At 69.9% G+C, this 53572-nt stretch carries 60 protein-coding genes and 1 tRNA gene (2 of these 61 cut by a window edge); 32 read left to right on the top strand and 29 right to left on the bottom strand.

The window, feature by feature from the left end:
• Positions 1–106, bottom strand: the 5' end (the start) of a protein-coding gene (locus tag M2165_RS05880; RefSeq protein WP_280813738.1) for a crotonase/enoyl-CoA hydratase family protein. The gene continues 671 nt to the left of window position 1, outside the view; 106 of the gene's 777 nt are visible here — the first part of the coding sequence; it begins with the start codon at positions 104–106; its stop codon lies off the left edge, out of view.
• Positions 107–210: 104 nt separating this feature from the next.
• Between M2165_RS05880 and M2165_RS05875 the strand changes: the two genes are divergently transcribed.
• Entirely contained in the window at positions 211–1077 is an 867-nt protein-coding gene (locus M2165_RS05875) for an amidohydrolase family protein (protein ID WP_280813737.1), read from the top strand.
• 30 nt (positions 1078–1107) lie between these two features.
• Here the strand turns inward: M2165_RS05875 and kefC are convergent, their stop codons facing one another.
• Positions 1108–2982 (bottom strand): glutathione-regulated potassium-efflux system protein KefC, encoded by a 1875-nt coding sequence (kefC, locus tag M2165_RS05870; RefSeq protein WP_280813736.1) that lies wholly within the window; start codon positions 2980–2982, stop codon positions 1108–1110.
• A 2-nt stretch (positions 2983–2984) separates the two neighbouring features.
• Entirely contained in the window at positions 2985–3647 is a 663-nt protein-coding gene (locus tag M2165_RS05865) for an NAD(P)H-dependent oxidoreductase (protein ID WP_280813735.1), read from the bottom strand.
• Between the two features lie 93 nt (positions 3648–3740).
• On the opposite strand from M2165_RS05865, the gene M2165_RS05860 reads away from it, so the two are divergent.
• Positions 3741–4361 carry a ParA family protein gene (locus M2165_RS05860; RefSeq protein ID WP_280813734.1) on the top strand — a complete coding sequence of 207 codons (621 nt, stop codon included), beginning with the start codon at positions 3741–3743 and terminating at the stop codon, positions 4359–4361.
• A 54-nt stretch (positions 4362–4415) separates the two neighbouring features.
• Complete coding sequence (locus M2165_RS05855; RefSeq protein ID WP_280813733.1) at positions 4416–4877, top strand: MaoC family dehydratase; 462 nt, start codon at positions 4416–4418, stop codon at positions 4875–4877.
• 10 nt (positions 4878–4887) lie between these two features.
• Here the strand turns inward: M2165_RS05855 and M2165_RS05850 are convergent, their stop codons facing one another.
• From M2165_RS05850 to M2165_RS05840, 3 genes are all read right to left on the bottom strand, one after another.
• Positions 4888–5181 carry a DUF4148 domain-containing protein gene (locus tag M2165_RS05850; RefSeq protein WP_280813732.1) on the bottom strand — a complete coding sequence of 98 codons (294 nt, stop codon included), beginning with the start codon at positions 5179–5181 and terminating at the stop codon, positions 4888–4890.
• A gap of 115 nt (positions 5182–5296) precedes the next feature.
• Positions 5297–5758, bottom strand: a complete 462-nt coding sequence (gene trmL / locus M2165_RS05845) for a tRNA (uridine(34)/cytosine(34)/5-carboxymethylaminomethyluridine(34)-2'-O)-methyltransferase TrmL (protein ID WP_280813731.1) — start codon at positions 5756–5758, stop codon at positions 5297–5299.
• A gap of 28 nt (positions 5759–5786) precedes the next feature.
• Positions 5787–6503 carry a ComF family protein gene (locus M2165_RS05840; protein WP_280813730.1) on the bottom strand — a complete coding sequence of 239 codons (717 nt, stop codon included), beginning with the start codon at positions 6501–6503 and terminating at the stop codon, positions 5787–5789.
• A gap of 23 nt (positions 6504–6526) precedes the next feature.
• Between M2165_RS05840 and M2165_RS05835 the strand changes: the two genes are divergently transcribed.
• The 8 genes from M2165_RS05835 (at position 6527) to M2165_RS05800 (ending at position 12952) form a co-directional block, all read left to right on the top strand.
• Complete coding sequence (locus M2165_RS05835; protein WP_280813729.1) at positions 6527–7444, top strand: biotin synthase; 918 nt, start codon at positions 6527–6529, stop codon at positions 7442–7444.
• Positions 7445–7601: 157 nt separating this feature from the next.
• The gene (locus M2165_RS05830) at positions 7602–8078 is read left to right on the top strand and encodes a DUF2244 domain-containing protein (RefSeq protein ID WP_280813728.1); all 477 of its coding nucleotides are present in this window, start codon (positions 7602–7604) and stop codon (positions 8076–8078) included.
• 60 nt (positions 8079–8138) lie between these two features.
• Positions 8139–9317 (top strand): cytochrome c oxidase subunit II, encoded by a 1179-nt coding sequence (coxB, locus tag M2165_RS05825; RefSeq protein ID WP_280813727.1) that lies wholly within the window; start codon positions 8139–8141, stop codon positions 9315–9317.
• 55 nt (positions 9318–9372) lie between these two features.
• Entirely contained in the window at positions 9373–11004 is a 1632-nt protein-coding gene (ctaD, locus tag M2165_RS05820; protein WP_280813726.1) for a cytochrome c oxidase subunit I, read from the top strand.
• Between the two features lie 32 nt (positions 11005–11036).
• A complete protein-coding gene (locus tag M2165_RS05815; RefSeq protein WP_280813725.1) occupies positions 11037–11153 on the top strand; it encodes a cytochrome oxidase small assembly protein in 117 nt (38 codons plus the stop codon).
• Between the two features lie 23 nt (positions 11154–11176).
• Positions 11177–11803 (top strand): cytochrome c oxidase assembly protein, encoded by a 627-nt coding sequence (locus tag M2165_RS05810; RefSeq protein ID WP_280813724.1) that lies wholly within the window; start codon positions 11177–11179, stop codon positions 11801–11803.
• On the top strand, positions 11800–12009 hold the full coding sequence (locus M2165_RS05805) for a DUF2970 domain-containing protein (RefSeq protein ID WP_280813723.1): 210 nt from the start codon (positions 11800–11802) through the stop codon (positions 12007–12009). Before M2165_RS05810 ends, M2165_RS05805 begins: the two co-directional genes overlap by 4 nt.
• A gap of 61 nt (positions 12010–12070) precedes the next feature.
• Positions 12071–12952, top strand: a complete 882-nt coding sequence (locus tag M2165_RS05800) for a cytochrome c oxidase subunit 3 (protein ID WP_280813722.1) — start codon at positions 12071–12073, stop codon at positions 12950–12952.
• A gap of 77 nt (positions 12953–13029) precedes the next feature.
• Here the strand turns inward: M2165_RS05800 and M2165_RS05795 are convergent, their stop codons facing one another.
• Positions 13030–13251 (bottom strand): twin transmembrane helix small protein, encoded by a 222-nt coding sequence (locus M2165_RS05795; protein ID WP_280813721.1) that lies wholly within the window; start codon positions 13249–13251, stop codon positions 13030–13032.
• Between the two features lie 36 nt (positions 13252–13287).
• On the opposite strand from M2165_RS05795, the gene M2165_RS05790 reads away from it, so the two are divergent.
• The 6 genes from M2165_RS05790 to M2165_RS05765 are packed head-to-tail and all read left to right on the top strand — an operon-like array spanning position 13288 to position 18421.
• Positions 13288–14100 carry an SURF1 family protein gene (locus M2165_RS05790; RefSeq protein WP_280813720.1) on the top strand — a complete coding sequence of 271 codons (813 nt, stop codon included), beginning with the start codon at positions 13288–13290 and terminating at the stop codon, positions 14098–14100.
• Positions 14081–14767, top strand: a complete 687-nt coding sequence (locus M2165_RS05785) for a hypothetical protein (RefSeq protein ID WP_280813719.1) — start codon at positions 14081–14083, stop codon at positions 14765–14767. Before M2165_RS05790 ends, M2165_RS05785 begins: the two co-directional genes overlap by 20 nt.
• Before the next feature lie 7 nt (positions 14768–14774).
• Positions 14775–16001: a COX15/CtaA family protein gene (locus M2165_RS05780; protein WP_280813718.1), complete on the top strand. Its 1227-nt coding sequence runs from the start codon at positions 14775–14777 to the stop codon at positions 15999–16001.
• On the top strand, positions 15998–16903 hold the full coding sequence (gene cyoE, locus M2165_RS05775) for a heme o synthase (protein ID WP_280813717.1): 906 nt from the start codon (positions 15998–16000) through the stop codon (positions 16901–16903). Before M2165_RS05780 ends, cyoE begins: the two co-directional genes overlap by 4 nt.
• A gap of 11 nt (positions 16904–16914) precedes the next feature.
• Positions 16915–17532 (top strand): SCO family protein, encoded by a 618-nt coding sequence (locus M2165_RS05770; RefSeq protein ID WP_280813716.1) that lies wholly within the window; start codon positions 16915–16917, stop codon positions 17530–17532.
• A gap of 31 nt (positions 17533–17563) precedes the next feature.
• Positions 17564–18421, top strand: a complete 858-nt coding sequence (locus M2165_RS05765; RefSeq protein ID WP_280813715.1) for a DNA alkylation repair protein — start codon at positions 17564–17566, stop codon at positions 18419–18421.
• 58 nt (positions 18422–18479) lie between these two features.
• On the opposite strand, the gene rpoH is transcribed toward M2165_RS05765, so the two are convergent.
• Together rpoH and M2165_RS05755 are read right to left on the bottom strand one after the other, a co-directional pair.
• A complete protein-coding gene (gene rpoH, locus M2165_RS05760) occupies positions 18480–19421 on the bottom strand; it encodes an RNA polymerase sigma factor RpoH (RefSeq protein ID WP_280813714.1) in 942 nt (313 codons plus the stop codon).
• A gap of 146 nt (positions 19422–19567) precedes the next feature.
• Positions 19568–20032: an Mpo1-like protein gene (locus M2165_RS05755; protein ID WP_280813713.1), complete on the bottom strand. Its 465-nt coding sequence runs from the start codon at positions 20030–20032 to the stop codon at positions 19568–19570.
• A 225-nt stretch (positions 20033–20257) separates the two neighbouring features.
• Here M2165_RS05755 and M2165_RS05750 point away from each other — a divergent pair, with 225 nt between their 5' ends.
• The 3 genes from M2165_RS05750 (at position 20258) to M2165_RS05740 (ending at position 23881) form a co-directional block, all read left to right on the top strand.
• Positions 20258–20920 carry a response regulator transcription factor gene (locus tag M2165_RS05750; protein WP_280813712.1) on the top strand — a complete coding sequence of 221 codons (663 nt, stop codon included), beginning with the start codon at positions 20258–20260 and terminating at the stop codon, positions 20918–20920.
• A complete protein-coding gene (locus M2165_RS05745; RefSeq protein ID WP_280813711.1) occupies positions 20917–22740 on the top strand; it encodes a hybrid sensor histidine kinase/response regulator in 1824 nt (607 codons plus the stop codon). The genes M2165_RS05750 and M2165_RS05745 overlap by 4 nt, the downstream gene beginning before the upstream one ends.
• Positions 22741–23056: 316 nt before the next feature.
• Complete coding sequence (locus M2165_RS05740) at positions 23057–23881, top strand: hypothetical protein (protein ID WP_280813710.1); 825 nt, start codon at positions 23057–23059, stop codon at positions 23879–23881.
• Between the two features lie 78 nt (positions 23882–23959).
• Here M2165_RS05740 and ftsY read toward each other — a convergent pair whose 3' ends face one another.
• Positions 23960–25195 (bottom strand): signal recognition particle-docking protein FtsY, encoded by a 1236-nt coding sequence (gene ftsY, locus M2165_RS05735; protein ID WP_280813709.1) that lies wholly within the window; start codon positions 25193–25195, stop codon positions 23960–23962.
• A gap of 29 nt (positions 25196–25224) precedes the next feature.
• Between ftsY and M2165_RS05730 the strand changes: the two genes are divergently transcribed.
• Both M2165_RS05730 and M2165_RS05725 read left to right on the top strand, forming a co-directional pair.
• Positions 25225–26682: a pitrilysin family protein gene (locus tag M2165_RS05730; RefSeq protein WP_280813708.1), complete on the top strand. Its 1458-nt coding sequence runs from the start codon at positions 25225–25227 to the stop codon at positions 26680–26682.
• A gap of 23 nt (positions 26683–26705) precedes the next feature.
• Positions 26706–28043: a pitrilysin family protein gene (locus tag M2165_RS05725; protein WP_280813707.1), complete on the top strand. Its 1338-nt coding sequence runs from the start codon at positions 26706–26708 to the stop codon at positions 28041–28043.
• Between the two features lie 20 nt (positions 28044–28063).
• On the opposite strand, the gene M2165_RS05720 is transcribed toward M2165_RS05725, so the two are convergent.
• Positions 28064–28972 (bottom strand): LysR family transcriptional regulator ArgP, encoded by a 909-nt coding sequence (locus tag M2165_RS05720; RefSeq protein ID WP_280813706.1) that lies wholly within the window; start codon positions 28970–28972, stop codon positions 28064–28066.
• Positions 28973–29098: 126 nt separating this feature from the next.
• Between M2165_RS05720 and M2165_RS05715 the strand changes: the two genes are divergently transcribed.
• The 7 genes from M2165_RS05715 to pcp all read left to right on the top strand — a co-directional run bounded on the left by M2165_RS05715 (position 29099) and on the right by pcp (position 34185).
• Positions 29099–29689 (top strand): LysE family transporter, encoded by a 591-nt coding sequence (locus M2165_RS05715; RefSeq protein WP_280813705.1) that lies wholly within the window; start codon positions 29099–29101, stop codon positions 29687–29689.
• Between the two features lie 34 nt (positions 29690–29723).
• Positions 29724–30386 (top strand): RsmD family RNA methyltransferase, encoded by a 663-nt coding sequence (locus tag M2165_RS05710; protein ID WP_280813704.1) that lies wholly within the window; start codon positions 29724–29726, stop codon positions 30384–30386.
• Between the two features lie 43 nt (positions 30387–30429).
• Positions 30430–30930, top strand: a complete 501-nt coding sequence (coaD, locus tag M2165_RS05705; RefSeq protein WP_280813703.1) for a pantetheine-phosphate adenylyltransferase — start codon at positions 30430–30432, stop codon at positions 30928–30930.
• 141 nt (positions 30931–31071) lie between these two features.
• The gene (pxpB, locus tag M2165_RS05700) at positions 31072–31725 is read left to right on the top strand and encodes a 5-oxoprolinase subunit PxpB (RefSeq protein WP_280813702.1); all 654 of its coding nucleotides are present in this window, start codon (positions 31072–31074) and stop codon (positions 31723–31725) included.
• Complete coding sequence (locus tag M2165_RS05695) at positions 31722–32732, top strand: biotin-dependent carboxyltransferase family protein (protein ID WP_280813701.1); 1011 nt, start codon at positions 31722–31724, stop codon at positions 32730–32732. The genes pxpB and M2165_RS05695 overlap by 4 nt, the downstream gene beginning before the upstream one ends.
• A gap of 48 nt (positions 32733–32780) precedes the next feature.
• Positions 32781–33521 (top strand): 5-oxoprolinase subunit PxpA, encoded by a 741-nt coding sequence (gene pxpA, locus M2165_RS05690; RefSeq protein WP_280813700.1) that lies wholly within the window; start codon positions 32781–32783, stop codon positions 33519–33521.
• Positions 33522–33525: 4 nt separating this feature from the next.
• Positions 33526–34185 (top strand): pyroglutamyl-peptidase I, encoded by a 660-nt coding sequence (gene pcp, locus M2165_RS05685; RefSeq protein ID WP_280813699.1) that lies wholly within the window; start codon positions 33526–33528, stop codon positions 34183–34185.
• Here pcp and M2165_RS05680 read toward each other — a convergent pair.
• Complete coding sequence (locus M2165_RS05680; RefSeq protein WP_280813698.1) at positions 34173–34874, bottom strand: alpha/beta fold hydrolase; 702 nt, start codon at positions 34872–34874, stop codon at positions 34173–34175. The genes pcp and M2165_RS05680 overlap by 13 nt on opposite strands.
• A gap of 144 nt (positions 34875–35018) precedes the next feature.
• Between M2165_RS05680 and M2165_RS05675 the strand changes: the two genes are divergently transcribed.
• Positions 35019–35711, top strand: coding sequence for a histidine phosphatase family protein (locus tag M2165_RS05675; RefSeq protein WP_280817479.1), 693 nt, complete (start codon positions 35019–35021; stop codon positions 35709–35711).
• 6 nt (positions 35712–35717) lie between these two features.
• On the opposite strand, the gene M2165_RS05670 is transcribed toward M2165_RS05675, so the two are convergent.
• The 3 genes from M2165_RS05670 to M2165_RS05660 form a co-directional block, all read right to left on the bottom strand.
• Positions 35718–37301 carry an amidohydrolase family protein gene (locus M2165_RS05670; RefSeq protein ID WP_280813697.1) on the bottom strand — a complete coding sequence of 528 codons (1584 nt, stop codon included), beginning with the start codon at positions 37299–37301 and terminating at the stop codon, positions 35718–35720.
• A 103-nt stretch (positions 37302–37404) separates the two neighbouring features.
• Positions 37405–38766 (bottom strand): tetratricopeptide repeat protein, encoded by a 1362-nt coding sequence (locus tag M2165_RS05665; RefSeq protein ID WP_280813696.1) that lies wholly within the window; start codon positions 38764–38766, stop codon positions 37405–37407.
• Positions 38767–38797: 31 nt separating this feature from the next.
• Positions 38798–39196: a 4-oxalocrotonate tautomerase gene (locus M2165_RS05660; protein ID WP_280813695.1), complete on the bottom strand. Its 399-nt coding sequence runs from the start codon at positions 39194–39196 to the stop codon at positions 38798–38800.
• A 111-nt stretch (positions 39197–39307) separates the two neighbouring features.
• Here M2165_RS05660 and M2165_RS05655 point away from each other — a divergent pair, with 111 nt between their 5' ends.
• Positions 39308–40177 carry a LysR substrate-binding domain-containing protein gene (locus M2165_RS05655; RefSeq protein WP_280813694.1) on the top strand — a complete coding sequence of 290 codons (870 nt, stop codon included), beginning with the start codon at positions 39308–39310 and terminating at the stop codon, positions 40175–40177.
• A 21-nt stretch (positions 40178–40198) separates the two neighbouring features.
• Here the strand turns inward: M2165_RS05655 and M2165_RS05650 are convergent, their stop codons facing one another.
• The 6 genes from M2165_RS05650 to M2165_RS05625 form a co-directional block, all read right to left on the bottom strand.
• A complete protein-coding gene (locus tag M2165_RS05650) occupies positions 40199–41641 on the bottom strand; it encodes an amidase (RefSeq protein WP_280813693.1) in 1443 nt (480 codons plus the stop codon).
• Positions 41638–43125 carry an ABC transporter substrate-binding protein gene (locus M2165_RS05645; protein ID WP_280813692.1) on the bottom strand — a complete coding sequence of 496 codons (1488 nt, stop codon included), beginning with the start codon at positions 43123–43125 and terminating at the stop codon, positions 41638–41640. The genes M2165_RS05650 and M2165_RS05645 overlap by 4 nt, the downstream gene beginning before the upstream one ends.
• 204 nt (positions 43126–43329) lie before the next feature.
• Positions 43330–44166, bottom strand: coding sequence for an ATP-binding cassette domain-containing protein (locus M2165_RS05640; protein WP_280813691.1), 837 nt, complete (start codon positions 44164–44166; stop codon positions 43330–43332).
• A complete protein-coding gene (locus tag M2165_RS05635) occupies positions 44163–45152 on the bottom strand; it encodes an ABC transporter ATP-binding protein (RefSeq protein ID WP_280813690.1) in 990 nt (329 codons plus the stop codon). Before M2165_RS05635 ends, M2165_RS05640 begins: the two co-directional genes overlap by 4 nt.
• Position 45153: 1 nt before the next feature.
• Entirely contained in the window at positions 45154–46035 is an 882-nt protein-coding gene (locus M2165_RS05630; protein ID WP_280813689.1) for an ABC transporter permease, read from the bottom strand.
• Positions 46032–46982, bottom strand: a complete 951-nt coding sequence (locus M2165_RS05625) for an ABC transporter permease (protein WP_280813688.1) — start codon at positions 46980–46982, stop codon at positions 46032–46034. Before M2165_RS05625 ends, M2165_RS05630 begins: the two co-directional genes overlap by 4 nt.
• 62 nt (positions 46983–47044) lie before the next feature.
• Here M2165_RS05625 and M2165_RS05620 point away from each other — a divergent pair, with 62 nt between their 5' ends.
• Entirely contained in the window at positions 47045–47353 is a 309-nt protein-coding gene (locus tag M2165_RS05620; RefSeq protein WP_280813687.1) for a YfhL family 4Fe-4S dicluster ferredoxin, read from the top strand.
• Here the strand turns inward: M2165_RS05620 and M2165_RS05615 are convergent.
• The 8 genes from M2165_RS05615 to M2165_RS05580 form a co-directional block, all read right to left on the bottom strand.
• Positions 47339–47764: a hypothetical protein gene (locus tag M2165_RS05615; RefSeq protein WP_280813686.1), complete on the bottom strand. Its 426-nt coding sequence runs from the start codon at positions 47762–47764 to the stop codon at positions 47339–47341. The two genes, M2165_RS05620 and M2165_RS05615, sit on opposite strands and share 15 nt — an antisense overlap.
• 100 nt (positions 47765–47864) lie before the next feature.
• The gene (gene pth, locus M2165_RS05610) at positions 47865–48497 is read right to left on the bottom strand and encodes an aminoacyl-tRNA hydrolase (RefSeq protein ID WP_280813685.1); all 633 of its coding nucleotides are present in this window, start codon (positions 48495–48497) and stop codon (positions 47865–47867) included.
• A 73-nt stretch (positions 48498–48570) separates the two neighbouring features.
• Positions 48571–49227 (bottom strand): 50S ribosomal protein L25/general stress protein Ctc, encoded by a 657-nt coding sequence (locus M2165_RS05605; RefSeq protein WP_280813684.1) that lies wholly within the window; start codon positions 49225–49227, stop codon positions 48571–48573.
• Between the two features lie 93 nt (positions 49228–49320).
• A complete protein-coding gene (locus tag M2165_RS05600; RefSeq protein WP_280813683.1) occupies positions 49321–50292 on the bottom strand; it encodes a ribose-phosphate pyrophosphokinase in 972 nt (323 codons plus the stop codon).
• Between the two features lie 170 nt (positions 50293–50462).
• A tRNA-Gln gene (locus M2165_RS05595) sits at positions 50463–50539 on the bottom strand.
• Positions 50540–50608: 69 nt separating this feature from the next.
• Positions 50609–51490 (bottom strand): 4-(cytidine 5'-diphospho)-2-C-methyl-D-erythritol kinase, encoded by an 882-nt coding sequence (ispE, locus tag M2165_RS05590; protein ID WP_280813682.1) that lies wholly within the window; start codon positions 51488–51490, stop codon positions 50609–50611.
• Positions 51487–52002: a lipoprotein insertase outer membrane protein LolB gene (locus M2165_RS05585; RefSeq protein ID WP_280813681.1), complete on the bottom strand. Its 516-nt coding sequence runs from the start codon at positions 52000–52002 to the stop codon at positions 51487–51489. Before M2165_RS05585 ends, ispE begins: the two co-directional genes overlap by 4 nt.
• Positions 51999–53572 carry the 3' portion of a tetratricopeptide repeat protein gene (locus M2165_RS05580; RefSeq protein WP_280813680.1) on the bottom strand. The gene runs 286 nt beyond the window's last position, so the window shows 1574 of its 1860 coding nt (coding positions 287–1860); the start codon falls outside the window, past its right edge — the gene reads right to left on this strand; it ends in the stop codon at positions 51999–52001. Before M2165_RS05580 ends, M2165_RS05585 begins: the two co-directional genes overlap by 4 nt.

The raw sequence follows: 53572 nt of genomic DNA, 5'->3' as shown, positions 1-53572 counted from the left end.
GCGCCAGGATCAGCCCGTCCGAAAGGGCGTTGCGCTTGGCGCCGCGCGTGAGGCGGACGATGGCGACTTCGTCGCGGATGTCGATCTGGAGGTCGGGATTGGTCATGATTGCGTTCGTGTGTGAGTTCGATTATGGTTATGACAAATAATCAATTCAAGGCGCTGAGCCGCCCCGATCCCTAGGGACTTACCCGTACTGGAGACCTCGACATGGACCACCGGAACCTGATCGCCATCGACATCCACACGCACGCCGAGGTGAGCTGCTGGAACCCCTTCGACAACTACGGCGAGGAATACGACCGCGCCGCCGACAAGTACTTCGGCTCGAGCGGCCGCCCGACCATCGCCGAGAGCGTGGCCTACTACCGCGAGCGCAGGATCGGGCTGGTGATGTTCATGGTCGATGCCGAATCGAACATGGGCCGCCGGCGCATTCCGAACGAGGAGATCGCCGAGGCCGCGCAGCAGAACAGCGACATGATGATCGCCTTCGCGAGCATCGATCCGCACAAGGGGAAGATGGGCGCGCGCGAGGCGCGGCGGCTGGTCGAGGAGCACGGTGTGAAGGGCTTCAAGTTCCACCCCACGGTGCAGGCCTTCCATCCCTACGACCGCATGGCCTGGCCGATCTACGAGGTGATCGCCGAGTACGAGCTGCCGGCGATCTTCCACACCGGCCACAGCGGCATCGGCTCGGGCATGCGCTGCGGCGGCGGGCTCCGGCTGGAGTACAGCAACCCGATGCACCTCGACGACGTGGCGATCGACTTTCCCGACATGCAGATCGTCATGGCCCACCCGAGCTTTCCCTGGCAGGACGAGGCGCTGAGCGTGGCCACGCACAAGCCCAACGTGTGGATCGACCTGTCGGGCTGGAGCCCGAAGTACTTCCCCAAGCAGCTCGTGCAGTACGCGAACACGCTGCTCAAGGACCGCGTGCTGTTCGGCAGCGACTATCCGCTGATCACGCCCGACCGCTGGATGAAGGACTTCGAGGCCGCGGGTTTCAAGCCCGAGGTGATGCCCGGCATCCTCAAGGGCAATGCCGTCCGGCTGCTGAAGCTCGAAGGCTGAGCGGCGTGCGGGTGGGCCGCGGGCGGCCGCTCACCCGTCGGCGGGTTCGCCGTTTCGCTTCTTCTCTTCCTTTTCTTCCTCGAAGCGGTCCCAGTCGCGCCCCGCGCGCAGCCGCCGCTCCTCGCGTTCGCGCGCCATCTGTTCCTCGAACTGCTGGCGGCCTTCCTTGTTGACCGCGATGAGCTTGGCGCGGTCCTTGTAGTGCGGGTAGATCTCGTCGGTGAGCTTCAGATTCCGCTGGCGGAAGCGCATGCTCGTCTCGCGCGCTTCGGCGGCGGGCCAGCCCAGCGCCTCGAGCGCGGAGCGCGCGGTGCGCAGCGACGATTCGAACAGCTCGCGCTCGATGTGCACCACGCCGCGGTCGCGCAGCTGGAACAGGTGCGCCACGTTGCGTGCCCGCGCGATGATGCGCGCCTGCGGGAAGTTCTCGCGGAACAGGTCGACGATCTCCAGCGACTGCTCGACGTCGTCCACCGCCACCACCACCGCCTTGGCCGTCGCCGCGCCGGCGGTGCGCAGCAGGTCGAGCCGCGTCGCGTCGCCGTAGAACACCCGAAAGCCGAACTGGCGCAGGCCCTCGACGGTGTCGGCATCATGGTCGAGCACGGTCACGCGCAGGCCCTGCGACATCAGCATGCGGCCGACGATCTGGCCGTAGCGGCCGAAGCCGCAGATCAGCACCTTGGCGTCCTGCTGCTCCGAAATTTCCTCCAGCTGCGTCGCCGAGAGGTGGCTGTAGCGCGGCAGCACGTACTTGTCGAGCAGCACCAGCAGCAGCGGCGACAGCAGCATCGACAGCGCCACCGCGCCGATCAGCAGCGAGGTGATCTCGGGCGGCAGCACCTCGGGCCCCGCCGACTGGAACACCACGAAGGCGAACTCGCCGCCCTGCGCGAGCAGCAGCGTGAAGACCGGGCGCTCCTGGTAGGCGATGCCCATCGCCTTGGCGAGCGCATAGATGACCACCAGCTTGATGACCATGAAGCCGACGACGAGCGCGGCCATGAGCCCGGGACTCGCGATCAGCACGCCGAAATCGATCGACATGCCCACCGCGATGAAGAACAGACCGAGCAGCAGGCCCTTGAAGGGCTCGATGTCGGTCTCGAGCTCGCGGCGGTATTCGCTCTCGGCCAGCAGCACGCCGGCGAGGAAGGCGCCGAGCGCCATCGACAGCCCGACGAACTGCATCAGCGCGGCGATCGCCACCACCAGCAGCAGCGCCGCGGCGGTGAAGATCTCGGGCGTGTTGCTGCGGGCGATCCAGCGCAGCAGCGGCCGCAGCGCCAGCCGGCCGCCCAGGATGATGACGGCGATGACGCCGACGATCTTCAGGCCCTCGAAGGTGCGTTCCAGCCCCGAGATCGCCGGGCCGGCGGCGCTGGCGCCGGCCAGCAGCGGCAGCAGCGCGAGGATCGGGATCGCGGCCACGTCCTGGAACAGCAGGATCGAGAAGCCCGCCTGGCCGCTCGGCGTCTTCAGCAGGTTGCGTTCGCCGAACACCTGCAGCGCGATCGCGGTGGACGACAGCGCGAGGCCGAGTGCCGCGACCAGCGCCACGCGCCAGGCCGCGCCCGCCGCGAAGCCGGCCGCGAAGAGCACCGCCGCGCAGGCGAGCACCTGTGCGCTGCCCCAGCCGAAGATCGGACGGCGCAGGTTCCACAGCCGCTTCGGTTCGAGTTCGAGGCCGACCAGGAACAGCATCAGCACCACGCCGAACTCGGCGAAATGCAGCACCTCCTCGACGCTGGAGACGAGGCCGAGCCCCCAGGGCCCGATGGCGATGCCGGCCACGAGGTAGCCGATGATGGACCCGAGGCCGAGGGCCTTGGAAAGCGGCACCACGAGCACCGCGGCGCTCAGGTAGATCAGGCTGCTGGTCAGCCAGGCGGGTGCGTGCTCCATGTTCAGGCCGCCTCCTCGCCGGGCGAGGCCGGGCGCGCGAAGTCGTCGTTCTCGGCCGGCCGGTCGGTCTGCGGCACGGGGCAGGCGATGCAGGTCTCCAGCTCGTCCATCTCGGGCCATACCGGGTAGCTCTGCAGGCGCTGCACGAAGACGCCGACGTGCGCCTCGACCTCGTCCTCGCCCGCGCTGCGCGCGCCGTGGAACACCAGCGGCGGCAGGAAGCGCATGCCGCACAGCGTGGCGGTCTGCTCGTAGGGCGGCAGGAAGGCGTCGAAGAAATAGCGGTTGTAGCTCTGCGGGTGGTAGCTGCGCTCGGGGCCGCCGGTGGTGGCGACCAGCCAGCAGTCCTTGCCCTGCAGCGCGGCGCCGCCCCGCCCGTAGGCCCAGCCGTAGCTGAGCACGTCGTCGAACCAGAGCTTCTGCAGCGCCGGCGCCGAGTACCACTGGATCGGGTGCATCAGCACCACCAGGCTGGCGCGGGCCAGGCGCGCCTGCTCGGCCTGAACGTCGATCGCGAAGTCGGGGTAGCTGCCGTAGAGGTCGTTCACCTCCACGCCCGGCACCGAGCGCGCCGCCGCGAGCAGCCGTCGGTTGACCCGCGAGTCGCGCCAGTGGGGATGGGCCGCGATCACGTAGATGCCGTCGGCGGATGTTGTTGTCGTCATGCCGCGAACATAGCGCAAAGCGCCGGCCCGACCCGGGCCTGCAAAGGGCAGGCACTACGATGCGGGGGTGTTCCAGCTCTGGAGGAGTTCTCTATGCCGGTGGTTCTGGTCGCCAATCCCAAGGGTGGCGTGGGCAAATCGACACTTGCGACGAACATCGCGGGCTACTTCGCGAGCCGCGGCCATGCGGTGATGCTGGGCGACGTGGACCGCCAGCAGTCCTCACGCCTGTGGCTCGGGCTGCGCCCGCCGCAGGCGCGGCCCATCGCCACCTGGGAAGCCTCCGGCGACAGCAGCGTGGTGCGTCCGCCCAAGGGCACCACGCACGCGGTGCTCGACACCCCCGCCGGCCTGCACGGCTGGCGCTTCAAGGACGTGATCGCGCTGGCCGACCGGGTCATCGTGCCGCTGCAGCCGAGCATCTTCGACATCTACGCCACGCGCGACTTCCTCGACCGGCTGATGGAGCAGCGCCGCGCCGAGAAGACGAGGATCGGCCTCGTGGGCATGCGCGTGAACGCGCGCACGCTCGCGGCGGACCGGCTCAACGAGTTCGTCGCGAGCCTCGGCGTGCCGGTGCTCGGCGAACTGCGCGACACCCAGAACTACGTGCAGCTCGCGGCGCGCGGGCTCACGCTGTTCGACATCGCGCCGGGGCGCGTGCAGCGCGACCTGGACCAGTGGCAGCCCATCTGCGAATGGCTGGAGGCCTGAGCGTGTCGCACGGCCGACAGCCGCGCCGGCCGGCCAGGCGCTAGAGTGCCCGGCATGACCAAGAAGACATTCCAGACGCTGCAGGAACTCGCCGCCTGCGTGGGGCAGGAGGTCGCCGTGAGCGACTGGATCACCATCACGCAGGCGCAGGTGAACCAGTTCGCCGAAGCCACGGGCGACCACCAGTGGATCCACGTCGACATCGAGCGCGCGAAGAGCGGCCCGTTCGGCGGACCGATCGCGCACGGCTTCCTGACCCTGTCGCTGCTGCCGCGCTTCTACGAGACGGCGCTCGAGGTGGTCGAGTCGCGCATGGGCGTGAACTACGGGCTCAACCGCGTGCGCTTCATGTCGCCGGTGCCCGTGGGCAAGCGGCTGCGGGCGCGCATGAAGCTGCTCACGGCGGAACCGATCGCCGACGACGGCTTCCAGATGACCTGGGAAACCACCATCGAGCTCGAAGGCGCGGCCAAGCCGGCCTGCGTGGCCGAGTCGGTGGTGCGGCGCTACCGCTGAAGCGGCCGGTTCACATCCGGCGGTCCGCGGCCTCGCCGTAGGCCGCGGCGCCCTGCCGCGTGATGCCCATGGCGCTGGCGCGCACCGCCGCGCGGTCGATGTTGCCGGCGGTCGGGCGCTGCACGCCGGTGCCGCCATTGCCGATCTGCAGCGGCTGCCGGGCCTGGGCCTGCACCTCGGCGCGCGACAGCGTCGACTGGAACGGGGCGGGCGGCAGCGGGTTCTGCTCGCCCTGGAAGGCCTGGGCGCCCGTGGCGGCGGCGAATGCGGCGGAAGCGGCGACGAAGAGGGTCGGGAAGTTCATGGCGGGACTCCTTGGAAGGATGCGTTGAAGGGCCGGATGCCGGACCGCGCCGGCATGCTCTTCCATACGTCGCCAAGGGCCGGATGGATGCACCCGGCGCATGAAATCGCAGCGCTCAGCCGAAGCCGTTCTGGCGCCAGGCCTCGAACACCGTCACCGCCACCGCGTTCGAGAGGTTCAGGCTGCGCTGGCCTTCGCGCATCGGCAGCCGCAGCCGCTGCGCCTCGGCGAAGCGCTCGCGCAGCGCGGCCGGCAGCCCGCTGGTTTCGGAGCCGAACACCAGCCAGTCGCCGGGCTGGAAGCGCACGTCGTGCACCGCGCGCGTGCCGCGCGTGGTGAGCGCGAACATCCGGTCGGCGGCGGGCTGCTCAGCATCGCACAGCGCCTGCCAGCTCTCGTGGCGCTTGACCTCGGCATATTCGTGGTAGTCGAGCCCGGCGCGGCGCAGCAGGCGGTCGTCCATCGAGAAGCCCAGCGGCTCGACCAGGTGCAGCGCGCAGCCGGTGTTGGCCGCGAGGCGGATGACGTTGCCCGTGTTCGGCGGGATCTCGGGGTGGACCAGGACGATATGGAACATGCGCCGATTCTCGGTCCCGCGCGGCGCCTCAGCGCGGCGGATCGGTCCGGGCGAAGACGATCCCCGTGACATGCGCCGCGCCCGCGAGGCGGAGCGCCGCGGCCGCCGAGAACAGCGAGGCGCCGCTGGTCATCACGTCGTCCACCAGCACCACGCGGCCTCCCTGCAGCCGCCCGGCGCGCAGCGGCTCGACCGCGAACGCGCCTTCCAGGTTGCGCAGTCGCTCGGCGCGCGAGAGGCCGCGCTGGGCCGGGGTTTCGCGCGTGCGCAGCAGCAGCGTGGCGTCGGTCTTCGCGGGCGCGAGGCGGCGGGCGAGCTCGAGCGCCTGGTTGAAGCCGCGCTCGCGCAGCCGGGCCGGTGCCACCGGCATGGGCAGCACCAGGTCGCAGCGCTCGAGCGCCGGTTCCACCCACGGCACGCTGCGCATCAGCGTCGCCAGCGGTCCGGCCCAGCCGGCTTCGCCATGGAACTTGAACTGCGCGATGCACTGCGGCCACGGCCACGCATAGCTGCAGGCGGCGAGGCAGGCATCGAGCGGCGGCGGCTCGCGCAGGCATTCGGCGCAGCGCATGACGCCATCGGGCACGGGCAGGGCGCAGCCCTCGCAGCGCGCGGCCGGCGGCGCGAAGCGGGCCACGCAGGCGTCGCACACGCGCTGCGAAGGCCAGGCGCGGCACACCTCGCACTGGCTGGGCAGCCGTGCGAGCAGAGAGGTCAAAGGCCGGCGGCGCCAACGGCTCAACATGGGCTCAATATACTCACGGCCCCATGGCCACCGACCCCGCGCGAAGACCGCCGACCATCGATCCCACGGCGGCTGCGCGCTGGAGCCGGCTGGCGCCCGCCGACGGCTCGCCCTGGCTCCACGAGGAGGTCGGCCGCCGCATGGAGGACCGGCTGCAGTGGATCAAGGCCCAGCCGCGCCACTGGGCCGACTGGGCGCCGCTGCGCGGCGGCCTCGAGGCGCACGAGCGCGTGGCCCGGCGCTACCGCGAGGCCGTCCCCTTCGTGATCGAACCCGAGCCGGCGCTCGCCGCCGCATCGAGCGCGGCGCTGAGCGCGCCCTGGTGGAGCGCGCGCCGCTGGCAGGCCGGCGGCCGCACGCGCTTCGAGGCACCGCCCGAGGACGGCGTGGACCTGCTCTGGGCCAACATGTCGCTGCACATGGCTGCCGATCCCGAAGCGCTGATCGCGCAGTGGCACCGGCTGGTCGCGACCAACGGCTTCCTGATGTTCTCCTGCCTCGGCCCCGACACCGTGCGCGAACTGCGCGCGCTGCACGCCCGGCTCGGCTGGCCGGCCGCGGGCCACGAGTTCACCGACATGCACGACTGGGGCGACATGCTGGTGCATGCCGGCTTCGCCGAGCCGGTGATGGACATGGAACGCATCGTGCTTACATGGACCACGCCCGAAGCCGCGCTGGCCGAGCTGCGCACGCTCGGGCGCAACCTGCATCCCGCGCGCTTTCCCGCGCTGCGCGGCAGGGCCTGGCACCAGGCGCTGAAGCGCGCGCTGCCCGAACTCGCGCCGGCCGAAGGGGGTGACGGGCGCATCGCGCTGACCTTCGAAGTCATCTACGGCCACGCCTTCAAGCCGGCGCCGCGCGTGGCGCTTGCGGCCGAGAGCGCGGTGTCGCTGCGCGAGATGCGCTCGATGCTTCAGCGCGGGCGTCCCGGCGCCTAGGCGCACGGCGCATTTCGCCGACGGGCGCCTGTGTCTACCCGCTACAATCCGCCGTTGCGTGAAACTCGCGGGTATGGTTCCGCGAACGAGGTCTGTCGGATCCTGTGGAGACAAGGGAACGGTCGGCCATCGACGCACCGATTTGCTGAACTCGCCCGTGTCGAATTCCGTGTTTCGCTTTGCCACCGTTTCAGGCCAGGGCATCCAATGGTTCCTGAAGCGGAACTGCTCGGTGACGCCGAGCCAGCTGGGCTGGCTCTACGCCTCGCTGTGCGTGGTATCGCTCGGCATCGGCACGGCCTTCTGGCTGCACGGTGCGCCGCTGGTCCTGCCCTTCGCCTGGCTCGAACTGGCGGCGGTGGGTTTCGCCTTCATGCTGTACGCACGGCACGCGACCGATGGAGAGAGGATCGCGCTGCAGGGCGGCAGGCTGGTGGTGGAGCTCGAGAACGGCGGCGACTACGAGCGCACGGAATTCTTGCCGCACCAGGTGCGGGTCGAGCCCCGGGCCGGCGATCGTTCGCTGATCGAGGTCTCCGGCCAGGGGCGATCGGTCAGGGTGGGGCGCTACGTGCGTCCGGAGTTGCGGGCCGCACTGGCGCGCGAGATTCGCATGGCGTTGCGTGGCGCCTGAGGGATCCGCGCGGCGCTGCTGGGTTGGGTTTGTTGAAAAAATTGAAGAAACGTGAACACGATGAAGAGCATTTGGCGCAATAAGTACAGGCTGGCAAATCTGTTGCTGGCGGCCGGCGCGGCTTTCAGCGGCGCGGCGCACGCAGTCAACGATCTGCCCGGCGGCCCCTCGGTGCGCCAGCTGAATCTTCCGCTTGGCGTCACCAAGATCGCGCAGGAGCAGCATTTCCTCCATACGGTGATGATGATCATCTGCACGGTCATCTTCATCGCCGTGTTCTCGGTCATGTTCTATTCGATCTGGAAGCACCGCAAGTCGGTGGGCCACAAGGCCGCGAACTTCCATGAATCGGTGGTGGTCGAGGTCATCTGGACCATCGTGCCCTTCCTCATCGTGATCGTGATGGCGCTGCCCGCCACCAAGGTGCTCGTGGCCCAGAAGGACACCACCAACGCCGACCTCACGATCAAGACCACCGGCTACCAGTGGAAGTGGGGCTACGACTACCTGAGCGGCGAAGGCGAGGGCCTGGCCTTCATCTCCACGCTCGACAGCAAGCACCGCGCCATCTCCGACGCGGGCGCCAAGGGCGACGTTCCGGCCGACTACCTCTTCAAGGTCGACAACCCGCTGGTCGTGCCGGTCCAGAAGAAGGTCCGCATCATCACCACCGCCAACGACGTGATCCACGCCTTCGCGGTGCCGCAGCTCGGCATCAAGCAGGACGCGATTCCCGGCTTCGTGCGCGACACATGGTTCCGCGCCGAGACCGTGGGCGACTACTACGGCCAGTGCCAGGAACTCTGCGGCAAGGAACACGCCTACATGCCGATCCACGTGAAGGTGGTCTCGGCCGCCGACTACACCGCCTGGGTCGACGCCAAGCGCAAGGAAGCCGCGGCCAAGCTCGACGACCCGAGCAAGGTCTGGGCCCTGCCCGAAATGATGGTGCGCGGCGAGAAGGTCTATGCGGCCAACTGCGCGGCCTGCCACCAGGCCAACGGCAAGGGCGCAGGCCCGATCAAGCCGCTCGACGCGAGCCCCAAGGTGGTCGATGCCGACCACAAGGTGCAGCTGCTGGTGCTGCTCAACGGCCAGAACAACGGCGCGATGCCGTCGTGGAAGCAACTGAGCGATACCGACCTCGCGGCGGTCGCCACGTACACGAAGAACAGCTGGTCGAACAAGACCGGCCAGATCGTGCAGCCGGCCGAAGTTCTGGCCCTGCGCGGCAAGTGATCGCGAAGATCGAGCCCGAGCGCCACGCGACGAAGAAATTGCAAGGAACAACGAAATGAGTGCAGTCCTCGACCCCCACGGTCACGTTCACGACGGTCACGCACACGACGAGCACCACGAGGCGCCCACCGGCTGGCGCCGCTGGGTGTTCGCGACCAACCACAAGGACATCGGCACGCTCTACCTGCTGTTCAGCTTCACGATGCTGATGGTGGGCGGCGTGCTCGCGCTGCTGATCCGCGCCGAGCTGTTCCAGCCCGGCCTGCAGGTGGTGAACCCCGAGCTGTTCAACCAGTTCACGACCATGCACGGTCTGATCATGGTGTTCGGCGCGATCATGCCGGCCTTCGTGGGCTTCGCGAACTGGATGATCCCGCTGCAGATCGGCGCCTCGGACATGGCGTTCGCGCGCATGAACAACTTCAGCTTCTGGCTGCTGATCCCGGCGGCCCTGATGCTGGTGGGTTCGTTCTTCATGCCCGGCGGCGCACCGGCCGCGGGCTGGACGCTCTACGCGCCGCTCACGCTGCAGATGGGCCCCTCGATGGACGCCGGCATCTTCGCGATGCACATCATGGGCGCCTCGTCGATCATGGGTTCGATCAACATCATCGTCACCATCCTCAACATGCGCGCCCCGGGCATGACGCTGATGAAGATGCCGATGTTCTGCTGGACCTGGCTCATCACCGCCTACCTGCTGATCGCCGTGATGCCCGTGCTCGCCGGCGCCATCACCATGACGCTGACCGACCGCCACTTCGGCACCAGCTTCTTCAACCCCGCCGGCGGCGGCGACCCGGTGATGTACCAGCACATCTTCTGGTTCTTCGGCCACCCCGAGGTCTACATCATGATCCTGCCGGCCTTCGGCATCATCAGCCAGATCGTGCCGGCCTTCTCGCGCAAGAAGCTCTTCGGCTACGCCTCGATGGTGTACGCCACCTCGTCGATCGCGATCCTGTCGTTCATCGTCTGGGCGCACCACATGTTCACCACGGGCATGCCGGTCACGGGCCAGCTGTTCTTCATGTACGCGACCATGCTGATCGCGGTGCCCACGGCCGTGAAGATCTTCAACTGGATCGCCACCATGTGGCAGGGTTCGATGACCTTCGAGACCCCGATGCTGTTCGCGGTCGGCTTCATCTTCGTGTTCACGATGGGCGGCTTCACGGGCCTGATCCTCGCGGTCGCGCCGATCGACATCCAGCTGCAGGACACCTACTACGTGGTGGCCCACTTCCACTACGTGCTCGTGGCCGGTTCGCTGTATGCGATGTTCGCGGGCTACTACTACTGGGCGCCCAAGTGGACCGGCGTGATGTACAGCGAAACGCGCGGCAAGATCCACTTCTGGTGGTCGCTGATCTCGTTCAACGTCACCTTCTTCCCGATGCACTTCCTGGGCCTGGCGGGCATGCCGCGCCGCTATGCCGACTACCCGATGCAGTTCGCCGACTTCAACGCGGTGGCCTCGGTCGGTGCCTTCGCGTTCGGCCTGGCGCAGGTGTACTTCTTCCTCTTCATCGTGCTGCCCAACATGCTCGGCAAGGGCGAGAAGGCGCCGCAGAAGCCCTGGGAAGCCGCTGAAGGCCTCGAGTGGGAAGTGCCGTCGCCGGCGCCCTTCCACACCTTCGAGAACCCGCCCAAGCTCGACGCGACCGCCACCAAGGTGATCGGCTGAACGGTCCGCGCACGGCCACCCGCTTGACGATCATGACCACGCCCGAACAGAAGAGGAACAACCGCCGCATGGGGCTCACGCTGGCCTCCATCGCCTTGATCTTCTTCCTCGGCTTCGTGATCCGCATGGTCTGGTTCAGCGGCCGCTGAAGACGACGAACGGAGCACCGCCCATGAGCCTCGGTCAACGCATCCGGCGCGCCAACGTCCGCATGGTCGGCAAGCTGGCCGTGGTGGCCTGCGGCATGTTCGCGTTCGGCTATGCGCTGGTGCCGCTCTACCGCGCGATCTGCGAAATGACCGGCATCAACATCCTCGCGCTCAACGAGCTCGAGGTGCCCGGCGGCGCGAAGGGCGGAAAGAACGTGCGCGTGCCCGACAACACCCAGGTCGACACCAGCCGCACCATCACGGTCGAGTTCGATTCCAACGTGCGCGGCGGCCTCTGGGACTTCAAGCCCGCGGCACGGACGATGCAGGTGCATCCGGGCGAACTCAACACCGTGATGTACGAGTTCCAGAACGTGCAGAACCGCCGCATGGCGGCGCAGGCCATTCCGAGCTACGCGCCGCAGCAGGCCGCGCCGTACTTCAACAAGCTCGAATGCTTCTGCTTCAACCAGTACACGCTCGACGCGGGCGAGAAGAAGCAGTGGCCCGTGGCCTTCGTGATCGATCCCAAGATCTCCAAGGACGTGAAGACCATCACGCTGTCGTACACCTTCTTCGAGGTCGGCGGCAAGACGCCCGCCGCACCCGTGGCCGCCGTTTCGAATGCCGCCGATGAGCCCCGCTCGTGACCGCGCCCGAAACACCGCGCAAGGGAACGCTGTGGGGCACGGTGAAGGCCGTGTGCTGGTCGTTCTTCGGCGTGCGCAAGAAAAGCGCCTACCAGGACGACCTGTCGAAGCTGAATCCGCTGCACATCATTGCCGTGGCCTTTGCCATGGTCATCGTTTTCATCGTCGGGCTGGTGCTGCTGGTGCGCCACGTGGTTGCGTCCTGAGCACGGCCCGCGAGATCCAGACCCCATCGAATCGAGAGAAGAAAGAAAGCCAGGAGCTGATATGAGTCCCACCACCCACGGCAGCACGCCCTACTACTTCGTGCCAGGGCCCTCGGCCTATCCGGTCCTGTCCGCGATCGGCCTGTTCTTCGTGATCCTCGGCGCCGGGCAGTGGATCAACGGCCATCAATGGGGCGCGTGGTCGTTGCTGATCGGCATGCTGATCTGGCTCGGCACGCTGTTCTCGTGGTTCCGCGCCGCGGTCGGCGAGAGCGAGAGCGGCCAGTACGGCCACAAGATCGACCTCTCGTACCGCTGGAGCATGAGCTGGTTCATCTTCTCGGAAGTGATGTTCTTCGGCGCCTTCTTCACGGCGCTTTGGTGGGCCCGCACGCACGCGCTGCCCTCGCTCGGCAGCCTCGACAACGCGCTGCTCTGGCCCGACTTCAAGGCCGTGTGGCCGAGCGTCGCACCGGGTGCGACCGGCTCGCCGGCCGACATCGTCGAGCCGTTCCAGACGGTCGGTCCGTTCTGGCTGCCCACCATCAACACCGCGCTGCTGCTGAGCTCGGGCGTCACGCTCACCATCGCCCACCACGCGCTGCGCGTCGGCCACCGGGCGCAGACGATCCGCTTCATGTGGCTCACCGTGCTGCTCGGCTTGGTCTTCCTCGGCGTGCAGGGCTACGAGTACTTCCACCTCTACACCGATCTGAACCTCAAGCTCAATTCGGGCGCCTACGGTTCGACCTTCTTCATGCTGACCGGCTTCCACGGCCTGCACGTGTTCATCGGCATGCTGATGCTGCTGTTCATCACGCTGCGCCTGCAGAAGGGCCACTTCACGCCCGAGCGGCACTTCGGCTTCGAAGGCGCGGCCTGGTACTGGCACTTCGTCGACGTGGTCTGGCTCGGCCTCTACGTGCTGGTCTACTGGCTTTGAGCGAACCACTCGGCATGCAACCCAAAAAAAGGCGCCGAAAGGCGCCTTTTTCATGGTTCTCGTGGAACGAGCACCATCTACTTGCCGACCGGGAGCCCGGTGGGCTGGATGTAGCCGAGTTTCCAGGCCAGCAGCATGCAGAGGAACAAAACCACCGAGAGGCCGATCCGAAAGGTGAGCGCGCGCGCCATGCCGCCGGTCTTGGCGCGCCCGTTGCGCCCGTCCTTCAGCATGTAGAAGAGCGCGAAGGCCAGGCTCGCGAAGATGCCCACGAAAAGCAGGGCGATGAAATATTTCATGATCTCGATTATCGGCCGCACGCCCCATCCGCTCCAGTGACGCCCGAACCTCTCCGCGCCCGAGCGGCGCCCCGGCGGCCAGGCCGCTTCCTGCTGGTCACGCTGGCGGCGTTGCTGACGGTCGCGACCACCGTGTCGCTCGGCCGCTGGCAGCTCTCGCGCGCGGCGCAGAAGGAGGCGCTGCAGGCCGAGATCGACGCCCAGAAGCAGAAACCGCCGCTCGACCAGGCCGAATTCCTCGCGCTGGAGTCGCCGGTCAATGCGCTGCACCGCCCGGTGCGCCTGCGCGGGCTCTGGCTGTCGCCGCAGACGGTCTACCTCGACAACCGGCAGATGCACGGCGTGCCGGGCTTCTACGTGCTCACGCCCTTCGCCCTCGAAGGCAGCGACCAGACCGTGATGGTCCAGCGCGGCTGGGTGCAGCGCAATTTCAACGACCGCACGCAGCTCGGCGCGGTCGAGACGCCGCCGGGCATCGTCGAAGTGACGGGGCTGATCGAGCCGCCGCCCGGCCATCTGTTCGAACTCGGCAAGCCCGCGGCGGCCGCCTCGGCACCGGCCGGCGAGGGGTCTTCGCCCATCCGGCAGAATCTCGACCTGGAGGCATTCCGCGCCGAAACCAAGCTGCCGCTGCGCACCGACGTGTCGCTGCAGCAGGTCGGCGCCGCTTCCGAGGGGTTGCAGCGCGACTGGCCGGCACCCGCTCTGGGTCTGGAGAAGCACTACGGCTATGCATTCCAGTGGTTCGGGCTCTCAGCCCTCGTGGTCATCCTCTATGTCTGGTTCCAACTCATTGCCCCCATCCGCCGCTCGAGGCGCCGCGCACGCGATGCAACCGACCGCTTCTGACGAACCGCTGGGCCTGACGGTGCATTCGATGCCCTCGCCCAACCAGGCGCTCGACGGCGCGGAGGGCCGTCGCACGGTCGTCGGGCGCTGGAAGATGATCGCCGTGATGCTGATGTGCGCCGCGCCCGTCATCGCGTCGTACTTCACCTACTACGTGATCCGCCCCGAGGGCCGCAGCGTCTACGGCGAGCTGATCGATCCGCAGCGCACGCTGCCGGCGCTCACGGTCGCTGACCGCGCCGGTGCGCCGGTGGACCTTGCCACGCTCAAGGGCCAGTGGCTGCTGGTCGCGGTGGCCGATGCGGCCTGCGATGCGCTCTGCGAGCAGCAGCTCTACCTGCAGCGCCAGCTGCGCGAAAGCCTCGGCCGCGAGAAGGACCGCCTCGACCGCGTCTGGCTCGTGAGCGACGCGGCGCCGGTGCCGGAGCGGCTCGACAACGGCCTGCGCGGCGCCACCGTGCTGCGCGTGCCGGCCGAGCAGCTGTCCAAATGGCTCGCGCCCGTGGCCGGCCATTCGCTGGCGGAACACCTGTACGTGGTCGACCCGATGGGCAACTGGATGATGCGCTTCCCCGCCCGCATGGACGCCAAGGGCGCGGCGCGCGCCAAGCGCGACCTCGACCGCCTGCTGCGCGCCTCGGCCTCGTGGGACGAGGCCGGACGCTGACCGCACCATGGACACCGGTTCGCTCTACGACCTCACGCCCATCGCCTGGCTGATGGCGGCCGGCGTGCTGATCGCGCTCGGACCGCTGCTGTGGGTCTGGCGCCGCAACGCGGGTGCCGGGCCGGCGCGCCGGCTGCATGCGCTCACGGTGCTCACGCTCTTCCTCACCTTCGACCTCACGCTCTTCGGCGCCTTCACCCGGCTCACCGACTCTGGCCTGGGCTGTCCCGATTGGCCCGGTTGCTACGGCAACGCGAGCCCGGTGGGCGCGCGCCACGAGATCGCGATGGCGCAGTCGGCCCAGCCGACCGGCCCCGTGACGCACGGCAAGGCCTGGGTCGAGATGATCCACCGCTATCTCGCCACCGGCGTCGGCGTGCTGATCCTCACGCTCGCGGCCGCCACCTGGATCGTGCGGCGGCGCCAGCGGCGCGCGCCCGCCCCGGCGGACGCCGGCGAACACGCCACGCTGAGCGCCTGGTGGCCCGCGGCGACGCTGGTGTGGGTCTGCCTGCAGGGCGCCTTCGGCGCGCTGACCGTGACCTGGAAGCTCTTTCCCGCCATCGTCACGCTGCACCTGCTGGGCGCCGTGGTGTTGCTGGTGCTGCTGTGCATCCAGGCGGTGCGCTACCGGCAGGCCGCCGCCGACCGCCTGCCCGTGGTCGTGTCGCCGGGGCTGCGCATGGGGCTGATGCTCACTTCGGCGCTGCTGCTGCTGCAGATCGCGCTCGGCGGCTGGGTCAGCACCAACTACGCCGTGCTGGCCTGCACCCAGTTCCCGACCTGTCAGGGCAGCTGGTGGCCGCCGATGAACTTCGTCCAGGGCTTCGAGATCTGGCGCCACCTCGGCGTGACCGGCGACGGCGCACCGCTCGATTTCTCCGCGCTCACGGCGATCCACTACACGCACCGGCTGATGGCCTATGCAGTGTTCGCAGCGCTCGGCGTGCTCGCCTGGCGTCTTCGCGCCATTGCCGCGCTGCGGCCGCAGGCGCGCTGGCTCGCGGGGCTCGCGCTGCTGCAGCTCGCCACCGGGCTCGGCAACGTGCTGCTCGGCTGGCCGCTCGCCGCCGCCGTGCTCCACACCGGCGGCGCCGCGGCCCTGGCGGTGGTGCTGACGTGGGCCATCTGCGAAAGCCGCCGCGCGCCCGCCACCATGGCGGTACATGACCACGACAACCGGGCGCCGGGCGCGCCGGGCCCACACACCAACCCCAGGGAGGCCGCCGCGTGAGCACGCCGATTTCCGTGCAGCAGACCAGCACCGTCGGCGTGCTGCGTCAGTTCTATGCGCTCACCAAGCCGCGCGTGGTGCAGCTGATCGTCTTCTGCGCGCTCATCGGCATGGTGCTGGCCGTGCCCGGCCTGCCGACCTGGGCCGACGTGCAGCGCGCCGCGCTCGCATGCATCGGCATCTGGCTCGTGGCGGGCGCTGCGGCGGCGTTCAACTGCCTGGTCGAGAAGGGCATCGACGCCAAGATGAAACGCACCGCCTGGCGACCCACGGCGCGCGGGCAGCTCAGCGACCTGCAGGCGCTGGTGTTCTCGGCGGTGTTGTGCGCGGCCGGCTCGGCGCTGCTGTGGTTCAAGGTCAATCCGCTCACGATGTGGCTAACCTTCGCCACCTTCGTGGGCTATGCGGTGATCTACACCGTGATCCTGAAGCCGCTCACGCCGCAGAACATCGTGATCGGCGGCGCCTCGGGCGCGATGCCGCCGGTGCTCGGCTGGACCGCGATGACGGGCGAGGTGGGGCCGCAGGCGCTGGTCCTGTTCCTCATCATCTTCCTGTGGACGCCGCCGCACTTCTGGGCGCTGGCGCTCTACCGCGTCGAGGACTACCGCAAGGCCGGCCTGCCGATGCTGCCCGTGACGCACGGCAACGAGTTCACGCGGCTGCAGGTGCTGCTCTACACCTTCATCCTGTTCGCCGCCTGCCTGATGCCCTTCATCTACGGCATGAGCGGATGGCTCTACCTCGTCGTGGCGGTGGCCGTGAGCATCGGCTTCACCGGCTATGCGTTCGCGCTCTGGCGCAACTACTCCGACACGCTGGCGCGGAAGACCTTCCGCTTCTCGCTGATCCACCTGAGCGTGCTGTTCGCGGCACTGCTCGTCGACCACTACCTGCGCTGATGCAACCGTCCATGAACAAGCGAAATGTCCTTCGAATGATGGCCGGCGGCGCCGCATGGGCCGGCCTGGCCGCCACCCTGGGCCTCGCGGCCTGCAGCAAGGAGGCCGCCAAGCCGAGCTTCAACGCCATCGACATCACGGGCGCCGACTACGCCCGCGACTTCTCGCTCAAGGACGCCGATGGCAAGGTCCGCACGCTCGCGGACTTCAAGGGCAAGGTGGTGGTGCTGTTCTTCGGCTACGCGCAGTGCCCCGACGTCTGTCCCACCACCATGACCGAGATGGCGCAGGTCAAGCAGCAGCTCGGCAGCGACGCCGACAAGCTGCAGGTGGTGTTCGTCACCGTCGATCCCGCGCGCGACACGCCCGAAGTGCTCAAGGCCTACATGGGGGCCTTCGATCCGGCCTTCGTCGCGCTCATCCCCACGCCCGAGCAGCTCGCCGCCACGGCCAAGGACTTCAAGGTCTACTACAAGAAGGTCGATGGCAAGACGCCCACCAGCTACTCCATGGACCATTCGGCCGCGAGCTTCGTCTACGACACCGAGGGCCGGCTGCGGCTCTATGCGCGCTACGGCACGGGCGTGGCGCCGATGGTGGCGGACGTGAAGGCGCTGCTGCAGTCCTGAGCGGGCCGGCTTGTCCGACCGCGCCGTGCCCATGGATGCCGCCGCTGCCGCCGCTGCCGCCGCCGCGCTCGCTTCCGTCGCGCACCTGAAGGGGCGCAAGGGCGCGTTCCGCATCGCGCTGATCCCGCCCGAGGTGCTGCGCGGGCTCAACGACGGGCTGCTCGAGACCGTCAACCTCAACGAATTCCTGGCGCTGGAGCTGCCGCAGCTCGCACGCAGCGTGGCGCGCCACATCGGCCTCGACGCCGAGAGCGAGCGGCTGGCCGATACGCTCGCGATGCTCCCTGCGTTCAAGCCGATGCAGCGGCACGGCCACATCGCGCGTGCGCTCTACGACCTGGCCGCCGTCCATGCCGAGCGCGATGCCGTCGCCCACCGGCTTGCCACGCATGCGAGCGACGCCGCGCGCTGCTGGGCTGCGCAGTGGGTCGCGCTCTCGGGCCTGCCGCTGGCCGCGCGGCTGGACGCGGTGCGGCGCTTTGCCGCCGACCCGCATTTCGGTGTGCGCGAGATCGCCTGGATGGCGGTGCGCGACGCGGTGATCGACGCGCTCGACGAAGCGCTGGTGCTGCTGCAGCCCTGGACCGCCGACGCCGACCCGAACATCCGCCGCTTCGCGAGCGAACTCACGCGGCCGCGCGGCGTGTGGTGCGTGCAGATCGAGGCGCTCAAGGCCGAACCCTGGCGCGCGCTGCCGCTGCTCGAGGCGCTGCGCGCCGACGACAGCCGCTACGTGCAGAACTCAGTGGCGAACTGGCTCAACGACGCGAGCAAGACCCAGCCCGAATGGGTCGACCGGCTCGGCGCGCGCTGGCTGGCGGAATCCGACACGCCGGCCACGCGCTACATCGTGCGGCGGGCGCTGCGCACGCTCGGCAAGCAGGCCTGAAAAAGAAAAAGCCCGGCGCGGGCCGGGCTTCTTCGGTCGTGGCCGCGAGCGGCCGCGCTCAGGCGTAGTCGGCGAGCGCCTTCTTCATCTTCTTCATGGCCGCCACCTCGATCTGGCGGATGCGCTCGGCGCTGACGCCGTAGACCGCCGCCAGGTCGTGCAGCGTCATGCCGCCCGAGCCGTCGTCGTTGACCTTGAGCCAGCGCTCCTCGACGATGCGGCGGCTGCGGTCGTCCAGCGCTTCGAGCGCGGTCGCGATGCCGTCGCTCGAGAGCCGGTCGCGCTGCTGCGATTCGAGCAGCGCGGTGGGCTCCTGCGTCGCATCGGCCAGGTAGGCGATCGGTCCGAAGGCTTCTTCGCCGTCGTCGGAAGGGCTCGGATCGAGCAGCACGTCGCCGCCTGCGAGCCGGGTTTCCATCTCGAGCACTTCTTCCGGCTTGACGTTGAGCTTCGTCGCCATCTGCGAGACCTCGTCGGGGCTCAGCGTCTCGCGGTGCGTGCCGTTGTCGGCCGCGGCCGAATCGGCCTTGAAGCCCTGCTTCATCGAGCGCAGGTTGAAGAACAGCTTGCGCTGGGCCTTGGTCGTCGCGACCTTGACCATGCGCCAGTTCTTCAGGATGTACTCGTGGATCTCGGCCTTGATCCAGTGCATGGCGTAGCTCACGAGCCGGACGCCCTGGTCCGGGTCGAAGCGCTTCACGGCCTTCATCAGGCCGACGTTGCCTTCCTGGATCAGGTCGCCGTGCGGCAGGCCGTAACCCAGGTACTGGCGCGAGATCGACACCACGAGGCGCAGGTGCGAGAGGATCAGCGCACCGGCCGCTTCGAGGTCGTTGTGGTCGCGCAGACGGCGTGCGTAGCCCTGCTCTTCTTCGAGCGTGAGCATCGGCAGGCGGTTGGCGGCCGAAATATAGGCATCCAGGTTGCCCAGGGGCGGCACCATCGACCATGGATTGGCGACGGCGAGCTGGTTGGCAGAGGCTCCAGACAGCGTGGTCATCAGGGGAAACTCCTTTGTATTGGGCATATTAGCACTCGATTAGAGAGAGTGCTAAAGCCTGGGTTCCCCTGCAGTCTCTATCGTGCCGATAGCCAGCGTTGTAGTCTGGCCGGCGGGCAGGTCTGCGGCAGTGTCCGACGGCAGTCTTACCAGCGGATACCCAGGCGCAGGAACAGCCTCGAGAGTACGAACAGGGGCCCCACCCAGAGGTATTGGATGTCTTCGAAGAAGGAAGGTTTCCGGCCCTCGATCTTGTGGCCGACGAACTGAAAGATCCATGCCACCACGAAGATGGCGACGGAGACCGGCAAAACAAGGTCGCCCATCGCGTGGACCAGCGCCAGAACCGCCGCCGTGCCGATCAGCATGGTGATCAGAAAGGCAGGCGAGCGCAGCGTGGCGTAGTAGACGAGGCTGGCGGCCACGAAGACATAGGCGACCCACGGATGAATCGCGAACAGCAGGCCGACCAGGCTCAGCATGATCGCGGGTATGGCGATGAAGTGGATCAGCTCGTTGGTCGGATGGCGGTGGCTCTCCCCGTAGTGGGCCAGCAGCCGGTCGACCTTGCGGTCGCCTGCGGCCAGGGGGGCGTCGGCGGTGTGCATCATGGCTGTCTCCTGATCGTCGCCTGCGTCGGGGGCGAACTGCTCGAATGGTGCGCCCGCGGCCGGGCGATGGCAAGTGTTTCGCTATGAAAATAGTAGCGAGAAGCGCATGTCTCCCCCGCGACGGCATGACGAAGGGCACTGTTGCGGCGCCGCGCCGTCGCTAAGATCGATCGCGTGGCTTCGCTCGAAACTCCGTCTTCCGACCCTCCACCGCCGGAAGCCGCCATGCCGGCGGCGCGGCCGGCCGCCATTCTGGTGGTGGACGATCACGACCTGCTGCGGCTGGGCGTGTGCGCGCTGGTCCAGGCGCAGGCGGCCTCGCAGGGGGCCGGCATCGAGGTGTTCGAGGCCGGCAATGTCGCGGACGCACTGGCGCTCTACGACAAGCACCGCGCGTCCATCAGCCTCGTGCTGCTGGACCTCGCGCTGCCGGACGCGCGCGGCCTCAGCGGCCTGGCGGAATTCCGCCTGCGCCATCCGGCGGCGCGCATCGTCGTGCTGTCGGGCACCGGCAACACCTCGCTGGCGCAGGGGGCGCTGGCGATGGGGGCGAGCGCCTTCCTGCCGAAATCGGCCGACCTGAAGGAAGTGGTGGGATTCATCCGCGCCTGCGGCCTGCTCGGCGGCCAGCCGACCGAGATGCCGCCCTCGTCCGCCGCGCCGTCGCGTACCGCCGGTGCGGCGGCCGATCTTCCCCATGCCAGTGCCTGGCAGGAACTCACGCCGCGCCAGATGCAGGTGCTGCAGTGGGTGCTCGAGGGCAAGGCCAACAAGGAAATCGCCCAGCTTGCCAATCTCAGCGAAGGCACGGTCAAGAACCACGTCTCGACGATCCTCCTGCTGTTCGGCATGCGTTCCCGGTCCCAGCTGATCAGCGCGCTGCATTGAGCACGGTCGCCGTTCCGATCGATCCGGCGGCCGACACCGTGCTCGGCCAGCGCGTCCTGCGCGAACACGTCTCGTCGGTGTACGAGACCTACAGCGCTTCGACGCTGACGCACTTCGGCTTCGTGGCGGTGTTCGGCGGCATCATCTTCTCGCAGCTCGGCGACCCGCGGCTGCTGTTCTGGATGGCGGGGCTGATGCTCGCCGACGTCTACGTGTTCTTCACGCCGCGCTGGAACCCCTCGCGCCCGGCGGCCGAAAGTCCGTACTGGGCGCGCAAGATCACGCGGCTGGTCACGCTCGTCAGCATGGTCACGGCGGTGGTGCCGTGGCTGATCGTGCCGACGGGCAACCTGCCGATGACCTCGCTGCTGATGGCGGTGATCGTGGGCAGTTGCGCGCGCGCGGCGCAATCGCTCTGGCCGCTGAAGGCGGCGCTCTTCGGCTACACGCTGCCCATGTCGCTGGGCCTGATCGCGGCGCTGGCCTGGCAGGGCGACGGGTTGCACCTGTTCCTCGCGGCGGCTGGCGCGGCCTACCTGACGCTCACGCTGCATGCGGGCATCCGCCAGCACCGGCTGCTCACCGAGTCGCTGATGCTGCGCTTCGAGAACGAGGCGCTCGCGAGCCGGCTCGGCGAGCAGATCGCCGCCACCGAGCGCGCGAGCAGGGAGAAAAGCCGCTTCCTGGGCGCGGCGAGCCATGACCTGCGCCAGCCGCTGCATGCGATCGCGCTCTTCGGCGCCGCGCTCGAGAACGAGCTGCGCGGCAGGCCGGAGAGCCGGAACGCCGAGCGGCTGATGCGTGCCGTGAACGCACTGGGCGCTTCGCTGGACACCATGCTCGACATCTCGCGGCTCGACGCCGGCGTGATCACGCCGGCGTTCCAGGCGGTGCAGCTCGATGCGCTCTTCCTGCCGCTCAACCACACCTTCTCGGCGCAGGCGGATCAAAAGCAGCTCCAGCTGCGCGTGCGCGCCAGCGGCCTGTGGGTGCGCAGCGATCCGCAGCTGCTGCACCGCATGCTTTCCAACCTGGTGGACAACGCGCTCAAGTACACCGTGCAGGGCGGCGTGACCGTCACGGCACGCAGGCGCCAGGAGATGGTGTGGATCGAGGTGCGGGACACCGGCATCGGCATTGCGCCCGAACAATCGATGCGCATCTTCGAGGAGTTCTATCAGGTCGACAATCCCGGCCGCGACCGCTCGCGCGGGCTCGGCATCGGCCTGTCGATCGTGCAGCGCCTCTCGCGGCTGCTGGGGCATCCGGTGGAGATGCATTCGCGGCCCGGCCGCGGGACCCACTTCCGCGTGGTGCTCCCCGCGATGAGCGCGCAGCCGGCTTCGCCGCCCGGGCTGCTGGCGGCCGGCCTGGCCGAGGGCCGCCAGCAGGCGATGCGCCGCGCCGCTTCCGCGCTGCCCGCGCGGGTGCTGCTGCTCGACGACGAGTCGGACATCCGGGAGGCCATGACCGGCCTGCTGCGCTCGTACGGCGTCGATGCGTCCGCGGTGGAGGACGAAGCCGGCGCGGCCGCCGTGCTGGAACAGGCCCGGCGCGAAGCACGGCCCTTCGACCTGCTGATGTGCGACTACCGGCTGGCCGACGGCGCCGACGGGCTCGACGTGGGCCTGCGGCTCTGCCGGGAGGGCCGCGGCGGCGCGGCCGCCTTGCCGCTGCTGCTCGTGACCGGCGAGACCTCGCCCGATCGGCTGCAGCGCGTCCGCGAATCGGGCATTCCGGTGCTGTTCAAGCCCGTCGGCGCCGACTCCCTGCTGCACGCGATGAAGCAGGCGATCGGCGCCGAAGCCGCGCAAAAGTAGTGCTTTGGGATGCGTTGCCGGCAGTAGCTGCTGCTTGCCCGCATGGCTCGTGACTTTAGGCACTGGTGACCGCCCGGCCCGCCACGTACCTTCGCCTCCTCATTGACACAGGAGGGTATCCATGAAATTCAAGCCAGTCGCGGTGGCCGCGGCAACCGCCGTCATGTTGACGTTGACGGCCTGTGGTGGAGGCGGCGGTGGGGGCGGAGGCGGTGGATTCATGCTGCCACCGCCGCCACCCCCACCACCGCCCCCGCCGCCTTCACCGCCGCCCCCGCCGCCGGCGCCCGCGCCCGCTCCGGCCACGCAGACCTTCATGTACGAGCAGTTGCCGTTCCCCGCCGACGCGGACGCTTTCCAGGCTGCGCTCGCGCAGCAGGGCGCGCGCGGCTTCCGCTATCTCGGCCCGCTGAGTGCCGGCAGCGCGGTACCGCCGGAAAGCGGCGACGTCTACGTGAAGTACGCCGATGCGACCTACAGCTACGAGCTGAAGAACCCTGCCGACGCGGACGCGTTCCTGGCCCAGGCCAACGAGGCCGGCGCGCGCGGCTTCCGGTGGGGCGGCCTCGTGATGGTCAACGGCAGCTTCCTGCACATCTTCCGCAAGGACGGCGACGCGCCAAGCACCTACAGCTATCGCGCGGAGCCTCCTGCAGCCACCAAGGCGGACTACCTGGCCCAGGCCAACGCACAGGGTGCGGAGGGCTATTACCCCTCGGTGCCCATGTTCCAGTTCGGTGTCTCGGCGAGCCGCGCGATCTACGAGAAGAACACGTCCGGCAGCGCGATCTACGCGACGGAGCTTGGCGAGGTTCCCGGCAGCGCCAGCGATGCCATGGCCCAGTTCGAGGAACGAGGTTCCCGCGGTTTCCGTTTCCGCGGCCTGTACGGCTTCTCGGACGGGACCGTCCATCTGTATGTGAAGGACACCTCGCAGGCGGCCACCTTCAACTACCAGGCGCTCGAACCGCAAGCCGGCATGGCGGCGCTCATCGCGCAGGCCAACGCCCAGGGCGCGGCGCATTTCGGCCTCATCGGGCCGATCTTGCTGCCGGGCGGCACGGCCACCAGTCTCTACTTCAAGCCGAACGGCTGCGCCGGGTCCCTCATGTGCGTGCCCGCCGGGCCGTTCGGACTCTGAGGCGAAGGAAAGAGCGCCACGGCGCCGGCGGAAGAAACGCCGCCAGTGAAACAAACGGCCCCGTACGGGGCCGTTTTTTCATCCGAGCAGCGCCTGCGCGAACTCGCGCGCGTCGAAGGTCTCGAGATCCTCGAGCTTCTCGCCCACGCCGATGAAGTACACCGGGATCGGCCGCTCGCGTGCGATCGCGCAGAGCACGCCGCCCTTGGCCGTGCCGTCGAGCTTGGTCACCACCAGGCCCGTGAGGCCCAGCGCCTCGTCGAAGGCCTTGACCTGGGCCAGTGCGTTCTGCCCGGTGTTGCCGTCGATCACGAGCAGCACCTCGTGCGGCGCCGTGCCGTCGGCCTTGGCGACCACGCGCTTGATCTTCCGCAGCTCGTCCATCAGGTGCAGCTGCGTCGGCAGCCGGCCCGCGGTGTCGACCAGCACCACGTCCTTGCCGCGCGCCTTGCCCGCATTGACCGCGTCGAAGCTCACGGCCGAGGGATCGCCGCCTTCCTGGCTCACGATCTCGACCGTGTTCCGGTCGGCCCACACCAGCAATTGCTCGCGCGCGGCGGCGCGGAAGGTGTCCGCCGCAGCCAGCAGCACCGAGGCGCCCTCGTTGGACAGGTGCCTGGTGAGCTTGCCGATCGAGGTGGTCTTGCCCGCGCCGTTGACGCCCGCCACCATGATCACGGTCGGTGTGAACCGGCCGATCACGAGCGGCTTCTCGAGCGGCCGCAGCAGGTCGGCGATCGCCTCGGCCAGCAGCCGCTTCACCTGCGCGGCGTCGGTGGCCATCTGGCGCTTGACGCGACCGCGCAGGTCGTCGAGCAGGTATTCGGTGGCCTTGACGCCGGCATCGGACATCAGCAGCGCCGCTTCGAGCTCCTCGTAGAGCGCATCGTCGATCTGCGCATTGACGAACACCGCCTGGATGCCGGTGCCGGTCTTGCGCAGGCCGGTCTTGAGTTTGTCGAACCAGCCCTTGCGCTCGGCCGTCACGGCGACTTCGGCGACGGGTGCGGGCGCGGGGGCAGGCGCTGGTGCGGGTGGAGGAACAACGGGCGCGGGCGCCGCGACAGGTGCGGGCGCAGGCGCAGGCGCAGCCGGTGGCGCCGGCACCGCGGCGGGCGGTTCCACCGGCGCAGCGGCGGGTGCCGGGGCCTCTTCCGCGGCCGGCTTCGCGCCGAACCAGCTCGAGGGCGAGAACACCGAACGCGAAGGGGCAGCCGCAGGCGCAGGCGCAGGCGCCGCAGCCGGCTCGGGGGCCGGTGCCGGCTCGGCGGCGGGGGCATCGGCGGGTGGTTTTTTCTTGAAGAAACTGAACATCGGGCGCTTTTTACAATCCGACCCATTCTATGAAACACCCCTCGCCACGCCGCGTTGCGTTCGGTGCGGTGCTGGCCATGGCGCTTTCGGCGCTCGGGGCCATGCCTGCCCGGGCGCAGTCCGCCCCGCCTTCCGATGCCCCTGCCACTGCCGCCCCGGAAGCGGCGTCCGCGCCGCGGCAGTTCACCCTGTCCAACGGCATGACGCTGCTCGTGCAGCCCGACCGGCGCGCGCCGACCGCGGTGCAGATGCTCTGGGTTCGCGTCGGTTCGATGGACGAGGTCGACGGAACATCGGGCGTGGCCCATGTGCTCGAGCACATGATGTTCAAGGGCACCAAGGACATCAAGCCCGGCGAGTTCTCGCGCCGCGTCGCGGCGCTGGGCGGCCAGGAGAACGCCTTCACCACGCGCGATTACACCGGCTACTACCAGCAGATTCCGGTCGGCAGCCTGGAGCAGGTCATGAAGCTCGAATCGGACCGCTTCGCGAACAACCAGTGGTCCGACGACGAGTTCAAGCGCGAGATCGAGGTGGTCAAGGAAGAGCGCCGCCTGCGCACCGAGGACCAGCCGCGCGCGCTGCTCGGCGAGCAGCAGAACGCGGCGATCTTCATGGCCTCGCCGTACCACCGGCCGGTGGTCGGCTGGATGAGCGACCTCGACGCGATGACGCCCGACGACGCACGCGCCTTCTTCCGCCGCTGGTACGTGCCCGCCAACGCCGCGCTGGTGGTGGCCGGCGACGTCGACGTGGCCAAGGTGCGCGCGCTGGCCGAGAAGTACTACGGCAGCATTCCCGCGCGCGCCGTGCCCGCACGCAAGCCGCGCACCGAGCCCGTCCAGCGCGGCATCCGCCGCATCGAGTTCAAGGCGCCGGCCGAGCAGGCGTACGTGTCGCTCGCCTTCCGCATTCCGCAGCTGGAGAACGGCATCGAGGGCACCAGCCCCGACGTGTGGGCGCTCGAGGTCCTCTCGGCCGTGCTCGACGGCTACACCGGCTCGCGCCTCGACCGCGCGCTGACCCAGGGCCCGGACCGCGTGGCCGATTCCGTCGGCGCCTACTCGGGCCTCGTCGGCCGCGGCCCGCAGCTCTTCACGCTGGTGGGCGTGCCCGCGCACGGAAAGACCGCCGAGGCGGTCGAGGCCGCGCTGCGCGCCGAGGTGGCGCGCATCGCGAAGGAGGGCGTGGGCGAGGCAGAGCTCGCGCGCGTCAAGACGCAGTGGGTCGCGAGCGAGACCTACAAGCGCGATTCGGTGATGGCGCAGGCGCGCGAACTCGGCAGCAACTGGGTGCAGGGGCTGCCGCTCGATGCCAGCGCGCGCATCGTCGCCAGGCTGCAGGCCGTGACGGCCGAGCAGGTGCAGGCGGTGGCCGCCAGGTACTTCGGCGACGACCAGCTCACGGTGGCCACGCTGCGGCCGCTGCCGCTCGAGGCCCGGCCGCGCGGCCGCGGTTTCGCCGCGCCGCAGGGCGAGTTGCGCTGAAAGGCCCGGAATCCATGAAAGCCATGAAGAACCTCCTGCGCGCCACGCTGTTCGCCGCCGTTGCCGCCCTCGCGGGCACCCATGCCGCCCAGGCCGCGTTGCCGATCGAGCACTGGAGCCTGCCGAGCGGTGCCCGGATCTATCTCGTGTCCACCCATGCGCTGCCCATCGTCGACGTGCAGATCGACTTCGATGCCGGCAGCCGGCGCGATCCGGCGGCGCAGGCCGGCCTCGCGAGCGTGAGCGCCACCATGGTCGAGAAGGGCGTGCGCGCCGGCCGGGACGGGGAGCCGGCGCTCGACGAGAACGCACTCGGCGAAGCCTGGGCCGACCTGGGCGCGCAGTTCGGCACCAGCGTGGGCAACGACCGCGCGAGCTACTCGCTGCGCACGCTGTCCGAACCGTCGCTGCGTGCCCGGGCGGTGGCGCTCGCGGCGCGCGAGATCGGCGAGCCGGCCTTCCCGGACGACGTGTGGCAGCGCGAGCGCGAGCGCATCGGCGCGGCCCTGCGCGAAGCCAACACGAAGCCCGGCACCATCGCGGGTCGCGCCTTCGCGCAGGCCGTCTACGGCAGCCATCCCTACGGGCTGGAGGTGACCGAGGCGACGCTCGCGCGCATCGACACCGCCGCCATGCGGCAGCGCTACGCGCAGCTCATCGTGCCGTGCCGCGCCAAGCTCAGCATCGTCGGCGCCGTGACCCGCGCCGAGGCGGAGGCCATGGCGACCGCGCTGCTCTCGCGGCTGCCGGGCCCCGAGGCCTGCACGCCGCTGCCGGCGGTCGCGCCGGTCGAAGCCCTGGCGGCGCCGAAGGACGAGCGCATTCCCTTCGCATCGGCGCAGGCCCATGTGCTGATCGGGCAGCCCGGCTACCCGCGCAAGGACCCGGACCACTTCGCGCTCACGCTCGGCAACTACGTGCTCGGCGGCGGCGGCTTCGTCTCGCGCCTGACCAACGAAGTGCGCGAGAAGCGCGGCCTGGCCTACAGCGTCTACAGCGGCTTTGCGCCGGGGCTCGATGCGGGCGCGTTCCGCGTCGGGTTCCAGACGCGCCCCGACCAGGCGGAGGAGGCCGTGAAGGTCGCGCGCGAGGTGCTCGCGAAGTTCGTGGCCGAAGGGCCGACCGCGAGCGAGCTGCAGGCCGCGAAGGACAACCTGATCGGCGGCTTTCCGCTGCTGCTCGACAGCAACCGCAAGCTCATCGGCAACGTGGCCAACATCGCCTGGTACGACCTGCCGCTCGACTACCTCGACACCTGGACCGCGCGCATGAACGCGGTCACCGGCGCCGAGGTGCGCGCCGCCTTCGCGCGCAAGCTGCAGCCCGCGCGCATGGCGACAGTGGTGGTGGGCGGCCAGTAGCGCCGGACGGCGCGGCCGGTTCAGCGCAACGCATGCGCGCCGCTGCGGGCGGCGGTGCGCACCGCGGCCTTGAGCCGCTCCAGCAGTGCCGGCGCCGCGCGCGCCTGCTGCCAGTAGAGCGGCACTGGCAGCATCGAGCCCGGCACCAGCTCCACCAGCGCGCCGCTTCGCAGCGCATCGGCCACCATGCTCAGCGGATGCATGCCCCAGCCCATGCCGGCGCGCGCGGCCTCGACGAAACCCTGCGCCGACGGCAGCCAGTGCCTCGGCGTCTCCACGCTGCGGTGGCAGATGCGCCGCACCCAGCGCGCCTGCAGCCGGTCCTTGCGGTCGAACACCAGGCTCGGCGCGCTGGCGAGCGTGCGCGCGCCCACGCCCTTGGCGAAGTGGCGCTCGACGAAGGCCGGGCTCGCGGCCGCCACGTAGTGCATGGTGCCCAGCGCTTCGCTGTTGCAGCCCGCCACCGGTTGCGCGAGCGCGGTCACCGCGGCCAGCACCGCGCCGCTGCGCAGGCGCTCGGCCGTGTGGTCCTGGTCGTCGACCGTCAGGTCGAGGAGGGCGGAGGCCTCCTGCCCCGCAAAGGCCGCGGCGGCGGCCATGAACCACGTGGCCAGGCTGTCGGCGTTCACCGCCACGCGCACGGTGACGCGCTCGGCCGCATCGCCGCCCATGCCGAGCGCGGGAAGCGCCTCGCGCAGTTCGTGCTCGAGCATGCCCACGCGTTCCACATGCCGGCAGAGCTGCTGCCCGGCCTCCGTGGCGACGCAGGGCGAACCGCGCACCAGCAGCGCGCCGCCCGTGCGCTCCTCGAGCAGCTTCACGCGCTGCGACACGGCCGAGGGCGTGACGTTGAGCGCCCGTGCGGCGCGCTCGAAGCTGCCTTCGCGCACGACCGCGGCGAGGGCGTTGAGGGCGGCATAGTCGAGCATGGCTGGTGAATTAGAAGAACTGAAGATGGCTTAGGAAGTTTAGTTTGAGTTAATCGGCGCCCAAGGGCAAGCTCCGCGCCATGTCGCTCGAACAAGTCACCCCCGCCTTCGCCAAACGGGCTCTTCATGAGCCTGGTGCTCATCGTCGCCATCGGCGCGCAGAACGCCTACGTGCTGCGCCAGGGCCTGCGGCGCGAGCACGTGAGTGCGGTGGTGCTGTTCTGCGCGGCGAGCGACGCGGTGCTGATCGGCGCCGGGGTGGCCGGCATGGCGCAGGCGCTGAAGGGCCGGCCGGAGTTCGCCGCCGTGCTCGCGGGGCTCGGCGCGCTGTTCCTCGGCGGCTACGGGTTGCGTGCGCTCTGGCGTTCGCGCAAGGCCGGGGCGCTGCGCACCGCGGCGCAGGGCGCATCGCTCTCGCGCGCGGCGGTGCTCGCGCAGGCGGCGGGCTTCACCTTGCTGAATCCCCACGTCTACCTCGACACGGTCCTGCTCGTGGGCGGCACCGGCGCGCAGTACGCGGGTTCGCTCAAGGCCTGGTTCGTCGCCGGCTCGGCGCTCGCGAGCGCGCTGTGGTTCTCGGCCCTGGGTTTCGGCGCGCGCTGGCTCGCGCCGGTGTTCGCGCGGCCGCGGGCCTGGCAACTGCTCGACCTGCTGATCGGCGGCACGATGCTGGTGCTCGCGGCGGCGCTCGCGCGCCGGGCGCTGCTCGGCGTCTAGGGGCTGTTGCGCGCGGCGGCGTTAAGCTCGCCGCATGCCCCAGCAGAAGACCCCCAAGGCCGAAGCCGGCCGCCGTCCCGCCGCTTCGCCCTCGCCGCGCGGCGCGCGGCCGCACGAGGTGCGCATCATCGGCGGCGAATGGAAGCGCACCCGGCTGGCGGTTGCCGACCGGCCCGGCCTGCGTCCCACGCCGGACCGCGTGCGCGAAACGCTGTTCAACTGGCTCGCAAGCCTGGCGGGTGCCGGCGGCGGCGAACTGCCGGGGTGGCACTGCGTCGATGCCTTCGCGGGCACCGGGGCGCTGGGGCTCGAGGCCGCCTCGCGCGGCGCCGCGAGCGTGCTGCTGTGCGAGCAGGACCCGGCACTGGTGGCGCAACTGCAGGCCATGAAGAACAAGCTCTCGGCCGAGGCCGTGCGCATCGAGCGCGGCAACGGCCTGAGCCTGCTCGAGCGGACGCCCGCGGGCAGCATCGATGCGGTCTTCCTCGATCCGCCCTTCGACGACGCCGCGCTCTACGAACCCGCGCTGGGCGCCGCCGCGCGCGCCGCGAAGGCCGAGGGCGTCGTCTACCTCGAAGCGCCGCAGCGCTGGAGCGCCGAGGCGCTCGCGGCGCTCGGCCTTGTTGAATTTCGTTACCTCAAGGCGGGCGCGGTGCATGCGCACCTGCTGCGGCATGCCGCGAACGGGGCTGCATAATCCGCCGACCAAGCCGCACCGGCTGCATGAGGAGGAAGCAACCATGGCCAGCAACGTGATCGCGGTTTATCCCGGCACCTTCGACCCCATCACCCTCGGCCACGAGGACGTGGTGCGGCGCGCGACGCAGCTGTTTTCCAGGGTCATCGTCGCGGTCGCGGCGGGCCATCACAAGAAGGCGCTGTTCTCGCTGCAGGAACGCATCGACATGGCGCGCGAGGCGGTGAAGCCCTACGGCGGGAGCGTCACGGTCGAGAGCTTCTCGGGCCTGCTGCGCGACTTCGTGGTGGCGCGCGGCGGCAAGGCCATGGTGCGCGGCCTGCGCGCGGTGACCGACTTCGACTACGAATTCCAGCTCGCCGGCATGAACCGTTCGCTGATGCCCGACGTCGAGACCGTGTTCCTGACGCCCAGCGACAAATACCAGTTCATCTCGAGCACCTTCGTGCGCGAGATCGCCATGCTCGGCGGCGAAGTCCACAAGTTCGTCTCCACCGACGTGGAGAAGCAGCTCGCGGCCAAGGTTCGCAGCATTGGTGAATAGGCTCTCCCCCAGGCTGCGCGCACTTCGTGTCGCTTCGCCAACCCCCTCGCCGGGGGCGACGCCTGTGGCCCGACGGAGCCGGTTCCGCGGTGTCTCGCGCCTGGGCAGTGCGCTGTTGCGAGCGGGTGTGACGTGAGCGGCATGTCCCTTCCCCGTCTGCATCCGCTGGGCGACGCGGCACTGCTGTGCGAGCTGCCCGCGCCGGCCACGCTCGCGCAGCAGCAGCAGATCTGGGCGCTCGGCGCAGAGGTGCAGCAATGGCCTGGCGTGGGCGAGGTGCTGCCCGGCATGAACAACCTCACGCTGACCTTCGACCCGACCGTCACCGGCATCGATGCGCTGATGCAGCGCGTGAGCGAGGCCTGGCCCGCGCTCTCGGTGGCCGCGGTGGAAGGCAGGACGGTGGAGATCCCCGTGGCCTACGGCGGCGAGCACGGACCCGATCTGGCCGACGTCGCGGCCCACACGAGGCTCACGCCGGCCGAGGTGGTGCGCCGCCACAGCGAGGCGGAGTACGTGGTGTACCTGCTCGGCTTCCTGCCGGGCTTCGCCTTCATGGGCGGGCTGCCGCCCGAGCTCGCCACGCCGCGGCGCGCGGAACCGCGCTTCGCGGTGCCGGCGCGCTCGGTCGGCATCGGCGGCGAGCAGACGGGCATCTACCCGCTGGTGTCGCCGGGCGGATGGCGGCTGATCGGCCGCACCCCGCTCGAACTCTTCGATCCGAAGGCCGAGTCGCCCACATTGCTGCGCCCGGGCGACCGCGTGCGCTTCGTCGTCGAGAGCGTGCAGACATGACGATGCTGGTGCTGAAGCCGGGCATGCAGGCCTCGGTGCAGGACCTCGGACGCCACGGGCATCGGCGCCTCGGCGTCTGCCCGGGCGGCGCGCTCGATGCGCTGGCCCTCACGCTGGCGAACCGGCTGGTGGGCAATGCGGACGGCGCGGCGGGCCTCGAGATCGCGATGGGCGGCTGCGAGCTGCGCTTCGAGACCGACACGCGCATCGCACTGACCGGCGACGGCTTCGGCGCCACGCTCGACGGCACGCCGGTCTGGCCCTGCTGGAGCATGCCGGTCGCCGCGGGGCAGACGCTGCGGCTCGCGGGCGCCAACCCGGCGGGCGCCGGCAAGGCGGGGCTGCGCAGCTGGCTGGCGGTGGCAGGCGGCATCGACGTGCCGCCCGTGCTCGGCTCGCGCAGCACCGACCTGAAGGCGGGTTTCGGCGGGCACGAGGGCCGGGCGCTGCGCAAGGGCGACCGGCTCCCGCTTGGCGCGGCGGCGCTCGATGCCGCGCAGCTGGCCCGGCGGCCCTTCGGCCTGCGCGGCCCGGCGTGGGACGACGCAGCGCCGCACGCCGACGACGGCGCCATCGCGCTGCGCGTGCTGCCGGGGCCGGAGTTCGAGCAGTTCACCGCGGCCTCGCAGGCGCTGCTCTGGCGCGAGCGCTGGCGCATCACGCCGCAGAGCAACCGCATGGGCAGCCGGCTCGCCGGCGCCGAACTCCAGCGCGCGCGCAACATCGACATGCTGTCGTCGGGCGTGATCCCCGGCACCATCCAGGTGCCGCCCTCGGGCCAGCCGATCATCCTGATGGGCGACGCGCAGACCACCGGCGGCTATCCGCGCATCGGCGTGGTGATCCGCGCCGACCTCTGGAAGCTCGCGCAGGCGCCGCTCGACGGCCGGCTGCGGCTGGTGCAGGTCGACATGGCCGCGGCGCTCGCAGCCTGGGCCGGGCAGCAGCGCTATCTCGCGCAGGTGGCGCAAGGCCTGGCGGCAGCGGGCTGGCCGCGGGCGGCATAGACTGTGCAAGCGGCGGCGCGGGTATCCGCCGAAGAAGGAAGAGACCCCATGCAAATCGACCTCAATGCCGACCTCGGCGAAGGCGCGGGCAGCGACGAAGCGCTGCTCGGCCTCGTGAGCTCGGCCAACATCGCCTGCGGCTGGCATGCGGGCGATGCCAAGACCATGCAGCAATGCGTGCGCTGGGCGCTGGCGCGCGGCGTGGCGATCGGCGCCCATCCGAGCTTTCCCGACCGCGAGAACTTCGGTCGCAGCACCATGCACCTGCCGTCTGACGAGATCGTGGCCAACGTGCTCTACCAGGTCGGCGCGCTGGCGGCGATCGTCAAGGCCGAGGGCGGCAGGCTTTCGCATGTGAAGGCGCACGGCCAGCTCTACAACCAGGCGGTGAAGGAGCCCGAACTCGCCGCGGCGCTGTGCGAAGCGGTGCGGCGCTTCGATCCTTCGCTGAAGTTCTTCGGTCTCGCGGGCAGCGGCATGATCGACGCCGCACGGCGCGCCGGCCTCACGCCGGTCGAAGAAGTGTTCGCCGACCGCGGCTACATGCCCGACGGCAGCCTGGTGCCGCGCAGCCAGCCCGGCGCGCTGATCGAGGACGAAGCGCAGTCGCTCGCGCAGACGCTCTCGCTCGTGCGCGACCGCAAGGTCACCGCCATCGACGGCAGCAGCGTGCCGGTCAACGCCCAGACCGTGTGCCTGCACGGCGACGGCGCGCATGCGCTCGCCTTCGCGCGCCGCATCCGCGAGCGGCTCGAGCAGGAAGGCATCGCGGTCCGCGCGCTGGCCTGAGACCGTGGCACGGCGCCCCTCGGTCCTGCTGACCGGCTTCGATCCCTTCGACCGCGAAGCGCTCAACCCTTCATGGGAAGCGGTGCATGCGCTCGACGGCTGGCAGTGCGGTGGTGCCACCGTGCATGCGCGCCGGATGCCCTGCGTGTTCGGCGATGCGATCGAGGCGCTGGGCCGCGCGATGGACGCGCTGCAGCCGCGGCTCGTGCTGTGCGTGGGCCAGGCCGGCGGCCGCGCGGAGATCACGCCCGAGCGCGTGGCGATCAACATCGACGACGGCCGCATTGCCGACAACGCGGGCCGGCAGCCGATCGACCGGCCCGTGGTGCCCGGCGGTCCGGCGGCGTACTTCTCGACCCTGCCGATCAAGGCCATCGTGCGTGACCTGCGCGCCGCGGGCATTCCGGCGTCGGTGTCGAACACCGCCGGCACCTTCGTCTGCAACCACATCTTCTACGGCCTGATGCACCGCATCGCCACGCACCCGGCGCCGGGCTTGCGCGGCGGCTTCATCCACATTCCCTACCTGCCCGAGCAGGCGGCGCGCTTCCCCGGCGCACCGAGCATGGCGCTCGCCACCATGACCGAGGCGCTGCGCGTGGCGGTGGCGACCGCGCTCGCCGTCGAGAAGGACGTGGCCGAGACCGGCGGTCAGCTCCACTGAGCCAGCCAGGCGGAGAGCGCCGCGTTCACGAGCGCGGGCTTCTCCATCGTCAGCATGTGGCCGCACTGCGGCACCCACACCACCTGCGCATGCGGCATCAGCGCCGCCATCTCGCGCGTGCAGTCGGGCGGCGTGAGGCGGTCGGTGTCGCCGCACATCAGCAGCACCGGCATGCGCAGCGACGGCAGATGCTGGCGTGCGTCCGGTCGGCGCATCACCGCGCGGTTCTGGTGGATGAGCTGCTGCGCGCCCGCGTCGAGCACGATCTCGAGGTAGCGCTGCACCAGGGCATCGTCGGCCGCCTGCGCCGGATGGAACGCGAACACGGTGTTGGGCTCGATCACGTCGCGCAGCTCACCGCGCGCGAAAAGGGCGATCGCGCTCTCGCGCAGCTCGGCCATCTCGGGTGTCTCGGGCCGGGCATTGGTGCCGAGCAGCGCAAGGCCGGCGATGCGGTCGGGCGCCTGCCGCGCGGCCTCCATCGCGACCATGCCGCCCATCGAGGCGCCGCAGAGCACGAGCATGCCGTCGTTGTCGCGCAGCACGGCCGCGGCCATCGCCTCGATGGTGTCGTGGCGCATGTGGGCGTCGCTCACGCGGGCTTCGAGCGCAGGCGGCAGAACGGGAAGCTGCGCTTCCCAGAGGCGCTCGTCGCAGGCGAGGCCAGGCAGCAGGACCAGGTGGGGCATGGGCCGGATTCTGCGCCATGGGCCGGCCGGCGCATATCACCTGGGCATCCCCTGCGCCGGCGCGCAGGTGGCGGCGCTGCAACAGACGGCGTCGGCCGGCGCCCGGGCGTCACGCCCGCCGTGGACAATGGGCGTTCCATGCCCATGCCCTCATCCGACGCCTCCGCTTCCACGGAATTCATCCTGATCCGCCACGGCGAAACGGCCTGGAACCGCGAGCTGCGCTTCCAGGGCCATGCCGACGTGCCGCTGAACGACATCGGGCACGAGCAGGCGCGCCGCCTCGGCCTGCGGCTCGCGGGCGAGACGGCGCAGCACCTCGTCAGCAGCGACCTGATGCGCGCGCAGCAGACCGCGGCGCCCGCGGCGCTGCAGCTCGCGCTGCCGGTGGTGACCTCGGTGAGCCTGCGCGAGCAGCACTTCGGCATCGTCGAAGGAATGCGCGCCGACGAGATCCAGGCGCAGCATCCGCGCGCCTGGGAGCAGTGGCTCGAATTCCGCGAGGATCATGCGATGCCCGAGGGCGAGTCGGCGCGCGAGTTCCATGCGCGCATCGTCGCGGCGCTGGGCGCGCTCGCGGCCGAACACCGCGGCCGGCGCGTGGTCGTGGTCACGCACGGCGGCGTGCTCGACATGGTGTGGCGCACCGCGCGCGGCCTCAGCCTCAGCGGGCCGCGCCAGAGCGAGATCCCCAATGCGGGCTTCAACCGCATCCGCATGGCCGATCCGGCGCGGCCCGACGCGATCGAGATCGTCGAATGGGCCGACACGCGCCATCTGGCCGACCTGCCGCCGCAGCCGACCTACGACCAGCACCGGCATCTCGCCAAGGACTGAGCCGCCTCAGGTGCAGCTGCCGGCCTTCGGCGTGCGCAGCAGCGCCCGCCCCGCGCCCACGCCGGTGGGCTGGCCGCCGTCGACGGCGAGCCGGCCGTTCACCAGCACCGTCTCCACGCCCTCGGACAGCAGCGTCGGCTGCGTGTAGGTGGCCTTCGCGGCAAAGCGCGCGGAGTCGAACACCACCACGTCGGCGTAGTAGCCGGGCCGCAGGTGGCCGCGCCGTTCCAGGCCCAGCGTGTCGGCGGTGAGCGAGGTGCTGCTGCGGATGAACTGCGCGAGCGAAAGCGTGCGCTCCTTCACCACGTACTGGTCGTACTTGCGCGCGAAGGTGCCGTAGGCGCGCGGATGGCCGAGCGAGGAATCGGACGAGGTCATGACCCAGGGCCGCTTCATGAAGGCGCGCACGTCGTCGTCGCTCTGGTTGAAGGAGGCGATCATCAGGTCGCCCTCGCGCAGCACCGCGATGGCGGCGTCCACCGGATCGGCGTTCGAAGCCTTGGCCACGTCGGACAGCGTCTTGCCGACGTAGCGCGTGCTGCCGGCCGAGAACAGGATCGCCTCGGGACCGCCGCGCAGGCGCAGGTTCTCGCGCATGTCGCTGCGAAGCCGCTGCTGCAGGGCCGCGTCGTCGAAGCGCTGGAGCATCGCCTGCCGGCCGCCGTCGACCGCCCACGGCGGCACGAGCGCGGCCGAGAAGCGCGTGCTGGAGGCGGTCCATGGGTAGTGGTCGGCGGTGATGTCGAGCCCGGCGGCGCGTTCCTTTTCGATGCGGCGGATGATCTCGCCGCTCTGTCCCTGCACGTCCACGCCGAGCGCCTTGATGTGCGCGACGTGCACCGGCAGGCGGGCCTCGCGGCCGATGCGGATCACTTCATCGATCGCGCCCCTGAGGCCGACGTTGTAGGTCGCTTCGTCGCGGATGTGGCTGTCGTAGAGGCCGCCGTGGCGGGCCGCGACCTTGGCGAGCTCGACCACTTCCTCGGTCTTCGAGAAGTTCTGCGGCGGATAGAACAGGCCGGTCGAGAGGCCGAGCGCGCCGTCGCACATGGCCCGGCTCACATGGCGGCGCATGGCCTCGAGCTGCTCGGGCGTGGGCGCGCGGTTGGCCTCGCCGAGCTGGCTCGCCCGCACGGGGCCGAAGCCCACGTACATCGCGACGTTGGTGCCCACCGGCGTGGCGCGCAGCCGCTGGGTCTGCGCGGCGATGTCGAAGCCGCCGAAGCCGTCGTTGCCGATCACCGCGGTGGTCACGCCCTGCGTGAGGAACGGAATGTTCAGGCGCTTGCGCGGATCGGTCGAGTGCAGGTCGGCGTCGGCATGGGTGTGGGCGTCGATGAAGCCGGGCGCCACCACCTTGCCCGCGACCTCGATGGTGCGCCGCGCGCTGAACTGCGCGGGCGCCCGGGGCCCCGCGAACACGATGCGGTCGCCGAGGATGCCGACGTCGCCCACCACCGCGGCGTCCGAATCGCCCGTGTAGATGGTGCCGCCGCGCAGCAGCAGGTCGAGCTCGACCGGCGCATCGGCCGCGGACGAAAGGCTGGCGAGGGCCGCGAGCGCGGCGAGGACGAGAGCGGATTTCTGCATGGGAAGGCGCCGGTACGATGGGGGCCGGCCAGTTTAGAAGTCGGCCGCACGCGGCTGCCAATTCCTTTTGCGGCACCTCCCATGACCGGAAGGCATGGCCGGCTCAGGCGCGCTCGACCAGCTCCGCGAGTCCCAGCCGCGCGTACACGGCGCCAACCTGGCGGCGCAGGCGCAGCGATTCGGGCTGGGCATTGCGCTGCTGCTGCAGCAGGCCCTGCGCGCCCGTGAGCGCGGCGCGGGTGCCGCAACGCACGAGCGCATCGAGGTACACCTGCTCGAACAGGTCGCGCTGCGCGTGGCTGCCGCCGATCTCGATCAGGCGCGGCAGCGCGCTGCCGAGTCCCTCGACCGCCGCCGCGAAATCGCCGCGCGCATGGGCCAGCAGCCCGCGCGCGGCCGGCACGCAGACCTGCGCCCAGGCTGCGCGCGTGGAGGGCGGCGCACGGGTCGCGTGCGCCTCGATGTTCCGCAGCAGCGCATCGGCTTCGCGCCGGCCGGCGCGCGCGAGGCCGTAGAGGTACTGCAGGTCGAGGAAGGGCAGCACGTGATCGGTTTGGCGCTGCACCAGGTAGCCGGCCACGTCGTCCCAGCGCGCGCCCACGTCGATGCCCGCGAGCTCCAGGCGCGCGAGCAGCGAGACGGCGCCGATCTGGTCCTGCGAATAGTCCTTGGCCACGCCCCACACTTCGCGGTCGTACACCGCGAGCGCCTCCGCATCGCGGCCGAGTTCGATCAGGAACAGCGCCACATGCCACCAGTTGTGCGTGACCATGAACGAGTTGAGCCCGGTCCAGGTGTCGCTCACGCCCTGCATGAAGGCGAGCCCTTCCGAGAGCCGGCCTTCGGTGAGCATCACGTGCGCGAGCGCATGGTGGGCCCAGGGCTCCTTGCGGCACATCGCGATCGCCCGGCGCGCGCTGGCTTCGGCCTCGCGCAGCAGATGGCATTGCTCGTAGCCGAAGGCGGCCATGCCGTGCACCTGCGGCACCTCGGGCGCGGCCGGCAGGGCGGCGAGCGCGAGCCGCAGCATGCCGGGGCAGTCGCCGGTGTTGAAGCAGTGGTACTGCCCGAGCTTGACGGACACCAGGTCGCGCGGATGCGCGCGGGCCTGCGCCTCGTGCAGCGCGATGGCGCGGGCGAGGTCGCCGTCCGCCCAGGCCTCGACCGCGTCGATGTAGCGCCGCTCGCGCGGCGTGGCGCGTTCCGCGGCGGCGCGCGCGCGTGCGAGGAAGGGGCGCGCGCGGGCCGCGGCGTCGCGCGATTCGGCGAACAGATGCAGCGTGGCGCAGTAGGCCTGCACGATCGGGCTCATGTCGCGCTCGGCCAGCGCGAGCAGGTTCACGGCACGCGCCTCGGTCGTGACGAAGCCCAGGACGAAATCCTCGACGAGCGGCAGGCTCGCGGCATCGTCGAGCGTGAGCGGGTTGCCGAAGCTGTCGGCGCAGGAGGCGGTGGCGGCGGGCATGGCGGCATGGTGCCATGCCGCGCCGCCTGCTTCAAACGCCGGCTTGCTGGTGGCGGTACTCCTGCGTCTTGCCGCCGTAGCCGTACGCCGCGCCGCGGGCGTCGATCACGTGGATGTACGAGACCTCGTGCAGGTCGGGGCGCAGCCGCTGCATGGCGGCGTGCACCTCGCGCAGGTAGCGGGCCTTCTCGGCCTTGGTGTTGGTTTCGTCGGTGATGCTGATGTCCAGGTGGAAGGCCGACTTGCCCAGCGACGCCAGCGACTGGCCGCCGATGAACCAGGCGTCGGCCGCGATGTACTGCACCGTGATCGCGATCACCGGCAGCTGCTTGCCGAGCACGCTCTGCGTGAGTTCGGCGACCGCGTCGACGGTCTTGCGGGTGAGCTGGGCGTCGGGTTCGCCCGAGAGGTGGACAACGATGTGCGGCATGTGCGGCTCCGTGGATGAGTGGTCGATGGGGTGATTGTGGGCGTCGACCTTCCATCGGAAAAGCGGGAAGATATGATGCGTGTCATCGGCTCAGCCAATGGATGACCCATCATGCAGACCTTCGATCTGGAGCAGCTTCGCACCCTGGCGGCGGTGGTCGATGCCGGCAGCCTCACGGCCGCGGCGCCACGGGTGTTCCTTTCGCAGTCGTCGGTGAGCGAGCAGATCCGCAAGCTGGAGGAGCGCGCGGGGCAGTCGCTGCTCACGCGCAGCAAGGCCGGCGTGGCGCCGACCGAGGCGGGCGTGCGGCTTCTGGGCTATGCGCGGCGCATCCTCGCCCTGAGCGACGAGGCGTTCCGCGACCTGCGCGGCGAAACCCTGCAGGGCGAGCTGCGGCTCGCCGTGACCGACTACTTTCGCCCCGGCGACCTCACGCGGCTGCTGGGACGGCTCGGCGAGAGCTATCCGAAGGTGCGACTTCACGTCAGCATCCTCAAGAGCGACGCGCTGCGCGCCGCCTATGCGCGCGGGGAGTTCGACGTGGCGCTGGGCATGCGCATCGCGGGCACGCCGGCGCCGCCGGGTCACGACGCCAAGGCGTCCGTCATCCGGCGGGAATCGCTCGCATGGCTCGGCGCGGCCGGCATGCGGCTCGCGCGCGGTGAGCCGGTCCGGCTGCTGGCCCTGCCGGACACCTGCTCGCTGCATCAGTTCACGGTGGCGCTGTTGCGGCGCCGCCGCGTGCCCTATGTGCTGGCGCACGTGGCCTCGGGCGTGGCGGGGCTGCAGTCGGCGCTCGCCGCGGGGCTCGGCGTGGCCTGCCTGAACGAATCGGCGATCAGCGACGGCGTCGCGCGGCTGGCGCCGCCGCACGGCCTGCCGGCGCTGCCGCGGGTCACGTTCCAGCTGCTGCCCGGGCGCCGCGGCGAGACGGCGTTCGTCACGCGCGCGCGCGAGATGCTGGCGACGCAGCTCGGCTGACGCCGGCCCGTCGCGCGGTGCCTAGCGTGCCGGCGGCAGCGGCCAGGGCCGCTGCGCCTCGCGGATCTGCTCGAACGCGCGCGACACGCGCAGCACGCCGAGATCGTCGAAGCGATGGCCGGCGATCTGCAGCCCGATCGGCAGCCCCTCTGCCGAATAGCCGCAGTTCACCGACGAGGCCGGCTGCTCCGACATGTTGAACGGCACGGTGAAGCCGATGTGCTCCAGCGGCCGCAGCGGGTCGTTGGTGGGCGAGGGCGCTTCGGCCGCCGCGGGCATGTTGGGCGACACCGGCGAGATCACGTAGTCGAAGCGCGCGCAGGCCTGCACGGCGGCCACGCGCGCGGCATGGAACTGGCTGAAGCCGCGGAACACGTGCTCGCCGCTGAACTCGGCCGCGCTCTCGGCCCATTCGCGGATGTAGGGCAGGATCTTCGCGCGCTGGTCGGCGCGCAGCGCCTTCATGTCCACCAGCGAGCGCATGCGCCAGAAATGGTCCATGCCGTCGAGCATGGACTGCGACATGAAGGGCTGCATCGGTTCGACGACGGCGCCGGCCTGCTCGAAGAGGCGCGCCGCATGCTCGACCGCGGCCTGGATCTCGGGCTCGACTGCGAGGCCGCAGCCGGCATCGAGCAGCAGGCCGATGCGCAGGCCGCGCAGGTGGTCGGGCGAGACCTCGAAGCCTTCCCAGTCGATCTCCTGCGGCGGCAGGCTCATGCTGTCGCGCGCGTCGGGGCGGGAGAGCGCCTGCATCATCAGCGCGGCGTCGCCCACGCTGCGCGTCATCGGGCCGGCGGCGCGGCCCATGTAGGGCGGATCGATCGGAATGCGGCCCAGGCTCGGCTTGAGCGTGAAGATGCCGCACCAGCTCGCCGGCAGCCGCAGCGAGCCGCCGATGTCGGTGCCCAGGTGCAGCGGACCGTAGCCCGCGGCCGAGGCGGCGCCCGCGCCGGCGCTCGAGCCGCCGGGCGTCCTGCGTAGGTCCCAGGGATTGCGCGCAAGCCGGTGGAAGCTCGAAAGCCCCGACGACAGCATCCCGTAGTCGGGCATGGTGGTCTTGCTCACGATCACCGCGCCGGCCTCCTTCAGCCGCGCGGCCGGCGGCGCGTCGGCCGCCGCGGGCTTCAGGTCGACCGCGGCCGTGCCGGCCGGCATCGGGTCGCCGCGGGTGGCGATGTTCTCCTTGATCGTGGTCGGCACGCCGTCGAGCGGCCCGAGCGCTTCGCCGCGCAGCCACCGCGACTCGGATGCGCGCGCCTGCTCGAGCGCGGCCTCGGGGCGGAACAGCCAGGTGGCCTGCAGCTGCGGCTCCCAGCGCTCGATGTGCGTGATCACGGCCTGCGTGACCTCGACCGGCGAGAGCGCCTTGCTGCGGTAGGCGGCGGAAAGCGCCCGGGCCGAGAGTTCGGCCAGCGACGACGCGGAGGAGGGGGTGGAGGAAGACGACACGTCGGTGCTCATCCCCACGACAGCGCCGAGAGGTCGTTCACGAAGATCGGGTTCTCCTTCCAGAGCCCCTTCACGTTCTTCTTCGCGATGGTCGGGAACTGCGGCTGGTAGAGGAAGCCGTTGACCGCATCGGCGGCCAGCATCTTCTGCGCTTCGCCGAGCAGCTTGTTGCGCTCGGCCGCGTTGCCGGTGCTCTTGATCTTGTCGAACAGCGCGTTGAAGGCCTTCGACTGGTAGCCCCAGTAGTAGTCGGCCTTGGCGTAGTTGCCGAGGTCGAAGGGCTCGACGTGCGAGACGATCGAGAGGTCGTAGTCCTTGTTGCCGTAGGTGCCGCTGAGCCACTGCGCCCATTCGACGTTCTGCACCTTGACCGTGATGCCGATCTTGGCGAGCTGGGCCACGATCACCTCGCCGCCCTGGCGCGCGTAGGGCGGCGGCGGCAGCGTCATGGTGAGTTCTAGCGGCGTCTTCACGCCGGCCTCGGCGAGCAGCTTCTTGGCCTTTTCCACGTCGTAGGGGTTCACGCCCGTGGTGTCGACGTAGCCGGCGGCGCCGGGCACGTAGTGGCTGCCGATCGGCACGCCGAAGCCGTCGGCCGCGCCTTCGATGAAGGCCTTGCGGTCGATGGCCGCGAGGATCGCGCGGCGCACGCGCACGTCGTCGAGCGGCTTCCTGCGGTTGTTGATCGAGAGGATGGTCTTCGCGCGCGAGCCCGCGAGGATGGTCTGGAACTGGGGGTTGTTCCTGAACTGCGGCACCACGCGCGTGCCGATGCGCGTGAAGACGTCGACGTCGCCGGCCAGCAGCGAGGCCGCCTGCGCCGCGGCATCGGCGATGAAGCGGAAGGTGACCTTGTTGATCTTCGCGGTGCCGGGGCTGCGGAAGCCCTCCCACTTGCTCAGCGTGATCGAGGAGCCCTTGGCCCAGGCATCGAGCTTGTAGGGACCGGTGCCGACGGGCTTGGTCGCATTGGTCTCGGCGCTCTTGGGCTCCACGATGACGGCCGTGGCCTGGCCCAGCACGAAGGGCAGGTCGGGGTCGATCTCCTTGTTGATGATCACCACCGTGTGCTCGTCTGCCACCTGGGTGCTGAGGTTCGCGAAGGTGCGCTTGTCCTTGTTGGTGCTCTTCTCGCCGCCCGCGCGGTCGAAGGAGAACTTCACCGCGTTCGCGTTGAAGGGCTCGCCGTTCTGGAACTTGACGCCGCGCCGGAGCTTGAAGGTGTAGGTCTTGAGGTCGGGCGAGACTTCCCAGCTCTCGGCCAGCAGCGGCGTGACGCTGCCGTCGGCGTTGATCTTGGTGAGGGTCTCGAGGATGTTGTAGTGCACCACCTCCGCGATCGCGGCCGCGGCGCCGGCCGTCGGGTCGAGGCCCGGCGGTTCGAGGGCCATGCCGATCACGATGGCGTCCTTCCGCCCCTGCGCCAGGCCGGCGACGGGGGAGGCCAGCGCCACGGTGGCGCCGGCGGTGGCAAGGAGGGTGCGACGGTTCAACATACGTTGTGATCTCCGGAATAACGATGGTGCGAGAGGGCGGCTTCGATGCGCCGCATGCCCCGTTGGGAGGCGCGGCGGCAGGAACGAAGGGCACGCAGCACGAAAGATGCCACGCGCGGCGGATCATTCTCTCGCAGCGCGGTCGAAGCCGCTGGCCGCGCGGGCGCTTTTTCCTCGGGACGTTCCCGGATGCGCCGGTGGCACTCAGGCCGCGAGCAGCGTGCCGCCGGCCGGCGCGCGCGGCACGGCGTCGAGCAGCGTGCGCGTGTACGGATGCTGCGCGTCGCGGAAGAGCTCGCCAGGCGGCCCCTGCTCGACGATCTGCCCCTTCCACACCACGCACACGCGGTCGCAGAGATGGTTGACCACCGCGAGGTCGTGGCTGATCAGCAGGTAGCTGACGCCGAACTGCTGCTGCAGGTCCTGCATCAGGTTGAGCACCTGCGCCTGCACCGAGACGTCGAGCGCGCTCACGGGCTCGTCGGCCACGATGAGCTTCGGTCGCGTGATGAGCGCGCGTGCGATCGCGATGCGCTGGCGCTGGCCGCCCGAGAACTCGTGCGGGTACTTGTCCATGTCGGTGCTGCGCAGGCCCACGGCCGCGAGCGCCTCCGCGGCGCGCTCGCGCTGCTCGGCGCGGCTGCTCTCGGCCAGCGCCTCGAGCGGCTCGGCCACCACGCGCGCCACGGTCTGGCGCGGATCGAGCGAGCCGTAGGGGTCCTGGAACACCATCTGGAAGTCGCGCCGCGCGGCGCGCAGTTCGCCCTTGGGCAGCCGGTGCAGGTCGCGGCCGAGCATGCGCACGCTGCCCGAGGTGGGCGTGTCGAGCGCCATCACGAGGCGCGCGATGGTCGACTTGCCCGAGCCCGATTCGCCGACGATGCCGAGGCTGCCACCGGCCTCGACGTCGAAGCTCACGCCGTTGAGCGCCTTCACGAGCGGCGGCGGCGAGAACAGCTTCTCGCGCGGCAGCGCGTAGTGGCGCACGAGGTCTCTGACCTCGAGCAGGGGCTGGATGGGGCTGCTGGTCGTCTGGCTCATGGTGCGAGGGCGCCTTCCGCCGCGATCTCGGGAAGCCGGATGCAGCGCACGGCATGCGCGTGGCGCAGCATCACCGGCGGCGGGCGGGTGGCGTGGCAGGCCTCGACCGTGTACTTGCAGCGGCCCGCGAAGGGGCAGCCCGGCGGCAGATCGACGAGTTCGGGCACGCTGCCGCGGATGGTGGCAAGGCGGATGCCGCGCGGCGCGCCGAGCACCGGCCGGGCCGCGAACAGGCCCTGCGTGTAGGGGTGCGCCCGTTCGGCGAACACGGCCTCGGTCGGGCCGCTCTCGACCACGCTGCCGCCGTACATCACGAGCATCTTCGAGACGCTCTGCGCGATCACGCCGAGGTCGTGCGAGATCAGGATCAGCGCCATGCCGCGCTCGGCGACCAGGCTCTGGATCAGTTCGAGGATCTGCTTCTGGATCGTGACGTCGAGCGCGGTGGTGGGCTCGTCGGCGATCAGCAGGTCGGGGCCGCAGGCCAGCGCCATCGCGATGCCGATGCGCTGGCGCTGCCCGCCCGAGAACTGGTGCGGATAGGCGTCGAGCCGCGAGGCCGCGTCGGGAATGCCCACGCGCTCGAGCAGCGCGAGCGCTTCCTTGCGCGCATCGGCCCCGGAGAGCCCGCGGTGCAGACGCAGCGGCTCGCCCACCTGCCGCGCGATCGTGTGCACCGGGTTCAGCGCCGTCATCGGCTCCTGGAAGATCATGCCAATGCGGTTGCCGCGGATGCGGCACATGGTCTTCTCGTCCTGCCCCACGAGTTCGGTGCCGTCGAAGCGGATGCTGCCGCGGACCTTCGCGGTCGAGGGCAGCAGGCCCATCAGCGACTGCACCGTGATCGACTTGCCGCAGCCGGATTCGCCCACGATGCCCATCGTCTCGCCGCGCTCGAGCGTGAAGTCGATGCCGCGCACGGCCTCGGCCGGGCCGCGCTGCGTCTGAAGCTCGACGTGGAGGTCCTTGACTTGAAGAAGGGGCATGTCAGCGGGCGCGGGCGAGGCGCGGATCGAGCAGGTCGCGCAGGCCGTCGCCGAGCAGGTTGAGGCCCAGCACCGCGAGCACGATCGCCATGCCGGGGAACACCGCGAGCAGCGGCGACTGGAACATCATCGTCTGCGCCTCGCTGAGCATGCGGCCCCACGAAGGCTGCGGCGGCTGCGTGCCGAGGCCGAGGAAGGAGAGCGCGGCCTCGGCGAGGATCGCGATCGCGAAGCGGATCGTGATCTGCACGATCAGCACCGCCGAGATGTTGGGCAGCACGTGCTGCATCGTGATGGCGAACGGCCCCTTGCCGCAGGCGCGCGCCGCCGCCACGTATTCGCGCGACCAGATGGCGTTGGCCGAGGCGCGCGTGATGCGCGCGAAGGTGGGGATGTTGTAGATGCCGATCGCGATGATCGCGTTCACGATGCCCGCGCCGAACACCGCCGTCATCATGATCGCCGAGAGGATGGCCGGAAAGGCGAGCGAGAAGTCGGTCAGGCGCATGATCGCCTCTTCGACCCAGCCGCGCCGCGCCGCCGCCAGCAGCCCGAGCGCGGTGCCGACCACGAGCCCGATGCCCACCGCGATCACGCCCACGAGGATCGATGCGCGCGCCCCCACGAGCAGCAGCGAGGCCACGTCGCGGCCGTAGGCGTCGGTGCCGAGCCAGTGCGAGGCCGAAGGCGGCTGCAGCTTGCTCGCCATGTCGATGTCGTAGGGCGACCAGGGCGTCCAGACCAGCGAGACGGCCGCGGCCAGCAGCAGGAGCAGCGTGAGCACGCCGCCGAGCACGAAGCTGCGGTGCCTCGTCGCGCGGCGCCAGAATCCGGGCAGCTTGAGCGCCGCCGCGCTCGGAACGGTGGTGGTGGTCGCGCTCATATGTCGCTCGCCTTGATGCGCGGGTCGATCACGGCATAGAGCACGTCGACCACGAAGTTCACGATGACGACCATGGCCGCGAGCAGCATCACGCAGTTGCGCACCACGATCAGGTCCCGGTTGCCGATGGCCTCGAAGATCAGCCGGCCCAGGCCGGGCAGGTAGAACACCTTCTCGATCACGATGGTGCCGGCCAGCAGCTCGGCAAACTGCATGCCCATGACGGTGACGACCGGGATCAGCGCGTTGCGCAGCACGTGCGTCCAGAGCGCGGCACGCTGGGATACGCCCTTGGCGCGCGCGGTGCGGACGAAGTCCTCGCGCATCACCTCGAGCACGGCCGAGCGCGTGATGCGCGCGAGGATCGCGGCCTGCACCACGGCCAGGGAAAGCGCCGGCAGCAGCAGCGACTTGATGCCCGCGAACACGCCTTCGCCCCAGCCCTCGAAGCCGCCGGCCGAGAACCACTGCAGCTGGACCGAGAACACGAGGATCAGCAGGATCGCGAACCAGAAGTTCGGGATGGCGATGCCGACCTGCGTGAGTCCCATCAGGCCCACGTCGCCGAGCTTGTTGTGCCGCGCCGCGGCCGTGACGCCGACGAAGAGCGCAAGCACGGTGGTGAAGGCCATCGCGAGCATCGCGAGCGGGATGGTGAGCGCGAGCCTTTCGAGGATCAGGTCGAGCACCGGGGTGCTGTAGGCGTAGCTGTCGCCGAGGTTGCCGGTCAGCAGGCCGGCAATCCAGTGCCAGTAGCGGGTCCAGGCGGGCTGGTCGAGGCCGAGCTTGGCGGCCAGCGCGGCCACCGCTTCGGGCGCGGCATCGGGCCCCATGAGCAGCTGCGCCGCGTTGCCGGGCAGGATCTCCAGGACGAGGAATACGATGACCGAGGCGCCGATCAGCGTGCCGATCAGCGTGGCGAGGCGCTTGAGGATGAACAGACTCATGGGGCGGGGCGCAGCATAACCCGACTCCAGCAACAAGCGTGCCTCGTCCGCGATAATCGGGCATGGCTCTCATGATCACCGACGAATGCATCAATTGCGATGTCTGCGAGCCCGAGTGCCCGAACGACGCGATCTACATGGGCGCCGAGTTCTACGAGATCGACCCGCGCAAATGCACCGAATGCGTGGGTCATTTCGACGAGCCGCAGTGCGTGCAGGTCTGCCCGGTCGCGTGCATTCCGGTCAACCCGGACCACGTCGAGAGCCGCGAGACGCTGTGGCAGAAGTTCGAGCGCCTCGCGGCCGCCAAGGCCGCGGCAGCGGCAACCGCGGCGCCACCGCTGCCGCCCGCGCCCTCAACCGGCATCTGAGCCGGTCTTTCGCTTCTTGCGGCCGCCACCTTCCGCGGCCGTGCCGCCGCTGAAGCGCGCGCTCGATTTGTGCGGTTCCGATGCGAGCTTCCGGGCCCGCGCCTGCGCGGCCTGCTCGGCGGCGGCGAGCCTGCGTTCGGCCAGGACGGCCTGGCGGGCTTCGCGCGCGGCGCGGCGGTCGCGTTCATAGGCTTCCCGTTCCTGCGCCAGGCGGATGCGTTCGAGCTGATCGGCCCGGCTCTCCGCCCTGCGCGTGGCTGCTTCGGCGGCGCGGCGGTCGGCATCGGTGCGCGGGTCGTCCACCTTCACGCGTCGACCGCCGTCGCAGGGCTGGTCGGTGTAGGCGTTGCCGCAGCGGTAGGCGGGTGTGCCTGGCGCCGCGGCCGCCGCTGCGCAGACGGCGGCCGCCATCAGGACGCTTGCCGCGGTCCTTGCCGCGGTTCTTCGGCTGTCTCTCTGCATTTTTCTCTCCCTTTTTCTTTCTTCTCTGCCCGCTCGAGGGGCCGGCTCGTTAGGTGGCGGCGGGCGCGCCTCCTTCGCCGGGCTCGCGCCGCGGCGGTTTGGGCCGTGGCGGTTTGCTCGTGTGGATCAGCAGGGTGGCCTTCTCCATCTCGCCGGCCACGAGCGCGGGCGCGGCATGCAGCGTGCGCACGATGGCGTCCTCGATCGCGTCGCGGTGCTCCTTCAGCGGCTTGCGCAGCACCCAGTTGACCACCTCGGACTTGACGCCCGGATGTCCGATGCCCAGGCGCAGGCGCCAGTAGTCCCCGGTGCCGAGCTGCGCGTGGATGTCGCGCAGCCCGTTGTGCCCCGCGTGGCTGCCGCCGAACTTGAGCTTGGCCTGGCCGGGGACGACGTCGAGTTCGTCGTGCACCACGAGGATCTCGTCGGGCGCGATCTTGAAGAAGCGCGCGAGCGCGGCCACCGACTTGCCCGAGAGGTTCATGAAGGTCTGCGGCTCCAGCAGCCAGACGCTCTGGCCATTGATGTTCGCGCGCGCCGCGAGGCCGTGATAGCTGCGCTCCGGCACGAGATGGAGCTTCCAGTCGCGTGCGAGGGCATCGATCCACCAGAAGCCGGCGTTGTGCCGTGTGGCTTCGTACTCGGGGCCCGGGTTGCCCAGGCCGACAAACAGCTTGATCATGCGGTGAATTATCCCGCCGCCCCAAAGCAAAAGGCCCGCGCGAGGCGGGCCTTTGGCAGGGATGCGAGAAGAATTACTTCTTGCCCTTCGCAGCCTTGGCAGCGGGCTTGGCACCGGCGGCGCCTTCGGCAGGTGCTGCGCCTTCAGCGGCGGGCGCCGGCTCTTCCGACACCAGCGGCGGCACGGCCGACACGATCACCGGGTTCAGCTTGCCGTGGCTCACGAACTTCACGCCCTTGGGCAGCTTGATGTCGCTGACGTGCAGGGTGGCCTGCTTCTTCAGGTTGGACAGATCCACCTCGATGAACTCGGGCAGGTCCGTGGGCAGGCAGCTGACTTCGAGCTCGGTCATGACGTGGGTCACGAGGTTGTGGTCGAGCTTGACGGCATCCGACTCTTCTTCGCCCTTGTAGTGGAGCGGCACCTTCATGTGCAGGCGGGTCTTGGCATCGACGCGCTGGAAGTCGATGTGCTGCACCAGCTGGCGGAACGGGTGGTATTGCACGTCGCGCAGCAGGACCTTGGTCGTGCTGCCGCCGAGTTCCATCTCGAGGACGGACGAGTGGAACGCTTCCTTCTTGAGGGCGTGCCACAGCGCGTTGTGATCGACTTCGATCAGTTGCGGCTGGGCCTCGCCACCGTAGACGATACCGGGCGTCTTGCCCGAAACGCGGAGACGGCGGCTCGCACCCGTGCCCTGCTTTGCGCGCTCATAAGCGACGAATTTCATAACAACTCCTGTGAGAGTCCACCGCGACCAGTGCGACTCCGGTTCAACAAGGACGCCGTTCCGGAAGTGGAGGGCGCCCGCTTTTTGCTCGGGTCAGAACAGGTTGTCCTGGTCCGAGAACAAACTCATCACCGACTCGCCCTTGGCAATGCGCTGGATCGTCTCGGCGATCAGCGGTGCCACGGAGAGCTGGCGGATCTTTCCGCAGGCGAGTGCGCCGTCGGAAAGGGGGATGGTGTTGGTCACGACCACTTCGTCGAGCGCCGACTGGGTGATGCGCTCGATGGCCGGGCCCGAGAAGATCGGGTGCGTGCAGTAGGCGTAGACGCTCTTCGCGCCGCGCTCCTTGAGCACCTCGGCCGCTTTGACCAGCGTGCCGGCCGTGTCGATCATGTCGTCCATGATCACGCAGTTGCGACCGTCGATCTCGCCGATCACGTTCATCACTTCGCTCACGTTCGCCTTCGGGCGGCGCTTGTCGATGATCGCGAGGTCGCAGTTCAGCTGCTTGGCGATCGCACGCGCGCGCACCACGCCGCCAACGTCGGGCGAGACCACGATCAGGTCTTCGTAGTTGCGCTGGCGCAGGTCGGACAGCAGCACCGGCGACGCGTAGATGTTGTCGACCGGAATGTCGAAGAAGCCCTGGATCTGGTCGGCGTGCAGGTCCATCGTGAGCACGCGCTCCACGCCCACGGTCTCGAGCAGGTTGGCCACCACCTTGGCCGAGATCGGCACCCGGCTCGAACGCGGGCGGCGGTCCTGGCGGGCATAGCCGTAGTAGGGGATCACCGCGCTGATCCGCTCGGCCGAGGCGCGCTTGAGCGCATCGACCATGATCAGCAGTTCCATCAGGTTCTCGTTGGTCGGCGCGCAGGTGGACTGCACGACGAACACGTCGCGGGCCCGGACGTTCTGGTTGATCTCGACGGTGACTTCACCGTCGGAGAACCGGCCCACGCGCGCGGCACCGAGCGTGGTGCCGAGGTTGTGCGCAATTTCGGCGGCGAGGCCAGGATTGGCATTGCCGGTGAAAACCATGAAATCAGGGTGATTGGCCTGCATGAGCGCGTCCCGGCAGTGCGATTGGCTAAGAGGAAGCCACCAAAGAGTTCAAGTGTGGCGGCCCGTGGGCCGCCGATTATTGCAGCGGGTGGGCTGCAGAAGAAGCACTGCGGCCATGAGGCCGCAGTTTGTAAAAAGCCGCGGTGGGTGAGACCGCAGTTTCAAGGATTTGGCAGGGGAGAAAGGATTCGAACCTTTGCATGCTGGAATCAAAATCCAGTGCCTTAACCAACTTGGCGACTCCCCTACACAGGTTGATGGCTTGCGCCACCCACCGATATACGTCGCATCGGACCGATGAGGATCCGATTATCTTTCAGGTCGCCCACCCCCGAAGTGGATGAACGGCCAGATTGCTGCATTGACGAACCTGCCAGCCCGCGGGGGCCTCGGCGAGTTGCGCTTCGTGCGGCGCTTGCGGCATCTTCGCGAACACCGAACTTCCGGAGCCGGTCATCCGGGCCTGCAGTCCTTGGGCGCCGAGCCATTCGATGGCATCGGTGACCGCGGGACAGAGCCGCTGGGCAACCGGCTGCAGGTCGTTGTGGCCGAAGCTGTAGACCCCGTCGCCGAGGTGTGGAGCTTCAAGCTGTTCGCTATCTGCAGCAAAGCCCGAGATTATAGCAACAGGAGTGGCGCGTTGAAGCTCCGGTGAAGAAAAAATTGAACGGGTGTCGATTCCCTCGGGCGGCTTGACCACCGCGAAGCGCGCCGGCGGCACCGAAACCGGCCGGATCTTCTCGCCGATCCCCTCGACCCAGGCGTTGCGTCCGCCGAGGAAGAAGGGCACGTCCGCGCCCAGGCCGAGGCCGATCTCGGCCAGGCGCGACAGCGGCAGGTCCAGCTGCCAGAGGCGGTTCAGCGCCAGCAGGCAGGTGGCGGCGTCCGAGGAGCCGCCGCCCATGCCGGCCTGCGCCGGCACGTGCTTGGCGACCCCGATGTGGGCGCCCTGGCCCGGCGCCGCATGCGCCTGCAGCGCGCGGGCGGCGCGCAGTACCAGGTCGTCGGGCGGGAGTTCGGTGGTCAGGTCTTCGCGGCTGAGCTGGCCGTCGCGGCGCAGTTCGACGTGCAGGGTGTCGCACCAGTCGATCAGCATGAACACCGACTGCAGCAGGTGGTAGCCGTCCTCGCGCCGGCCGGTGATGTGCAGGAAGAGGTTGAGCTTGGCCGGGGCGGGAAGGTCGTAGATCGCCTTCATGACCGCTCGAACACGATGCGCAGGTCGGCCGTGGGGCTCGGTGCTTCGCGCGTGGCCTGCAGCCGGCCGCTCGCGACCTGGCCGAGGTCGGGGCGCCAGCCCGGCACCGGATCGTTGCGACCCGCAAGCCAGCCGAACAGGGCGGCCACCGGGATGGCCGCACCCGTCGCGGCCTCGATCAGCGCATCGACCGAGTCGAAGCGGCGCACCTCGCTGCCGTTCTTGAGCAGGGCCTCGCCGGGCGCCCAATGCAGCTGGGCCAGCGTGCTGCCGATGGGGCTGGTGAGCGAAAGCTCGCCGGCCTCGGGCGAGCCGCGCAGCTCGAACAGGGCCGAGAAGGTCTGGACCGGCTGGCTGTCGATGCGCAGCGACATGCGCCCGCTCCATGCGGCGGAGCCTTCCGGCCGCGCGCCGGCCGGCAACTGCGCGCAGCCGCTCGCCAGCAGCAGCAGCGCCGCGCCGCCCGCCGCCAGGATGCCTCGCCGCCCGCGGCGGTCGTCGATCGTCGTCACGGCTTGACCCGCAGCCGTTTGAGCGTTTCCTGCAGCGTCTCGTTCTCGGCGTCGGACAGCAGGGCTTCTTTCCAGATCGTGACGGCGCGTTCCTTCTGGCCGGCCGTCCACAGCACTTCGCCGAAATGCGCGCCGATCTCCGGATCGGGCCGGCTCTTGTAGGCCGCCTCGAGGATGCGCAGCGCCTCGTTCGTGTTGCCGAGGCGGAACTCGACCCAGCCGAGGCTGTCGGCAATGAACGGATCCTCGGGCGCGAGCTGCACCGCCTTCTGGATCAGCGTGCGCGCCTCGTCGAGCCGGATCTTGCGATCGGCGAACGAGTAGCCCAGCGCGTTGTAGGCGTTCTGGTTGTCGGGCTTGAGCTCGATCAGGCGGCGCAGCAGCCGCTCCATCTCGTCGAGCCGGTTGAGCTTCTCGGCCACCATGGCCTGGTCGTAGACGAGGTCGCTGTCGTCCGGCGCGGCGGCCGCGGCCTGGGCGAGCATGTCGTAGGCCGCCTGGTACTGCTTGGCGTCGCGCAGCAGCTGCACCTCGGCCAGGAACTTGCGCTTCTTCTCCTCGGCATTGCGCTCCGGCAGGCTGCGCACGAGTTCGCGCGCCTGCGGCAGCTTGCCCTGGCGCGCGAGCAGGCCCGCGCGGCGGGTCTGGGCGGCGGCGAGGTCCTCGGTGCTGTCGATGCGCGCGAGCCAGCGCTCGGCGGCGGTGAAGTCCTTGCGCCGCTCGGCGAGCTGCGAGAGCACCAGGTAGGCCTGCGTCGTGCCGCGCTGGCGGTCGTCGGCATCCTTCTGGTTCGCCGCCAGGTCGATGTAGCGCTTGAGCGAGGTTTCGGCGGCCGCGTCCTGCCGCGCCTGCGCCTGCAGGCTGCCGAGCAGCAGCCAGGGCTCGGCCAGTTCGGGGCGCGCGGTGGTGAGCGCCTGCAGCTGCGCGGCGGCATCGGTGTAGCGGCGGTTCTCGACCAGCACGCGCGCATAGGCGACACGCAGGTCGGGCGACGCCTTGGGGTTGCCCGCGAGGTGGCGCGTGACGATCGGCTCCGCCAGCGGCTGGCCGGGATCGATCATCTCGAGCGCCAGCGCGGCCGGCGCGTCCGAGGCGGGATCGATCTGCTGGCCCTTGAACGCGGCGTCGAGCGCGCCCGAGGTATCGCCGGCGTTCAGGCGCAGCCGGCCGACCGTGGCCCATGCGAGGCCGCCGGTCGCGGGGTTCTTGAGATCGTCCGCCAGCGCCTGCTCCACCACCGAGGCGGCCAGCTTCTTGTCCGGCGCGCGCCCATAGTTGCGCACGATCACCGCCATCAGCAGCGGCCGCTCGACCTGGGAGGTGGCGGCGATCTCCGCACGCAGCGGCTCGACGGTGTCGCCGATGCGGTTGAGCGCGATCAGGATCTGCAGTTCGATGCGGCGTGCATCGCGCGAATTGGGCAGCGTTTCCTGCCAGGCGCGCGCGGCCGCGAGCGCCGCATCGCCCGAGCGCGATTGAAGGGCGATCTCCACCGCGCGCTGGAACAGCCTGCCGTCGCGCAGCCGGCGGGCCGCGTCGAGCACCAGCGCGTAGCCCGAGCCCGGATCGC

This window comes from Variovorax sp. TBS-050B (assembly GCF_029893635.1).
Taxonomy (GTDB): Bacteria; Pseudomonadota; Gammaproteobacteria; order Burkholderiales; family Burkholderiaceae_C; genus Variovorax.
The sequence above is the reverse complement of the archived record's forward strand: the minus strand, read 5'-3'. Positions and strand labels throughout refer to the sequence as shown.

Excerpts from the sequence above, each read along its gene's own strand:
- M2165_RS05875 (WP_280813737.1), top strand. The coding sequence starts at position 211 with ATGGACCACCGGAACCTGATCGCCATCGACATCCACACGCACGCCGAG.
- kefC (WP_280813736.1), bottom strand. The coding sequence starts at position 2,982 with ATGGAGCACGCACCCGCCTGGCTGACCAGCAGCCTGATCTACCTGAGC.
- M2165_RS05865 (WP_280813735.1), bottom strand. The coding sequence starts at position 3,647 with ATGACGACAACAACATCCGCCGACGGCATCTACGTGATCGCGGCCCAT.
- M2165_RS05860 (WP_280813734.1), top strand. The coding sequence starts at position 3,741 with ATGCCGGTGGTTCTGGTCGCCAATCCCAAGGGTGGCGTGGGCAAATCG.
- M2165_RS05855 (WP_280813733.1), top strand. The coding sequence starts at position 4,416 with ATGACCAAGAAGACATTCCAGACGCTGCAGGAACTCGCCGCCTGCGTG.
- M2165_RS05850 (WP_280813732.1), bottom strand. The coding sequence starts at position 5,181 with ATGAACTTCCCGACCCTCTTCGTCGCCGCTTCCGCCGCATTCGCCGCC.
- trmL (WP_280813731.1), bottom strand. The coding sequence starts at position 5,758 with ATGTTCCATATCGTCCTGGTCCACCCCGAGATCCCGCCGAACACGGGC.
- M2165_RS05840 (WP_280813730.1), bottom strand. The coding sequence starts at position 6,503 with ATGTTGAGCCGTTGGCGCCGCCGGCCTTTGACCTCTCTGCTCGCACGG.
- M2165_RS05835 (WP_280813729.1), top strand. The coding sequence starts at position 6,527 with ATGGCCACCGACCCCGCGCGAAGACCGCCGACCATCGATCCCACGGCG.
- coxB (WP_280813727.1), top strand. The coding sequence starts at position 8,139 with ATGAAGAGCATTTGGCGCAATAAGTACAGGCTGGCAAATCTGTTGCTG.
- ctaD (WP_280813726.1), top strand. The coding sequence starts at position 9,373 with ATGAGTGCAGTCCTCGACCCCCACGGTCACGTTCACGACGGTCACGCA.
- M2165_RS05815 (WP_280813725.1), top strand. The coding sequence starts at position 11,037 with ATGACCACGCCCGAACAGAAGAGGAACAACCGCCGCATGGGGCTCACG.
- M2165_RS05810 (WP_280813724.1), top strand. The coding sequence starts at position 11,177 with ATGAGCCTCGGTCAACGCATCCGGCGCGCCAACGTCCGCATGGTCGGC.
- M2165_RS05800 (WP_280813722.1), top strand. The coding sequence starts at position 12,071 with ATGAGTCCCACCACCCACGGCAGCACGCCCTACTACTTCGTGCCAGGG.
- M2165_RS05795 (WP_280813721.1), bottom strand. The coding sequence starts at position 13,251 with ATGAAATATTTCATCGCCCTGCTTTTCGTGGGCATCTTCGCGAGCCTG.
- M2165_RS05785 (WP_280813719.1), top strand. The coding sequence starts at position 14,081 with ATGCAACCGACCGCTTCTGACGAACCGCTGGGCCTGACGGTGCATTCG.
- M2165_RS05780 (WP_280813718.1), top strand. The coding sequence starts at position 14,775 with ATGGACACCGGTTCGCTCTACGACCTCACGCCCATCGCCTGGCTGATG.
- M2165_RS05770 (WP_280813716.1), top strand. The coding sequence starts at position 16,915 with ATGAACAAGCGAAATGTCCTTCGAATGATGGCCGGCGGCGCCGCATGG.
- M2165_RS05765 (WP_280813715.1), top strand. The coding sequence starts at position 17,564 with ATGGATGCCGCCGCTGCCGCCGCTGCCGCCGCCGCGCTCGCTTCCGTC.
- rpoH (WP_280813714.1), bottom strand. The coding sequence starts at position 19,421 with ATGACCACGCTGTCTGGAGCCTCTGCCAACCAGCTCGCCGTCGCCAAT.
- M2165_RS05755 (WP_280813713.1), bottom strand. The coding sequence starts at position 20,032 with ATGATGCACACCGCCGACGCCCCCCTGGCCGCAGGCGACCGCAAGGTC.
- M2165_RS05750 (WP_280813712.1), top strand. The coding sequence starts at position 20,258 with ATGCCGGCGGCGCGGCCGGCCGCCATTCTGGTGGTGGACGATCACGAC.
- M2165_RS05740 (WP_280813710.1), top strand. The coding sequence starts at position 23,057 with ATGTACGAGCAGTTGCCGTTCCCCGCCGACGCGGACGCTTTCCAGGCT.
- ftsY (WP_280813709.1), bottom strand. The coding sequence starts at position 25,195 with ATGTTCAGTTTCTTCAAGAAAAAACCACCCGCCGATGCCCCCGCCGCC.
- M2165_RS05730 (WP_280813708.1), top strand. The coding sequence starts at position 25,225 with ATGAAACACCCCTCGCCACGCCGCGTTGCGTTCGGTGCGGTGCTGGCC.
- M2165_RS05725 (WP_280813707.1), top strand. The coding sequence starts at position 26,706 with ATGAAGAACCTCCTGCGCGCCACGCTGTTCGCCGCCGTTGCCGCCCTC.
- M2165_RS05720 (WP_280813706.1), bottom strand. The coding sequence starts at position 28,972 with ATGCTCGACTATGCCGCCCTCAACGCCCTCGCCGCGGTCGTGCGCGAA.
- M2165_RS05715 (WP_280813705.1), top strand. The coding sequence starts at position 29,099 with ATGAGCCTGGTGCTCATCGTCGCCATCGGCGCGCAGAACGCCTACGTG.
- M2165_RS05710 (WP_280813704.1), top strand. The coding sequence starts at position 29,724 with ATGCCCCAGCAGAAGACCCCCAAGGCCGAAGCCGGCCGCCGTCCCGCC.
- coaD (WP_280813703.1), top strand. The coding sequence starts at position 30,430 with ATGGCCAGCAACGTGATCGCGGTTTATCCCGGCACCTTCGACCCCATC.
- pxpB (WP_280813702.1), top strand. The coding sequence starts at position 31,072 with ATGTCCCTTCCCCGTCTGCATCCGCTGGGCGACGCGGCACTGCTGTGC.
- M2165_RS05695 (WP_280813701.1), top strand. The coding sequence starts at position 31,722 with ATGACGATGCTGGTGCTGAAGCCGGGCATGCAGGCCTCGGTGCAGGAC.
- pxpA (WP_280813700.1), top strand. The coding sequence starts at position 32,781 with ATGCAAATCGACCTCAATGCCGACCTCGGCGAAGGCGCGGGCAGCGAC.
- M2165_RS05680 (WP_280813698.1), bottom strand. The coding sequence starts at position 34,874 with ATGCCCCACCTGGTCCTGCTGCCTGGCCTCGCCTGCGACGAGCGCCTC.
- M2165_RS05675 (WP_280817479.1), top strand. The coding sequence starts at position 35,019 with ATGCCCTCATCCGACGCCTCCGCTTCCACGGAATTCATCCTGATCCGC.
- M2165_RS05670 (WP_280813697.1), bottom strand. The coding sequence starts at position 37,301 with ATGCAGAAATCCGCTCTCGTCCTCGCCGCGCTCGCGGCCCTCGCCAGC.
- M2165_RS05665 (WP_280813696.1), bottom strand. The coding sequence starts at position 38,766 with ATGCCCGCCGCCACCGCCTCCTGCGCCGACAGCTTCGGCAACCCGCTC.
- M2165_RS05660 (WP_280813695.1), bottom strand. The coding sequence starts at position 39,196 with ATGCCGCACATCGTTGTCCACCTCTCGGGCGAACCCGACGCCCAGCTC.
- M2165_RS05655 (WP_280813694.1), top strand. The coding sequence starts at position 39,308 with ATGCAGACCTTCGATCTGGAGCAGCTTCGCACCCTGGCGGCGGTGGTC.
- M2165_RS05650 (WP_280813693.1), bottom strand. The coding sequence starts at position 41,641 with ATGAGCACCGACGTGTCGTCTTCCTCCACCCCCTCCTCCGCGTCGTCG.
- M2165_RS05645 (WP_280813692.1), bottom strand. The coding sequence starts at position 43,125 with ATGTTGAACCGTCGCACCCTCCTTGCCACCGCCGGCGCCACCGTGGCG.
- M2165_RS05640 (WP_280813691.1), bottom strand. The coding sequence starts at position 44,166 with ATGAGCCAGACGACCAGCAGCCCCATCCAGCCCCTGCTCGAGGTCAGA.
- M2165_RS05635 (WP_280813690.1), bottom strand. The coding sequence starts at position 45,152 with ATGCCCCTTCTTCAAGTCAAGGACCTCCACGTCGAGCTTCAGACGCAG.
- M2165_RS05630 (WP_280813689.1), bottom strand. The coding sequence starts at position 46,035 with ATGAGCGCGACCACCACCACCGTTCCGAGCGCGGCGGCGCTCAAGCTG.
- M2165_RS05625 (WP_280813688.1), bottom strand. The coding sequence starts at position 46,982 with ATGAGTCTGTTCATCCTCAAGCGCCTCGCCACGCTGATCGGCACGCTG.
- M2165_RS05620 (WP_280813687.1), top strand. The coding sequence starts at position 47,045 with ATGGCTCTCATGATCACCGACGAATGCATCAATTGCGATGTCTGCGAG.
- M2165_RS05615 (WP_280813686.1), bottom strand. The coding sequence starts at position 47,764 with ATGGCGGCCGCCGTCTGCGCAGCGGCGGCCGCGGCGCCAGGCACACCC.
- pth (WP_280813685.1), bottom strand. The coding sequence starts at position 48,497 with ATGATCAAGCTGTTTGTCGGCCTGGGCAACCCGGGCCCCGAGTACGAA.
- M2165_RS05605 (WP_280813684.1), bottom strand. The coding sequence starts at position 49,227 with ATGAAATTCGTCGCTTATGAGCGCGCAAAGCAGGGCACGGGTGCGAGC.
- M2165_RS05600 (WP_280813683.1), bottom strand. The coding sequence starts at position 50,292 with ATGCAGGCCAATCACCCTGATTTCATGGTTTTCACCGGCAATGCCAAT.
- ispE (WP_280813682.1), bottom strand. The coding sequence starts at position 51,490 with ATGAAGGCGATCTACGACCTTCCCGCCCCGGCCAAGCTCAACCTCTTC.